The organism is Actinopolymorpha sp. NPDC004070, assembly GCF_040610475.1.
Taxonomy (GTDB): Bacteria; Actinomycetota; Actinomycetes; order Propionibacteriales; family Actinopolymorphaceae; genus Actinopolymorpha.
In genome coordinates this window covers 57672-115107 of sequence record NZ_JBEXMJ010000016.1, presented here as the reverse complement: position 1 = coordinate 115107, position 57436 = coordinate 57672, and the positions used below count along the sequence as shown (strand labels likewise).

Annotated in this window: 51 protein-coding genes (2 of these 51 only partly in view); 19 read left to right on the top strand and 32 right to left on the bottom strand. The window is 69.3% G+C overall.

The genetic code is table 11. The features are described 5' to 3' along the window. Positions 1 to 723, bottom strand: the 5' portion of a protein-coding gene (locus ABZV93_RS25505) for an isocitrate lyase/phosphoenolpyruvate mutase family protein (protein ID WP_354940677.1). It extends 3 nt beyond the left edge of the window; the window shows 723 of its 726 coding nt (coding positions 1-723); the start codon lies at positions 721 to 723; its stop codon lies beyond the left edge, outside the window. Next, positions 723 to 1193: a carboxymuconolactone decarboxylase family protein gene (locus tag ABZV93_RS25500; protein ID WP_354940674.1), complete on the bottom strand. Its 471-nt coding sequence runs from the start codon at positions 1191 to 1193 to the stop codon at positions 723 to 725. Before ABZV93_RS25500 ends, ABZV93_RS25505 begins: the two co-directional genes overlap by 1 nt. 47 nt (positions 1194 to 1240) lie before the next feature. Here ABZV93_RS25500 and ABZV93_RS25495 point away from each other — a divergent pair, with 47 nt between their 5' ends. Continuing rightward, positions 1241 to 2677 carry a PLP-dependent aminotransferase family protein gene (locus ABZV93_RS25495; RefSeq protein WP_354940671.1) on the top strand — a complete coding sequence of 479 codons (1437 nt, stop codon included), beginning with the start codon at positions 1241 to 1243 and terminating at the stop codon, positions 2675 to 2677. Here ABZV93_RS25495 and ABZV93_RS25490 read toward each other — a convergent pair. Beyond that, the gene (locus ABZV93_RS25490) at positions 2674 to 3471 is read right to left on the bottom strand and encodes an EI24 domain-containing protein (RefSeq protein ID WP_354940669.1); all 798 of its coding nucleotides are present in this window, start codon (positions 3469 to 3471) and stop codon (positions 2674 to 2676) included. The genes ABZV93_RS25495 and ABZV93_RS25490 overlap by 4 nt on opposite strands. Positions 3472 to 3587: 116 nt before the next feature. Here ABZV93_RS25490 and ABZV93_RS25485 point away from each other — a divergent pair, with 116 nt between their 5' ends. Continuing rightward, on the top strand, positions 3588 to 4454 hold the full coding sequence (locus tag ABZV93_RS25485) for an MBL fold metallo-hydrolase (RefSeq protein WP_354940666.1): 867 nt from the start codon (positions 3588 to 3590) through the stop codon (positions 4452 to 4454). Between the two features lie 51 nt (positions 4455 to 4505). Here ABZV93_RS25485 and ABZV93_RS25480 read toward each other — a convergent pair whose 3' ends face one another. Genes ABZV93_RS25480 through ABZV93_RS25470 form a run of 3 tightly spaced genes read right to left on the bottom strand, consistent with a single transcriptional unit; the run spans position 4506 to position 5278 of the window. After that, complete coding sequence (locus ABZV93_RS25480; RefSeq protein ID WP_354940663.1) at positions 4506 to 4853, bottom strand: DUF2188 domain-containing protein; 348 nt, start codon at positions 4851 to 4853, stop codon at positions 4506 to 4508. A gap of 9 nt (positions 4854 to 4862) precedes the next feature. Continuing rightward, positions 4863 to 5096: a hypothetical protein gene (locus tag ABZV93_RS25475; RefSeq protein WP_354940661.1), complete on the bottom strand. Its 234-nt coding sequence runs from the start codon at positions 5094 to 5096 to the stop codon at positions 4863 to 4865. A gap of 23 nt (positions 5097 to 5119) precedes the next feature. After that, positions 5120 to 5278, bottom strand: coding sequence for a MerR family DNA-binding transcriptional regulator (locus tag ABZV93_RS25470; RefSeq protein WP_354940658.1), 159 nt, complete (start codon positions 5276 to 5278; stop codon positions 5120 to 5122). Positions 5279 to 5423: 145 nt separating this feature from the next. Between ABZV93_RS25470 and ABZV93_RS25465 the strand changes: the two genes are divergently transcribed. Then, a complete protein-coding gene (locus ABZV93_RS25465) occupies positions 5424 to 6632 on the top strand; it encodes an ionic transporter y4hA (protein ID WP_354940657.1) in 1209 nt (402 codons plus the stop codon). A gap of 20 nt (positions 6633 to 6652) precedes the next feature. On the opposite strand, the gene ABZV93_RS25460 is transcribed toward ABZV93_RS25465, so the two are convergent. Next, a complete protein-coding gene (locus tag ABZV93_RS25460) occupies positions 6653 to 7153 on the bottom strand; it encodes a DUF2127 domain-containing protein (RefSeq protein ID WP_354940654.1) in 501 nt (166 codons plus the stop codon). A 252-nt stretch (positions 7154 to 7405) separates the two neighbouring features. On the opposite strand from ABZV93_RS25460, the gene ABZV93_RS25455 reads away from it, so the two are divergent. Further along, on the top strand, positions 7406 to 9559 hold the full coding sequence (locus ABZV93_RS25455; protein ID WP_354940651.1) for a DUF222 domain-containing protein: 2154 nt from the start codon (positions 7406 to 7408) through the stop codon (positions 9557 to 9559). A gap of 36 nt (positions 9560 to 9595) precedes the next feature. Here the strand turns inward: ABZV93_RS25455 and ABZV93_RS25450 are convergent, their stop codons facing one another. Then, positions 9596 to 10093: a metallophosphoesterase family protein gene (locus ABZV93_RS25450; protein WP_354940648.1), complete on the bottom strand. Its 498-nt coding sequence runs from the start codon at positions 10091 to 10093 to the stop codon at positions 9596 to 9598. Positions 10094 to 10160: 67 nt separating this feature from the next. On the opposite strand from ABZV93_RS25450, the gene ABZV93_RS25445 reads away from it, so the two are divergent. From ABZV93_RS25445 to ABZV93_RS25435, 3 genes are all read left to right on the top strand, one after another. After that, the gene (locus tag ABZV93_RS25445) at positions 10161 to 11096 is read left to right on the top strand and encodes a phosphotransferase (protein WP_354940645.1); all 936 of its coding nucleotides are present in this window, start codon (positions 10161 to 10163) and stop codon (positions 11094 to 11096) included. Positions 11097 to 11100: 4 nt separating this feature from the next. Beyond that, positions 11101 to 11658: an AAA family ATPase gene (locus tag ABZV93_RS25440; RefSeq protein ID WP_354940642.1), complete on the top strand. Its 558-nt coding sequence runs from the start codon at positions 11101 to 11103 to the stop codon at positions 11656 to 11658. A 283-nt stretch (positions 11659 to 11941) separates the two neighbouring features. Continuing rightward, positions 11942 to 12292: a hypothetical protein gene (locus ABZV93_RS25435; RefSeq protein WP_354940639.1), complete on the top strand. Its 351-nt coding sequence runs from the start codon at positions 11942 to 11944 to the stop codon at positions 12290 to 12292. Here the strand turns inward: ABZV93_RS25435 and ABZV93_RS25430 are convergent. Beyond that, on the bottom strand, positions 12267 to 12989 hold the full coding sequence (locus ABZV93_RS25430) for a tyrosine-protein phosphatase (protein ID WP_354940636.1): 723 nt from the start codon (positions 12987 to 12989) through the stop codon (positions 12267 to 12269). The two genes, ABZV93_RS25435 and ABZV93_RS25430, sit on opposite strands and share 26 nt — an antisense overlap. Positions 12990 to 13239: 250 nt before the next feature. On the opposite strand from ABZV93_RS25430, the gene ABZV93_RS25425 reads away from it, so the two are divergent. Next, a complete protein-coding gene (locus ABZV93_RS25425) occupies positions 13240 to 14181 on the top strand; it encodes a hypothetical protein (RefSeq protein ID WP_354940634.1) in 942 nt (313 codons plus the stop codon). Here ABZV93_RS25425 and ABZV93_RS25420 read toward each other — a convergent pair. Genes ABZV93_RS25420 through ABZV93_RS25410 form a run of 3 tightly spaced genes read right to left on the bottom strand, consistent with a single transcriptional unit; the run spans position 14168 to position 16532 of the window. Continuing rightward, entirely contained in the window at positions 14168 to 14659 is a 492-nt protein-coding gene (locus ABZV93_RS25420; RefSeq protein ID WP_354940631.1) for a cupin domain-containing protein, read from the bottom strand. The genes ABZV93_RS25425 and ABZV93_RS25420 overlap by 14 nt on opposite strands. Next, positions 14656 to 15819, bottom strand: a complete 1164-nt coding sequence (locus ABZV93_RS25415; RefSeq protein ID WP_354940628.1) for a Gfo/Idh/MocA family oxidoreductase — start codon at positions 15817 to 15819, stop codon at positions 14656 to 14658. Before ABZV93_RS25415 ends, ABZV93_RS25420 begins: the two co-directional genes overlap by 4 nt. Beyond that, complete coding sequence (locus tag ABZV93_RS25410) at positions 15816 to 16532, bottom strand: GNAT family N-acetyltransferase (protein WP_354940625.1); 717 nt, start codon at positions 16530 to 16532, stop codon at positions 15816 to 15818. The genes ABZV93_RS25415 and ABZV93_RS25410 overlap by 4 nt, the downstream gene beginning before the upstream one ends. 216 nt (positions 16533 to 16748) lie before the next feature. On the opposite strand from ABZV93_RS25410, the gene ABZV93_RS25405 reads away from it, so the two are divergent. Beyond that, on the top strand, positions 16749 to 17726 hold the full coding sequence (locus tag ABZV93_RS25405) for a TauD/TfdA family dioxygenase (protein ID WP_354940622.1): 978 nt from the start codon (positions 16749 to 16751) through the stop codon (positions 17724 to 17726). A 23-nt stretch (positions 17727 to 17749) separates the two neighbouring features. On the opposite strand, the gene efeB is transcribed toward ABZV93_RS25405, so the two are convergent. Genes efeB through efeU form a run of 3 tightly spaced genes read right to left on the bottom strand, consistent with a single transcriptional unit; the run spans position 17750 to position 21255 of the window. Then, positions 17750 to 19108, bottom strand: a complete 1359-nt coding sequence (gene efeB / locus ABZV93_RS25400; RefSeq protein ID WP_354940619.1) for an iron uptake transporter deferrochelatase/peroxidase subunit — start codon at positions 19106 to 19108, stop codon at positions 17750 to 17752. A 5-nt stretch (positions 19109 to 19113) separates the two neighbouring features. After that, on the bottom strand, positions 19114 to 20313 hold the full coding sequence (gene efeO / locus ABZV93_RS25395) for an iron uptake system protein EfeO (RefSeq protein ID WP_354940616.1): 1200 nt from the start codon (positions 20311 to 20313) through the stop codon (positions 19114 to 19116). A 57-nt stretch (positions 20314 to 20370) separates the two neighbouring features. Continuing rightward, a complete protein-coding gene (gene efeU / locus ABZV93_RS25390) occupies positions 20371 to 21255 on the bottom strand; it encodes an iron uptake transporter permease EfeU (protein ID WP_354940613.1) in 885 nt (294 codons plus the stop codon). 242 nt (positions 21256 to 21497) lie between these two features. Between efeU and ABZV93_RS25385 the strand changes: the two genes are divergently transcribed. Next, positions 21498 to 26783 (top strand): HAMP domain-containing protein, encoded by a 5286-nt coding sequence (locus tag ABZV93_RS25385; RefSeq protein WP_354940610.1) that lies wholly within the window; start codon positions 21498 to 21500, stop codon positions 26781 to 26783. Positions 26784 to 26931: 148 nt separating this feature from the next. Here the strand turns inward: ABZV93_RS25385 and ABZV93_RS25380 are convergent, their stop codons facing one another. Continuing rightward, the gene (locus tag ABZV93_RS25380; protein ID WP_354940607.1) at positions 26932 to 27684 is read right to left on the bottom strand and encodes a hypothetical protein; all 753 of its coding nucleotides are present in this window, start codon (positions 27682 to 27684) and stop codon (positions 26932 to 26934) included. A 25-nt stretch (positions 27685 to 27709) separates the two neighbouring features. Beyond that, positions 27710 to 28861: a GntR family transcriptional regulator gene (locus ABZV93_RS25375; protein WP_354940604.1), complete on the bottom strand. Its 1152-nt coding sequence runs from the start codon at positions 28859 to 28861 to the stop codon at positions 27710 to 27712. Between the two features lie 245 nt (positions 28862 to 29106). On the opposite strand from ABZV93_RS25375, the gene ABZV93_RS25370 reads away from it, so the two are divergent. The 4 genes from ABZV93_RS25370 (at position 29107) to ABZV93_RS25355 (ending at position 33614) form a co-directional block, all read left to right on the top strand. Then, a complete protein-coding gene (locus ABZV93_RS25370; protein WP_354940601.1) occupies positions 29107 to 30636 on the top strand; it encodes an extracellular solute-binding protein in 1530 nt (509 codons plus the stop codon). Positions 30637 to 30638: 2 nt separating this feature from the next. Further along, complete coding sequence (locus tag ABZV93_RS25365; RefSeq protein WP_354940598.1) at positions 30639 to 31580, top strand: ABC transporter permease subunit; 942 nt, start codon at positions 30639 to 30641, stop codon at positions 31578 to 31580. Further along, positions 31577 to 32590: a carbohydrate ABC transporter permease gene (locus ABZV93_RS25360; RefSeq protein ID WP_354940595.1), complete on the top strand. Its 1014-nt coding sequence runs from the start codon at positions 31577 to 31579 to the stop codon at positions 32588 to 32590. Before ABZV93_RS25365 ends, ABZV93_RS25360 begins: the two co-directional genes overlap by 4 nt. A gap of 178 nt (positions 32591 to 32768) precedes the next feature. Continuing rightward, positions 32769 to 33614: an NAD(P)-dependent oxidoreductase gene (locus ABZV93_RS25355; RefSeq protein WP_354940592.1), complete on the top strand. Its 846-nt coding sequence runs from the start codon at positions 32769 to 32771 to the stop codon at positions 33612 to 33614. Positions 33615 to 33657: 43 nt separating this feature from the next. Here the strand turns inward: ABZV93_RS25355 and ABZV93_RS25350 are convergent, their stop codons facing one another. Next, positions 33658 to 34419 carry an SDR family NAD(P)-dependent oxidoreductase gene (locus ABZV93_RS25350; RefSeq protein WP_354940589.1) on the bottom strand — a complete coding sequence of 254 codons (762 nt, stop codon included), beginning with the start codon at positions 34417 to 34419 and terminating at the stop codon, positions 33658 to 33660. A 111-nt stretch (positions 34420 to 34530) separates the two neighbouring features. Here ABZV93_RS25350 and ABZV93_RS25345 point away from each other — a divergent pair, with 111 nt between their 5' ends. Continuing rightward, on the top strand, positions 34531 to 35436 hold the full coding sequence (locus ABZV93_RS25345; protein WP_354940587.1) for a helix-turn-helix transcriptional regulator: 906 nt from the start codon (positions 34531 to 34533) through the stop codon (positions 35434 to 35436). Positions 35437 to 35438: 2 nt separating this feature from the next. Here ABZV93_RS25345 and ABZV93_RS25340 read toward each other — a convergent pair whose 3' ends face one another. Continuing rightward, entirely contained in the window at positions 35439 to 36221 is a 783-nt protein-coding gene (locus tag ABZV93_RS25340) for an aldolase/citrate lyase family protein (protein ID WP_354940584.1), read from the bottom strand. A 312-nt stretch (positions 36222 to 36533) separates the two neighbouring features. Between ABZV93_RS25340 and ABZV93_RS25335 the strand changes: the two genes are divergently transcribed. Then, a complete protein-coding gene (locus ABZV93_RS25335; protein WP_354940581.1) occupies positions 36534 to 38579 on the top strand; it encodes an HNH endonuclease in 2046 nt (681 codons plus the stop codon). Positions 38580 to 38644: 65 nt separating this feature from the next. Here ABZV93_RS25335 and ABZV93_RS25330 read toward each other — a convergent pair whose 3' ends face one another. The 4 genes from ABZV93_RS25330 to ABZV93_RS25315 all read right to left on the bottom strand — a co-directional run bounded on the left by ABZV93_RS25330 (position 38645) and on the right by ABZV93_RS25315 (position 42456). Beyond that, the gene (locus ABZV93_RS25330) at positions 38645 to 40156 is read right to left on the bottom strand and encodes a cobyric acid synthase (protein ID WP_354940578.1); all 1512 of its coding nucleotides are present in this window, start codon (positions 40154 to 40156) and stop codon (positions 38645 to 38647) included. A 33-nt stretch (positions 40157 to 40189) separates the two neighbouring features. Then, entirely contained in the window at positions 40190 to 41080 is an 891-nt protein-coding gene (locus ABZV93_RS25325) for a hypothetical protein (RefSeq protein ID WP_354940575.1), read from the bottom strand. Positions 41081 to 41353: 273 nt separating this feature from the next. Beyond that, positions 41354 to 41863 carry a nucleoside deaminase gene (locus ABZV93_RS25320; protein WP_354940572.1) on the bottom strand — a complete coding sequence of 170 codons (510 nt, stop codon included), beginning with the start codon at positions 41861 to 41863 and terminating at the stop codon, positions 41354 to 41356. A gap of 11 nt (positions 41864 to 41874) precedes the next feature. Further along, positions 41875 to 42456 carry an NAD(P)H-dependent oxidoreductase gene (locus ABZV93_RS25315; protein ID WP_354940569.1) on the bottom strand — a complete coding sequence of 194 codons (582 nt, stop codon included), beginning with the start codon at positions 42454 to 42456 and terminating at the stop codon, positions 41875 to 41877. A 111-nt stretch (positions 42457 to 42567) separates the two neighbouring features. On the opposite strand from ABZV93_RS25315, the gene ABZV93_RS25310 reads away from it, so the two are divergent. Beyond that, entirely contained in the window at positions 42568 to 43470 is a 903-nt protein-coding gene (locus ABZV93_RS25310; protein ID WP_354940566.1) for an AraC family transcriptional regulator, read from the top strand. An 8-nt stretch (positions 43471 to 43478) separates the two neighbouring features. Here ABZV93_RS25310 and ABZV93_RS25305 read toward each other — a convergent pair whose 3' ends face one another. The 9 genes from ABZV93_RS25305 to ABZV93_RS25265 all read right to left on the bottom strand — a co-directional run bounded on the left by ABZV93_RS25305 (position 43479) and on the right by ABZV93_RS25265 (position 55802). Beyond that, entirely contained in the window at positions 43479 to 44039 is a 561-nt protein-coding gene (locus tag ABZV93_RS25305) for a GrpB family protein (protein ID WP_354940563.1), read from the bottom strand. 16 nt (positions 44040 to 44055) lie between these two features. Beyond that, positions 44056 to 46443: a beta-galactosidase gene (locus ABZV93_RS25300; protein WP_354940560.1), complete on the bottom strand. Its 2388-nt coding sequence runs from the start codon at positions 46441 to 46443 to the stop codon at positions 44056 to 44058. A 2-nt stretch (positions 46444 to 46445) separates the two neighbouring features. Beyond that, positions 46446 to 48287 carry a xylan 1,4-beta-xylosidase gene (locus tag ABZV93_RS25295; protein ID WP_354940558.1) on the bottom strand — a complete coding sequence of 614 codons (1842 nt, stop codon included), beginning with the start codon at positions 48285 to 48287 and terminating at the stop codon, positions 46446 to 46448. Between the two features lie 54 nt (positions 48288 to 48341). Continuing rightward, positions 48342 to 50216, bottom strand: a complete 1875-nt coding sequence (locus tag ABZV93_RS25290) for an ABC transporter ATP-binding protein (protein WP_354940555.1) — start codon at positions 50214 to 50216, stop codon at positions 48342 to 48344. A 1-nt stretch (position 50217) separates the two neighbouring features. Next, entirely contained in the window at positions 50218 to 51159 is a 942-nt protein-coding gene (locus tag ABZV93_RS25285; protein WP_354940552.1) for an ABC transporter permease, read from the bottom strand. Then, a complete protein-coding gene (locus tag ABZV93_RS25280) occupies positions 51156 to 52145 on the bottom strand; it encodes an ABC transporter permease (protein ID WP_354940549.1) in 990 nt (329 codons plus the stop codon). Before ABZV93_RS25280 ends, ABZV93_RS25285 begins: the two co-directional genes overlap by 4 nt. A gap of 43 nt (positions 52146 to 52188) precedes the next feature. Next, positions 52189 to 53865, bottom strand: coding sequence for an ABC transporter substrate-binding protein (locus ABZV93_RS25275; RefSeq protein ID WP_354940546.1), 1677 nt, complete (start codon positions 53863 to 53865; stop codon positions 52189 to 52191). 170 nt (positions 53866 to 54035) lie between these two features. Next, a complete protein-coding gene (locus ABZV93_RS25270) occupies positions 54036 to 55145 on the bottom strand; it encodes a LacI family DNA-binding transcriptional regulator (protein ID WP_354940543.1) in 1110 nt (369 codons plus the stop codon). 78 nt (positions 55146 to 55223) lie between these two features. Beyond that, complete coding sequence (locus ABZV93_RS25265) at positions 55224 to 55802, bottom strand: NUDIX hydrolase (protein ID WP_354940540.1); 579 nt, start codon at positions 55800 to 55802, stop codon at positions 55224 to 55226. 139 nt (positions 55803 to 55941) lie between these two features. Between ABZV93_RS25265 and ABZV93_RS25260 the strand changes: the two genes are divergently transcribed. Next, a complete protein-coding gene (locus ABZV93_RS25260; RefSeq protein WP_354940537.1) occupies positions 55942 to 56754 on the top strand; it encodes an endonuclease/exonuclease/phosphatase family protein in 813 nt (270 codons plus the stop codon). 112 nt (positions 56755 to 56866) lie between these two features. Next, positions 56867 to 57436: the start of a DUF222 domain-containing protein gene (locus ABZV93_RS25255; protein ID WP_354940534.1), read on the top strand. It continues 1545 nt past the right edge of the window; only the first 570 of its 2115 coding nucleotides appear in the window; the start codon lies at positions 56867 to 56869; its stop codon lies off the right edge, out of view.

The window sequence follows — 57436 nt, the reverse complement described above, 5'->3', positions numbered from 1 at the left end:
GGCAGTGAGTTGTTCGGCGATGGACTTCAGCGTCGCCAGGGTCCGCCGGTGCAGGCCCCCGCCGAAGGTGATGCGGGTGGCGCCCATCCGGCCGAGCTCCCGCGGTGGCGGGCCGTCGGGCCGGCCGATCGCGTTGACCGGCAGGCCGATCCCGTCGGCGATCGCTCGCAGGTGCTCCGGCGGGGCGAGGATGGGATACACCGCGTCGGCGCCCGCCACTGCATACTGCTTGCCGCGTTCGACGGTACGGTCCGGTGAGGCGTCACCGTCGCGCACGTACGTGTCGATGCGGGCGTTCACGAACAGGTCGTCACCGGCCGCGGCGCGCACAGCGGCGAGGAAGTCGGCCTGCCGCTTCGGTTCCACCAGCGCCCCGGTCGCCGGGTCGGAGTCCTCCAGGTTGACGCCGACCGCTCCGGCGTCGAGAACCCGCTCGACGAGCTCGGCGGGCGGGAGCCCGTACCCCGCCTCGACGTCGGCGGACACCGGGACGTCCACCGCACGGGTGATCCGGGCGATCGCCGCGAACATCTCCGCCGGTGGCGTGCCCTGCCCGTCGGCGTATCCGAGCGAGGCCGCGATGGCCATGCTCGGCGTGGCGAGCGCGGGAAAGCCGGCGTCGACGAACGTCTTCGCACTGGCCACGTCCCACGGTCCTGGCAGGATCAGCGGGTCCCCGGGCGCCCGGCCGTGGTGGAGTGCCCGGAAGGTGTCGACGGACATCAGTGCTGACCCGAGAACTGCCCGGGTGTGTAGCTGCCGGCCTCGGCTCGGGTGGCGACGTTCAGGCGGTTGAACGTGTTGATCACCGCGATCGTCGCGATCAACTGGGCGAGTTCGGTCTCGTCGAAGCTCTTGGCGGCCCTCTCGTACACCTCGTCGGGCACAAAGCCGTCGGTCAGCACGGTGATCGCCTCGGTCAGCGCCAGCGCCGCCCGCTCCTTCTCGCTGAAGAAGTTGTCCGCCTCCTCGAACGCCGCCACGAGCGCGATCCGGTCGTCGGTCTCCCCGGCGGCACGGGCGTCCTTGGTGTGCATGTCGATGCAGTACGCGCAGCGGTTGATCTGCGACGCACGCAACTCCACGAGGTGTGCGAGTTTCGGGTCCAGGCCCTTGGAGGCCTCACCGGCGAGCCTGACCATCAGGGGAAGGATCTTCGGCGCGTGCTGGTACACGTTGATTCGCTGTGTCATGGCCTCAACGCTACGACCGGATCAGCCCAGGGATATGGTCCATTTCCATGGCGGAATCGTGGGCCACTTCGCTGGACCTCCACCTTGATCTCGCGCACCGGGGGCGCGGGCTGGGCGCCGCGCTCACCCGGGAACTGCGCGAGGCCGTCCGCGGCGGCCGGCTGGCGCCCGGGACCCGGCTGCCGTCCTCGCGTGCACTGGCCTCCGACCTGGGAATCGCCCGCAACACTGTGGCCGACGCCTACGCCGAACTCGTCGCCGAGGGCTGGCTGACCGCGCGCCAAGGCTCCGGCACCGTGGTCGCCGAACGCGCCCGGTCGCGGCCGACGAGAACGCGCACCGTGCCCGATCCGACCCATCCGCTGCTGCCGGGGACGACCTACAACCTGATGCCCGGCTCGTCGGACCTGTCGGCCTTTCCCCGGACGGCCTGGGTCGCCGCGACCCGCCGGGCGCTGACGGCCGCGCCCAGTGAGGCGTTCGGCTACCAGGCGACGTCGGGCCGGCCGGAGCTGCGCAGGGCGCTCGCCGACTACCTCGCCCGGGTGCGCGGGGTGTACGCCGACCCGTCCCGGATCCTGGTGTGCGCCGGCACCATGCACGGCCTGTCCCTGCTGGCCGGGGTGCTCCGAGCACAGGGCGTGCGGCGGGTCGCGGTCGAGGCGTACGGCCTGCCCGAACACCGCTCCCGACTGACCGAAGCCGGGCTGCGGCTGACCTCTCTGCCCCACGACGAGGCCGGCGCCGACCCGGCCCCGCTGCCCGAGCTCGGCGTACAGGCCGCACTGCTGACACCTGCGCACCACTTCCCCACCGGCGGGTCGCTGTCGCCGGAGCGGCGCGCGCAGGTGATCGACTGGGCGCGGGCCGAAGGCGCCGTGATCCTGGAGGACGACTACGACGGCGAGTTCCGCTACGACCGCCAGCCGGTGGGCGCGCTGCAGGGGCTGGATCCCGAGCACGTGGTGTACATGGGTACGGCCAGCAAGAGTCTCGCGCCCGGTCTGCGGCTGGGTTGGATGGTGCTGCCCGAACGGCTCGTCGCCACCGCGTACGAACTCGGCCAGTTCCGCTGGCAGGTCTCCACGGTGGAGCAGTTGACCCTTGCGGAGTTCATCTCCTCCGGCGACTTCGACCGGCACGTGCGGGCGATGCGGACCCGCTACCGGCGCCGCCGCGACCGCCTGGTCGCCGCACTTGCCCAGGCCGTGCCGCACGTCCGGGTCAGCGGGATCGCCGCCGGGCTGCACGTCCTGCTGGAGGTTCCGGCGGGTACGGAGGAGCAGGTGGTCGCCAGAGCCCGGCGGGACGGACTCGGGGTGGCCGGGCTCGCTCCGCTGACGTTCGGTACGCCGAAGCCGGCCCGGCACGCGATCATCGTGGGGTACGGCACGCCGCCGGACCACCTCTTTCCCGGGACGGTCGCGGCACTGTGCCGGGCGCTCGCCCAACCGGACGAACGACGGAAGAGCCGCCGCTGTTAGGACCTGGCGGGCCCGGTGGGCTCGCCGAGCGCCCGCCGGGCGAGCAGGGTGGCACCGGCCACCGCTGCCGGGGTGAACACCACCGCGCCGAGCGGGATCAGGAACGCCACGAACACCGCGACACCGAAGCCCGCGGTCACCGGCCGGATCGCGCGCAGCGCCCGCCGGCGTTCGGCGAGCCCCAGCCCCCGCCTTTCGAACGGCGTACCGACCAGTTCCACCGCGAGCAGCCAGCCGCCGAGAAGCGCACCGACGACCGGCACCACCGTCTGTCCCACCACCGGCAGGAAGCCCGCCCCGAACAACGGGATCCCGACCAGGGCCGACGCGGCGAGTAGACGGGAGGAGTCGGTGACACCGCGCCGTAGCGACCGGGCCCAGCCGACCTCGACCGGGTCCGCCACGCCGCCGTACCGATCCTCGACGCGCTCGGAGATCCGCTCGTAGAACGGGCCGCCGATCGCCAGCGTGACCGCCGTGAACGCGAGGACCCCGATCAGCGCCGCCAGGCCGAGCAACGCCAGCCCGGCCGCGAACCTCGCGAACGTACGCGCTCCACCGGACCAGTCGTCGGCGAACGGGGTGAGCGACGCGGCCACGTCACCGGCGAAGTAGGCGAGGGTGACGAACGCACCGAGGAACAGCACGCCGGTGATGAGCGCGGGCACGACGCCGAGCGCCGCGAGCCGGGGGTTCGCGGCGTACATGCGCACACCGCGAAACAGCAGGCCCACCCCCGCGAGGAAACCGCCGGGATAGCTGACCGCCGATGCCGGAGCCGAACGCGTACTCACGATCGGTGAGTCTAGGGGGGCGCGGGACAGACTTCCGGACGCGTTCGGGCGGGCCCCCGGGCAACTCCCGGCCACGACTGCCGATTGGTTGGCCGTGGAGGGGGTAGCCGGTAGCCATGGCCTTCGACCCCACCCACCTCTCCAGCACCGCCAACCCCGCCGGCGCCGCCAACCCCGCCGCCGCGTCGCAGTCGGTCGGTGAACTGTTCTTCGTCGGCAACGCGACGGTGCTGCTGAAGTACGGCCCGTTCACTCTGCTCACCGACCCGAACTTCCTGCACCGCGGTCAGCGCGCCTACCTCGGCCACGGGCTCACCAGCAGGAGGTTGACCGACCCGGCGCTGCGCATCGACCAGTTGCCTCCTCTGGACGCGGTGGTGCTGTCCCACCTCCACGGAGACCACTGGGACCGGGTGGCCCGCCGCAATCTCGACTCCGGCCTGCCGATCGTCACCACACCGCACGCTTCGCGTCGGCTGCAGGGACTGCACGGGTTCCGGCGCGCGGTGGGGCTGCGCACCTGGGAGCAGCACAGCATGACCAAGGGCGGCGCGGTGCTCCGCATCACGTCCACGCCCGGTCGGCACGCGCCAGGGCCGGTTCGCTACCTGCTCCCTCCGGTGATGGGTAGCGTGCTCGAGCTCGCCACGGCCGATGGAGAGGTGCGTCACCGGCTCTACATCACCGGCGACACGCTGATGTACCCGGCGCTGGAGGAGATCGCCCGGCGCTTCCCGGACACCGACCTCGCGTTGCTCCATCTCGGCGGTACGACCCTGCCCGGCGGGATGGTGGTGACCATGGACGGCCGGCAGGGTGCCGAGCTGCTCGCCACCATGTCCCCGCGTCGCGCGGTGCCGATCCACTACGACGACTACGACGTGATGCGTTCGCCGCTGTCGGACTTCCGTACGGAGGTCGAGCGGCGTGGGCTGGCCGATCGGGTCAGTTACGTCGGCCGCGGGGAGTCCCTTGCGCTGTGACGTTCGCCGTGACGCCTGCCGTGACGCCTGCCGTGACGTCGGATCAGACGGTCAGTACGTCTCTTCCTCGCCGGGCCGCCGGTCGTCGTCGTGGACGACCACGCGGCTAGGGCTGTCACCACCGGCGAGCTTGCGGGCGTCGGCGAGGGCCGAGTCGCGGTCGGCGTGGTAAGCGACAACCTCGTCACCGCGCTTGACGTGGAACGCGCCGCCGGCGGGGAGCACTGAGTACGTCACGGTCTCGGGCGTGGTGCCCGACGTCGTCCGTGCGGTCGTCTCCTGCTCGGTCTGACGCGTCTCGCTCACCTGTTGCGCGGCTTCCCCCGCACTGGCCCAGGCCTGGGCCAGCCCGGAGTGGGTCTCCTGGGGCACGTCGGGTCGCTCGGGCAGCTCGCTCATGTGCCCAAACTATCCCCGGAACGGCTCAGATGCCGTCCGCCCCTGCAGGTGCCGACGCGACGGCGATTTCCGCGGCCCGGCGGGCTCGACCTGGAACGCTGCTCCCACCTCGTCCCAGCGCCGCGCCAGCTCCTGCAGGTCGCGCATCGCCGGCAGATCGTCCGACGGTCGGTCCGACGGCTCGTACGGCGGTTCGTCCAGCGCGTCGGCGATCTGCGGAAGGGACAGTCCGAGACTGCGCAACGCCCGGGTGCGGTACAACCGCCTCAGGTCGTCGCCGGTGTGAGGGCGATGGCCCGAGCCGTTCGTTCGCTCGCGGTGAGCAGGCCGGTCTCGTCGTAGTGACGCAGCGTGCGAACGGTCACTCCGCTCGCGCGTGCGAGCTCCCCGATGCTCCACCGGGTGGTACCGCGATCTCCGATCACGCCGCCGACGCTGGAACCTGCCGTTACGAGAGGTTCGAGCCGGAACGCCAAACAGCCGATTTACCTGGTCGTTTTACCGTCCCTTTAGAATTACCGCTCCGGGCCCTTGCCCGTCTCGTCCGCCACGACTGGAAGGCTCCATGCCGTGACGCTCACCCGCCGCCCGCCGTACTTCTCGTGGACGACCGTCGTGCCGCTGCTCGCTCTTCTCGCGCTGGCACTCACCTGGGGCCGCTACCTGGCGATCGTGTTCGCGGTGGTGATCGCGGTCGTCCTCGCGGGCGCGGTGCTGTCGGCGGTGCACCACGCGGAGGTCGTGGCGCACCGGGTCGGTGAGCCCTTCGGCTCACTGGTCCTCGCGGTGGCGGTGACCGTGATCGAGGTCGCTCTGATCGTGACCCTGATGGTCTCGGGTGGGCCGGAGACCGCCCAACTGGCCCGGGACACTGTCTTCGCAGCGGTCATGATCACCACCAACGGCGTCGTCGGCATCTCCCTGCTGGTCGCCGCGCTGCGCTACGGAACGACGCGGTTCAACGCCGAGGGCAGTGGAGCCGCGCTCGCGACCGTGGCGACCCTGGCGGCCCTGAGCCTGGTGCTGCCGGCCTTCACCCTGGGTGCGCCCGGCCCGGCCTTCTCCACCGACCAGCTCGTCTTCGCGGCGATCATGTCGCTCCTGCTGTACGGGATGTTCGTACTGACCCAGACCGTTCGGCACCGCGACTTCTTCCTGCCCGTGCAGCACGACAACGATCCGGTCGCCGGACGTGGGGACGCACCCACCTCCGAGTCAGCCGAGGTCGATCCGGCCGGTGAGGTCGATCCGGTCGGCGACGTCGAGGAGAGCGCCGACGCCGAGGAGAGCGTCGACGCCGGCGCACACGCCGCTCCCCCGACCGCCCGAGCCGCGTTGACGAGCCTCGGACTGCTGCTGGTGGCGCTCGTCGCGGTGGTGGGACTGGCCAAGGTCGAGTCGCCGTCGATCGAGGCGGCCGTCAAGGCGATCGGATTCCCGCAGTCGTTCGTCGGTGTGGTGATCGCGTTGCTCGTCCTGCTGCCGGAGACCATCGCCGCCGTACGCGCCGCCGGGCGGCAGCGCACGCAGATCAGCCTCAACCTCGCGTATGGCTCGGCGATGGCGAGCATCGGGCTCACGATCCCGGCGATCGCGGTGGCCTCGATCTGGCTGAAGGGACCGCTCCACCTCGGACTCGGGGCCACCCAGCTCGTCTTCCTGGCGCTCACCGTGGTGGTCAGCGTTCTCACGGTGGTGCCCGGCAGGGCGACCCGGCTGCAGGGCGGTGTCCACCTCGTATTGCTGGTCGCGTTCCTCTTCCTCGCGGTCAGCCCCTGACGTCTCACCTTCGAGGGCGATCAGGTGGGTACGGAGGAGTGAGCGCGGCCGGCCCGCTGCCTGCCGTACTCGCGCCAGGTCAACCAGACGACGAACGCGTCGAAGATCGTCAGCAGCGCGAGTCCGATCGTCGGATGGAGCGCGATCCGGTAGAGCTGATAGCCGATGAACGCCAGCAGGAACACGATTGTCCAGGGGTACGCCCACAACTGGTTGCGCAGCAGTGCCACGACGAGGACGACTTTCACCGCACCGTGCAGGAGAAGGTAGACCGCGCCGAACCACACCGTCGACTGGTGAAGACCGGCCGTCAGATGCAGCAGATGGGTGGCCACGAAGTCGTGTGGGTCCTCGGAGATCTCGTGCTGGGTCAGGGTGACGACCAGATGGTTGAGAGTGGCAGGCGACACCGCCAGCAGCAGGGCCCCGCCGATCAGTTCCAGCAGGCCGTCCAGGCCCTTGAGGATGATCCCGACCTCGAAGGTGCGGTCCAGCAGGTCTCCTGGCTTGAACCACGCCATGTCGCCACCTGCCGATCGCGCTGCCGTTCTGCCGGACTCTCCTTCTCCTGCACGCTAGTAGGCCGCCCTGGGAGATCGCTGCACGGCCGCCGGATGCCCCGTTTGGGACCAGCATTCCGGAGGTCCTTGTCGTCGGCGCCCGGGACCGCGACCTCGTGCCAGGTTTTCGTCCACAGATGGCGGATCGGCGTGTTTTCGGGTCGCGTTGTGGACAACGGGCGAGCTGTCGGTGGCAGCCGGTAGAGTTCGAACATGTATTCGACGACGCAGGACCTTCCCGGCGCAGGCGGCAGTGGTGCCGCTGCCCGGTTGAGGGCTGCGGTCGCCATGTTCCGCGCCGGGCTCGACGAAGCCCTGGCCACTCCCACCGGCTGCCTGGACGCCGGTGACCTCGGTGAGCTGATCGGCGAACTGACCGTCGAGGAATCCCGGGCGGCCGCGCTGAAACTGTCCTGGGTTCGCCAGGCCGAGGCCCGCGACATCGGCAAGACCACGGGTGCGGCGACCACGGCGGCCTGGCTGCGCAACTCCCAGCGGATGGGGAAGAAGGATTCCTACGCCACCGTCGCCCTGGCCCGGGACCTGGACCGGACGGTGACCCTCACCGCGCGGGCACTCGCTCGGGGTGAACTGTCGTACCGGCACGCGCAAGTGATCGCGGGCGCGATCAAGGACCTGCCCAAGTGGATCAGCCTCGAACAACGCGTCAAGGCCGAGGAGTACCTGATCGCGGAGTCCAAGCGGCGTAACCCCGACGACGTACGCCTGCTCGGCCGGGCGTTGCTGCACTACCTGGCACCGGAGGAATCCGAACGCCGCCTCGGTAAAGAACTCGACGATGCCGAACGCGCCGCAGAACGCTCCCGCTCCCTGCGGTATGCGCCGAACGGTACCCCCGGGTCGGAGACGGTGGTGATCAAGCTGCCGGTGCTGGAGATGGAACAACTCCGCAAGATCATCGAAGCACTGGTTGCCCGTGACACCCGCCCCGAGCCCGACGACCGTCCCCTGGACCAAAAACGCGGCGACGCGTTCGCGGAGTTGGTCGCCAGGTGGGCTGAATGGGAAGCCTCGCCCAACCGCGGCCGAGGACGCGACTGCGTCACCGTCCTGATCGATCTGAAGAACCTGATGAACGGCGTGGGGTACGGCACGATCGACGACCTCAACCCAGTCCGCCCCATGCCGTGCGGCTGCCAGACCCCCGACGCCCAACGCCAAGCCCAACGCAAAGCCCGGCGCCAGGCCGAGGGCCAGCCCCAGGACGAGAACACCAAGCGCACCGAGGGTTCTGAGGCGGGACAGTCCGGGCCAGACACGAGCCGCCGCGCCACCGAAGAGGTCAAGCCTGCCAGCTCCAAGCCCACCAAGCAGACCGACGACGCCGGCGGCGCCCGGGACACCGATCCGAGCGACAAGACCGAGCCCAGCGACAACGCCGAGCCCAGCGCGAGCACCGAAGCCACGGCGGGAACCGCTTCGCAACCCGAGGTTGACGACGAGGTCAGCGACCCGGACCTGGGGAACGGCCCCGGCGAGACAACCCGTCCGGCCGACCCCGGCGACCCACACATGGGCGCCGATCTGGCCGAGACGACCGGCCTGCACGGGACGACGGGTGCGGCCGGCCCCGACGACGTACGCGGACCCGATGCCCAGAAGACGACGACCGGCCGGAACGGCCAACCAGACAGGGAGAAACCACCACCGGATACCGCGCGCCTTGCGGACCGGGTACCCGAACCGCGAGCACCCGGGCAGCACTCACAACCGAACACCGCCACCGGAACGGCCCCCGAGACCGGAACTGACCCCGACGCCGGAAGGGAAGCTGGAACGGGTCTCGGAGCCGACCCGGAAACAGATACCGGACCCGAGGACTGGGACCTCGGGGCACAAGACGACGACGACACCAAACTGCAGGAGAGTGCGGCGGGGCCGGAGGCTGCCATCGACCCGCACGACGGCTGCAGCAAGTGCGGCGGTGGCGGCTCGGCCAGGATCCTCGGGCTACGCGGCGAGCCGATCTCGGTCGCCACGATCCGGCGGATGGCCTGCGACGCGAACATCATCCCCGTGGTGCTCGGCGGCAACGGCGAAGTCCTCGACGTCGGAATGGCCGACCGCTTCTTCACCGAAGCACAACGCCGCGCACTCGCCGTCCGCGACGGATCCCACTGCCACTTCCCCGAATGCCAGGTCCCCGAACGCCGCTGCGTCGCCCACCACATGAACCCCTGGGACGACTTCGGCCCAACCGATGTGGCTAACGGAGTTCTCCTGTGCAAGAGCCATCACACCTTCGTCCACCACCGAGGCTGGACGGTCCGCATGGGCGCACACGGCCACCCCGAATACATCCCGCCGGAGTGGGTGGACCCGCAGCAGAAGGTGCAACGACCGTGACGGAGCCATTGCCCGCCCGGACGGCAGGCCGCAGGCCTACGTCACAGCGATGATGGACGCGTCCTTCACACGACCCATCTGGAGGACGACGATGCCGATCGTTCCGTGCGGTTGCCGTCGCCGGTCCGTCGGTGAGCCCGGATTGAAGATCCGTACGCCGTCCTCAGTCTGCGTCAAGGGGATGTGCGAGTGCCCGAACACCACGAGGTCCGCGTCCGGAAACCGCCGCCGCATCCGCGCCATCCGACCGGTGGCCTGCCCGCTGTCGTGCACCATCGCCACCCGAACACCGGCCAGGGTGATCTCGACGACCTCCGGCACGCCCGAACCCCAATCGGCTACCTCGGGTCCGTCGTTGTTGCCGCACACCGCGTACACCGGCGCGAAAGCCGCGAGCTCGTCGAGCACTTCCGGGGTGCACACGTCACCGGCGTGCAGGATCACGTCTGCCGTCCGCAGGTGCTCGGCCACCCGCGGCGGGCAGGACTTCCACCGTCGCGGCGCATGAGTGTCCGACAGCACGACTACTCGCATGCCTTCATGATGTCCTACCTCGGTCCAGCGGAGGCGAGGCGCGGCGGTGCCGTGGCAGTCTGGGCGGATGGCGTCGCACGGGACGAGTCATACGGTCGACTGGGTGGAGAGCCGGTGGGGCAAGGATGCCGTTGCCCGGGTCGTTCGCCGTACACCCATCACCCATGGCTACTCGTCGCAGTCGGTGGAGCGGCTGGACCTGCTGGTCGAGGTAGGAGACGGCTCGACAGCCGACCTGGCCGTGCTGCGCAAACACGCCACCGCGGCCGAGGTCACCGCGTTGCGCGCCCTTCGAGACGTAACCGATACGAGGGCGCCCGCGCTTCCGGAGTTGCTGGCAGACGGGAACGACGCCGCGGGCCCGTGGGTGGTCCTGCCGTTCTATTCCGGCAGCACACTTGCGTCGGAGGCCGAGGTGTGCGACGACGTCCTCCAATCCCTGGCCGTAATGCACGTTCGTCATGTCAACGTCACCTTGCCGAACCTCCCGGTGGTCGACCGGACGTGGTGGGACAACGGGTTCCGGCACGTCGACAGGCGCCTTTCCGAGCTGCTTCCCACCGCGTCCGAGCCGGCGCCACTGCACGAGGCGCTCGACCTGGTTCGGCGCGTGCGAGGTGAGCCCCTGCTGGTTCGTACGCCTGAGCGGCTCTCCCGCACCCTGGTCCACGGAGACATCCACGCGAACAACATCCTCGCCGGGCCCGCCGGATCGAAGATCATCGACTGGGGAGCCGCCACGCTCGGCCCCGCGATGCTGGACCTGGCCAACCTCGTATCTCCTGACAGCCCACGGTTCGAGGTCTACGCCGACGCGTGGGAAGCCTCCGCGGGCCGGGCACTGGATCCGCGGCTGGTGAACGTCGAGTACCAATGGGCCACCGCCTGCGTCAACATCAAGTACCTCGGCTTCGCAGCTCACCACCTCGGGGGCGACGCCGTGCGCGACATGCTCGAGCGGGCACAACGTGCCCTGGACGCCCTGGCTCGCTCAGGGGCATAGGCATATGGGCGCACCCACGCTTGTCGCGGTCAGCGGGCCGTCCGGTGGATACGGCAAGACGACTCTCGCGCACGAACTCGCCGGCGCACTGGGTTGCCCGGCGATCTGCCGCGACGAAATCAAGGAGGGCATGGTGCACGCCAACCCCGGCTTCCGTCCGGGGCCCGGCGATCCGCTCACCAGACGTACGTTGCCGACGTTCTTCGGCGTACTGGAACTCCTGCTCCGCTCAGGCACGACAGTGGTCGCTGAGGCGGCCTTCCAGGATCGGCTGTGGCGGCCCGGCCTCGAGCTGCTGACGAGCCTCGCGCACCTTCGGATCATCCGCTGCTCTGTTGCTCCCGATGTCGCCCGCGTTCGAAACACCAGACGCTACGCCGTCAACCCCGTACGGAAGGCCGCCCACACGACGACCGCAGGCAATCGACGGACCTCGGGGCAGGCCGACGACTTCGCTGCGATCTCCCTCCCCATGCCCACGCTGGTGGTCGACACCTCCGACGGCTACGACCCGCCACTGCCCGAGATCGTGAACTTCGTGAACGACGGTCACGTGCGATAACCGGTGGCGGCGAGTCTGCGCCGAGAGTACGACTGGCAAGTCCGACGACTACTTCACTGCGAGGCGTCCACCATGGACGGGAGACGTTCACCATGCCGCTGACGCTCATGCTCACCGGACCGGCAGGATCGGGGAAATCAACCGCGGCCGCCGCGTGGGCCGCTCGGGGCACGTCACCCCGGGCAGTGATCGACGCAGATGGCCTGCGCTCGCTGATCCGTGCCGGTGCGGCCCACCCTGAGCACGGTTGGACCGATGAACCCAACGTCAGTGGGACGTCGCCATGGACCTGTGGAAGGCCATGGTGCGCATCTACCGGGAACACCGGATCGACTGCGTGGTGGACATCTACGCACCACCGTGTCCACCAGAGCCGGGCGACACCTCCCTGGCGGACTTCGACATCCGGCAGGTGATCCTCCTACCCAGCCTCGACGTATGTCTGGAGCGCAATCGTCTCCGGAATCGTCAGCCCATCCTTAAGGCCGAGGACCTGCGGGGAAACTACGAGGACTTCGCCTGGTGCGTGGCGCGATTCCGCCCGGCCCACGTCATTGACAACAGCACCTTGACAGTGGACGAGACCGTCGCCGCGATCGAGGCCGTGGTCACCAACCGACAAGCCTCGACCTGAGCGCCTCGGCCTGCGCGGCGGTCAGGCCGCCGAGCCGGAGGTACGAGTCAACTCCTCCGTACCGGCTGTCCATGTGGTCAAGCGCCGACCGCATCGACTCGGGGCGAGCCGAGAACGCCTCGGCGAGCTGGGCACGTTCGAGCGGGTCCTCCACCAGCAGGACCAGTTCGGCGAGATGGGCGCGCATACGGTCGTCCAGGGCCGCGTAGTCGGCCACCACGACATCCGCTGGGACGCCCACCAGGCTCAACGTCAAAGCGACCACCATGCCCGACCGGTCCTTGCCGGCATGGCAGTGCACGACCACACCGCCCGGGGGTGCGTCCGCGACGGCGGCGACAGCCGCGGCAAGCAGGTCGGGGTTCTGGTCGAGCATCTCCGCGTACTGGCGCTCCATCGGCCACGCCGGATCGTACGGATCACCGTCCCTGGCGAGCGGGCAGTTCAGGAGCAGCGACTCACCAGCGAACGGCGACGGAAAGTCCGTGCACTCCTGGGCCGTGCGCACGTCCACGATCCGGGTCACGCCCGCGGCGCGCACCGCGTCGACTCCCGCAGTGGTCAGCCGGGTCAGATTGTCCGAGCGAATCAGTGCGCGGGACCTGATCCGGCTGCCGTCCCGGGTGGGCAGACCGCCGAGGTCGCGAGCGTTCAGGCAGTCGGGCCACTCCAACGGTGCGCGCTTCGAGCCGGTCATCTGCACCACTCCCCTCCGAGTACCGTGATCATCCACTGATCGCCGACGCAGGAGGTCTCGTGGGTCGACTCTGGCCAGGCTTCTCCCCTGGCGACTATCCGGTCGCGGTGTACGACGGCGAGCACACCTGGCTGTTTCGGCACCCGAGCCCGCCGGTGGGGTTTCACCCGGACCCGCGAGCAGACGGCGCCCTTGTCTTCACCGGTCGCCACCCGGCGGTGGTGGCCAGTCCGCGACCGAACTCGGCGGCGTGCCCACGGCGACGGTACTCCGAGGCGACCGCGACGACCTGGACGTACAGGCGGAGATCGCGCACGAGACCTTCCATCTCTTCTGCCGGCAGCGCCACCCCGGCTGGTTCGTGGACGAGTCGGCCGCGCTGACCTACCCCGTCGAGGACGCGGACGTGCTCACGCTGCGCCGCCTGGAGGCCGAGGCCCTCCACCGAGCGCTGGCCACTGCTCTGTCCACCTCGGGCGCCGGCACCATGGAGACCGCGGCCGGCTGGGCGATGACCGCCCTGACCGTCCGCGGGGAACGCCGGGAGACTCTCACGGACGCAGCCGCGCAGTACGAGCGTGACCTGGAGCGTTGCGAGGGCCTCGCGTACTACGTGGAGGGCCGGGCCGCCGGCCGCCCACGGTGCCTGCGACCGTTGACCGAGACGGTACGTCCGGACGAGATCCGGCGTGCCGCCTACGCGACCGGCGAGGCGATCGCGCTACTCCTCGACCGGTTCGCGTCCGGCTGGCAGACGACGCTGGAGGCCGGCGACGAGTCGTACCCCGACGACCTGCTCCGGGCCGCCCTCACCGACACCACGCCGAGGCAGTTCGGCGCCGACCACCGACCGGCAGTCGCCGCACGCGCACGCGAGGCCGTCGCGGCGCTGCGGGAGGAACGTCGTTCCTGCCGTCAGGTCGTCCTTGGCCGCGACGACAAGGTGGTGCTCACCGCTACCGGGAAGCCCTTGCAAGTAAGGGGATTCGACCCGATGAACCTTCGGCACCTCGGCGGAGGCGACGTCCTGCACACCCACCACCTGAAGATCGCCGGCGAGGAATTCGAACTCGAACTTTTCGACTGCCAGGCGCTGACCGAGGGCGCCGGTGACCACCCGCTGTTCGACGGCCTCCGCCGCGTTACGTTCACCAGCAGAGGCAGCGACGGCAGCGACGCTACCGTTCCCTGACGTCCTCGCTGTTGGTCATCACCGGCCCGGCCCAGCGCAGATCCGGCTGGTTGACCACGATCGCCTCCTGAGTCGTACGCGCGATGACGACCAGGGCCTCCTGCTCCGGGTCGGGGTTCTCCTCCCGGTGCGGGACGTACGGCGGCACGTAGATGTACTCCCCCGGCCCGGTCACGATCCGCACCTCCCGCGGCTCGGGCCCCTCCAGGTCGAGGAAGACGAACTCCGGCCGTCCGCTCACCACGAAGATCGCCGTCTCGGAGTGCCCGTGGTGGTGGTTCTCCGACGCGGTCGACGGCGCGACATGCGTCTGGCCCATCCACAACCGACGGGACCCGACCGACTTGCCGCTGATCGCCTCCACCCGCCGCATTCCGGCGCTCTGCGCGGTCGCCTCGGACAGTCCGGCCGGCGCGACGTGATGCAGCATCCGGTGGAACGGGTCGTCCGGGATCGGCGGGACATCTGGCTGGCTCATGTGCGTACTCCCTGCTCTGCAACGAAGTCCGGGATGTCCAGCCGCTCGCCGTTCCGCAGTGCCGACTCGTGCCCACAGATGCCGGGCGCGGTCCACGCCGCAGCCGTCAGCGAGTCGACCACCGGCGTACGGGACTCCACGATGCTGGTCACGAACTCGTGCACCAGGTGTGGGTGGGAACCACCGTGCGCGCTGCCTACCCGCACCGCCGGCGCACCGTCGCCGGGGTCGAAGGTCGTGGGCCGGACGAACGGCGCCAGTTCCGGCGGCAGCAGGTCCGGTCGGTCCGGCGGGTGCACGGTGGACGCCGAGGCGCTGCGGCCGCGGCCACCCGGTCCGTCAGCGCCGCCGAGCGGCTCCAACCTGAACACCCGCAGCCCGTCGTCCTCGTTCAGCTGCGGCCACTCCACTCCCGCCTCGTGCCCGTACACCGAGAAGCCCTCGTAGTAGGTACGCCCGGTCTGAAAGAACGACACCGTGACCTCGGCGGCCAGATCGTCCTTGTCCAGTTGGAAGAGCGCCGTCTCCACCGGGAAGGGGTTGCCGAAGTCGCCGCGCCGGTCCGGGGTCAGCCGTCCCGAGCCGAGCCCGATGGCGGTCCGCACCCGCGCGCCGGCCAGTGCCAGCAGGGGCGACAGCGCGTGGGTGGAGTACGTCATCGGCGGGTAGCCGTACCAGTAGCGCGGGAAGCCGTCGAGGTTCTGGATGTGCGCGCCGCGCAGGAACGTCAGCGCACCGAGATCACCGCGCTGGTAGAGGTCGCGGACGTGGAAGAACTCCCGCCCGAAGACCATCGTCTCCATCATCATGTACGTACGACCAGACGATCGCTGCGCGGACAGCACCCGGCGAATCCCGTCCAGCGTCGTGGCCATCGGCACCGCGGACGCGCAGTGCCGGCCGCTGTCGAGCACCGCGACGCTCTGGTCGACGTGGAAGCGAACCGGGCTGGCGACGTGCACCGCATCGAAACGGTCGGAGGCCAGCAACGCGTCCAGGCTGTCGAACCGGTCACGGACGCCGTAGCGGTCCGCGACCGCGTGCAGGGTGTCCTTGTCGATGTCGCAGAGCGCCACCCGGCCCACGTCCGGATGGCTGCGGTACAGCGGCAGGAACTCCCCGCCGAACCTCCCGCCCACCACCGCCACGTCGATCGTCACCGGGCACCCACCTCCGTGCTGTCGACCGCGTCCGACGGTACGCGCAGGACCAGGAACGGGGTCTCGCACCGCAGCTCGAACCCGAGTGAGGTGTAGAGCCGCACGGCCGAGGCGTTGTCGGCCGCCGAGTGCAGGAACGCCGTCTGCCCGTCGGCCCGGATGCTCGCGGCAACGGCGCGGACCAGCCGGCCGGCCAGACCCTGGCCGCGGTACGCGCCGTCGGTGCACACCGCGCTGATCTCGGCCCACCCGGGCGGATGCACCCGGGTGCCGGCCATGGCCACCAGCCGGCCGCCGCGACGGATACCGAGGTAGCCGCCGAACTCGATGGTGCGCTTGCGGAACGGTCCCGGCTGCGTCCTCTCCACCAGGTCGAGGATCTCCGGTACGTCGTCGGCGCCCAGCGGCTCGGCCTCCTCGTCCACACGGTAGTCGACCCGGGTCGCGACGAACTGGACACCGTCGAGTCGCAGCACCACGTCCCAGCCCTCCGGCGGGACGACGTGCCCACCGGACAGGGTCACGGTCGACCCGGCACCGGCCAGCCGGGCAAGGTCGGCCCAGTCGGCCGCCGACGGCTGGTCGGGCAGCCCGGCGAACGGCGAGACATCAGGTTGGTACCGAACGGCCCGTCCGACGCTCTCGGCCAGGTGCGCGTGCGGCCCGGTCAGGGCCGCGTACACCGGATTGTCCAGTGGATGCGCGCCCGTCATCGAAACGCCGCGGTCATCGGGGACCTCCAAATACCGCAAGTCCTAGGTGTTCGCCCCACGTCGGGTCAGCCTAACCACGCCCACCCACCCGGTCGTACGGGAGGGCGACCGCGCCGGCACTCCTCGCGACCGGCGCTCGGGAGAACGGCCCGAACCGCCGTCCACGACTCGGGACAGCCCGGTTTAACGACAATTCCGAGCGGAATAGTAGGGATTATGACCACACTCACAGACCTGACCACGGGCCAGACCACCGACCGTCCCGACGCGATCGACGCGACGACCGGTTACGAACACATCGAAGTACGCCCGACCTCAGGGACCATCGGCGCCGTGATCGGCGGGGTGCGCGTCGGCGGGGACGTGGACCCGGCCACCGTGGCCGAGATCCGGCGGGCGCTCCTGGCGCACAGGGTGGTCTTCTTCCGCGACCAGCACCAACTGGACGACTCCGGACAACGGGCGTTCGCGCAGCTGCTCGGCACACCGACGAAGCCGCATCCCACGGTGGCCGGAGACGGCGACGCGGTGCTGCCGATCGACTCCGACTACAGCAAGGCGAACAGCTGGCACACCGACGTGACGTTCGTCGACCGGGTTCCCGCGATCAGCCTGCTGCGCGCGCTGGTCCTTCCGCCGTACGGCGGATCGACGGTCTGGGCCAACACCGTCCGGGCGTACGACATCCTGCATCCCGCTGTGCAGGCACTCGCCGACCGGCTGTGGGCCGTGCACTCCAACCTCTACGACTACGCGGCCGAGCGCGACGAGCGGCGAATCGGCGGCATCGACGTAAAGCAACAGGAGTACCGCTCGGAGTTCGGGCACGAGGAGTTCGAGACCGAGCACCCTGTCGTGCGGGTCCACCCAGAGACGGGCGAACGGTCCCTGCTGCTCGGCCACTTCGTCCGCCGGTTCGTGGGCCTGAGCACTCGGGACTCCCGTGAGCTGTTCGAACTCCTGCAGCGGTACGTCACCCGGCTGGACAACACCGTCCGGTGGAACTGGCGGCCCGGTGACCTGGTGATCTGGGACAACCGCGCGACCCAGCACTACGCGGTCGACGACTACGACGACCACCCCCGGCTGCTGCACCGGATCACGCTGGCCGGTGACGTTCCGGTCAGCGTGGACGGCGTGCGCAGTGCCGTACGCAAGGGTGACGCCTCGCACTACTCCGACGTGCCGGCCTGACGGACGGGCCGGTCCCGGAGCGGTCAGGTGAACAGCGCCTGGCCGACGTACTCACCTCGGCGTACCCCGGGCGGGACAGCGAACAGCGCTGAGCCCCGGTGCTGGAGGTACTCCATCAGGCCGTCCTGTGCCGCCAGCCTGGCCTGCATCGGGATGTAGTGGGTGCCGGGATCGCGGACGTACGCCACGAAGAACAGGCCCGCGTCGAGGCGACCGAGCGCGTCGTTGCCGTCGGTGAAGTTGTAGCCGCGCCGCAGCATGCGTACGCCGTCGTTCTGGCTGGGATGCGCGAGCCGGACGTGGGAGTCGGCTGCCAACAGCGGCTTGCCGTCCGATCCCGTGAGCTTGAAGTCGGGTGGGCTGAACTCCTTCCCACCCGACAGTGGTGCACCCTCAGCCCGGTCCCGGCCGACGAGATTCTCCTGCTCCCGCAGGGATGTACGATCCCAGGTCTCGATGTTCATGTTGATCCGCCGGGCCACGAGGTAGGAGCCGCCGGCGAGCCAGCGTGCCCTCGGGTCGTCGTCGGCCCCCACCCACACGTGCTCGTCGACCAGCCGCTCCTCCTCGGCCTTGAGGTTGGCGGTTCCGTCCTTGAAGCCGAACAGGTTGCGGGGCGTCTGCTGAGCCGTCGACGTGGACGACGTACGGCCGAAACCGAGCTGGGACCAGCGCAACGCGGCGGTGCCGAACGCGATCCTGGACAGGTTCCGGATCGCGTGTACCGCGACCTGCGGGTCGTCCGCGCACGCCTGCACGCACAGATCCCCGTCGCTGCGGTCCGGGTCGAGCTTGTCCTTGGGGAAGTGCGGAAGCCTCCGCAGCGACCGGGGCCGCCGGCCGTCGATCCCGAACCGGTCCTTCCCCTCGGCGTCGCGGAAGAGGGACGGCCCGAAGCCGAACGTCAGGGTCAGCCGCGAGGGCGGCAGGCCCAGCGCTTCACCGGTGTCGGACGGAGGCGCCTCGTACACAACCGGCGTACCGCCGCCGACCTCGCGGCCCTGGGTCAACAGGGCAGCGGCCACGGTCCACTCCCGCAGCAGCGCGACGAGTTCGGCCCGGGTGGTCGCGGTGACGTCGAACGCCGCGAAGTGCAGCCGGTCCTGGGCGGGCGTGACGATGCCGGCCTGGTGGGCGCCGTGGAACGGATAGCGGTCGACCGGGCGGTCCGACGACCGCGCCCGGTCGGCGGCATCCGGCTCGGCGGCATGTGCGACCCCGAGTCCGCCGGCGAACCCGGCGGCGCCCACGGCCGCACCCGCGCCGGCCAGGCCGAAGAGCCGACGCCGGCTCACGCCGTTCCGCGGGGATTCCTGAGCGGAGTCCTGGCCGGAGTCCTGAGCGGGTTCCCGGGTGGAGTCCTGGGTGGAGTGATCGGTCATGGTCGTCACACCAGGACGGTCGCGGTGAGGCGGGACAGCGGCTCGGCCAGTGCGTTCACCGAGTCCGACAGCTGCTTGACCTGCGTCTTGGACAGGTCGGTGTAGGAGACGAATCCGTCGCCCCGGCGGTACTGGTCGAGGTCCTTCTGCAGGGCGGCGAAGCGCTGCTCGATCACCTTGCCCAGCGCGGGGTCCTTCTTGTTCACCACGGGGCGCAGGGAGTCGAAGGCGAACCGGGCTCCCTCGACGTTGGCCTGGAAGTCGTACAGGTCGGTGTGCGACCAGATCTCCTCCTCACCGGTGACCTTGCCGGTGGCCACCTCGTCCAGGAGTTCCTTGGCGCCGTTGGCCATCTGGTCCGGCTGGTACTTCAGGGTCGCGACGCGCCGGTGCAGGTCGCGGGTGTCGGTGAGGAGCTGGTCGGCGTACTTCGCCCGGTCGGTGTCGGTGAGCCGCTTGGCGGCCGGCGCGCCGGCCGGCCACCACAGGTCCTTCTCCAGCAGGTGCCAGCCGGTCCAGGTCTGCCCCTCCTCGAGGTCCGCCTCGCGCAGGTCCATCTTCGGGTCGAGGTCACCGAAGGACTCCGCGACCGGCTCGATCCGCTCCCAGTGCGCGCGCACCGGCGCGTAGAGCTCGCGGGCCCGGTCGAAGCGGCCCGCCTTGTAGGCGGTCACGAACTGCTTCGTACCGCTGAGCAGCTTGTCCACCTCGCCGGTGACGTACGCCCGGTAGCGACCGGCCGCCTGGTCGAGCAGCCGCTGGTCGGCGCCGGCGTTCGCCGTGCCCGAGCCGGTGACGGTGAACCGCCCCCGGATGCCGTCGCCGGACATGCCGGGCTTGCAGGCCGTGGTGTAGGTGCCGGGCTGGGCGCGTACGACCAACTGGCGGGTGAGCCCCGGGCCGATGTTCTCGACCTCGCCGGCGATCGTCTTCCCGTCCGCGCGGTAGAGGTAGAACTCGGTGACCTTGCTGCCGTCGTTCGTCACGTCGAACACCAGCGTCCCCGACGGCGCCTTGGTGGTGGACACCGCGCACGTGTCGTCGGTGGCGGAGACGGCGATGCCACCCTTGGTGCGCCCGCCGTCGCTCTTGTCGTCCGACGTACGCGGCTCGTTCGACGTGCAGCCCGCCGCCGCGAGCAGGACGGTCGTCGCGGCGAGCGCACAGAGAACGCCGGAGGCTGCCGGATGTTTCGGGAAGCGCATGGGCCGGGTGGTCCTTCGGGTCTGGATCGGGGGCCGACGAGGTGGTCGAGCCGGCGGTCAGCCGGCGCTCGACGTCGGCGACGCGGGCGCGGACGGTGCGGCGGCGGTGGAGGGCCGGGTGTTCTGGCGGATCAGGCGGAAGAACACGTACATCACCGGGACCACGTAGGCGACCCAGACGACGGCCTCCAGCCAGGTGGTGGCGGGTGAGAAATTGAACGTCCCCTTGAGCAGCGTGCCGAGCCACGAGGTCGGGGCGATCGTGCCGCTGACGTCGAAGGCCAGGCTGTTCAGCCCGGGCAGGACCCGGGCCTCCTGCAGGTCGTGAACACCGTAGGCGACCACCCCCGCCGCGACCAGGATCAGGAACGCACCGGTCCAGGTGAAGAACTTGGAGAGGTTGAGCCGGAGCGCTCCGCGGTAGATGAGGTAACCCAGGACCACCGCGGTGAGGATCCCGAGCGCCGCGCCGGCGAGCGGGGCCACGGTGGAGGTGGTTCCCTGAGCGGTCCGGGTGGCTGCCTGGGTGGCTGCCCACAGGAACAGCGCGGTCTCCAGGCCCTCTCGTCCGACCGCGAGCATGGCGACGACGACCAGGCTCGCCCGGCCGCCGTCGGCCGCACGGTCGATCTGGCCGCGAAGCTCCGAGGACAGTCCGCGCGCCGAGCGCGCCATCCAGAACACCATCCAGGTCACGAACCCGACGGCGACGATGGACAGCGAACCGCCGATCGCCTCCTGCGCCTCGAAGCTCAGGCCGCGGGGGCCGAAGGTGAGCAGCGCGCCGAACGCCAGCGAGACGCCGACGGCGACCGCCACCCCGGCCCAGATCCGCGGGACGAGGCGGCGCCGATCGGACCTCACGAGGTAGGCGACCAGGATGACCACGACCAGGGAGGCCTCGAGCCCCTCACGCAGTCCGATCAGGTAGTTCGCCAGCATTCGTCCACTCCGAAACGACCGGGGCTTTTTGACAGGTGACCCCTTTTCCCAAGGGAAGGCTAGCCTAACTTGCGAGTGAGTCGCCAACGCCGGTCGCGAGCCGGCCACCGCCCCCTCTCCACCCGTCGCGAGTCACCTCGGCGTGACGGTCCGGCTCCACCAAGTGCTCGTCGGCGGACCCGCGGCCCATCTCCCCCAACCCGTCGCGACCTCGGGACCTTCGGCCCTGTGCCGGTGAGGAGATGGTCAGGTGGTGTGGAGATCGCACCGTGAAGACATCCCCGTGCCGGGGGCCGAAGGGCTCCCAACGGTCGAGGAACGCACCCCCAGACACCCCGGAGATCGCGTTGACCACTCGCGCAACAGGCTCTCGGCGCAAAGCCACCAGCTCGAACCCCCCGAAAGGCAGCAACGGCGGCGGCTGCGCCCGAGACGCGGAGGATGTCGCCCTCGACCGCCTGCTGGCGGCGATGGAGGACCTTCGGGACGGCAACTTCCGGCGCCGGGTCACCGTGGGCGGCGACAACGAGGTGACCGCCAAGCTCGCCGCGGCGTTCAACGAGATCGCCGAGCGCAACCAGGACCTGGTCGGCGAGCTGATGCGGGTACGCGAGGCCGCGGGCCGGGAGGGCCAGTTCACCGAACGCGTACGCCTGGACGACATGCCCGGTGGCTGGTCGATCGCCGGAAACCTGGTGAACGACACCATCGACGACCTGCTGCAGCCGACGGCGGAACTCAGCCGGGTGCTCGGCGCGGTGGCCGACGGTGACCTTAGCCAGCGGGTCTCCTTCCACGCCACCAGGGCGCCGGCCGGTGGCGAACTGGACTCGCTCAGCAGGACGGTCAACGGTCTGCTCGACCAGTTGTCGATGTTCGCCTCTGAGGTCACCCGGGTGGCCACAGAGATCGGCATCGAGGGTCGGCTGGGTGGTCAGGCGCAGGTGCCCGGTGCCACGGGCACCTGGAAGGACCTCACCGACTCGCTGAACTCCATGATCGCGAACGTCACCGCGCAGGTGCGCGACGTCTCCCAGGCGGCGAAGGCGGTGGCCCGCGGTGACCTCAGCCAGAAGATCTCGGTGGACGTGTCGGGCGAGGTGCTGGAGCTGAAGTTCACGTTCAACACGATGGTCGATCAACTGTCCTCGTTCGCCGACGAGGTGACCCGCGTTGCCCGCGAGGTCGGCACCGATGGGCGCCTCGGCGGGCAGGCGCAGGTACCAGGAGTCGCGGGGACGTGGCGCGACCTCACCGACTCGGTGAACTTCATGGCGGAGAACCTCACCGGCCAGGTCCGCAACATCGCCCAGGTCGCCACCGCCGTCGCCCGCGGCGACCTCAGCCAGAGGATCGACGTCGACGCACGAGGTGAGATCTCCGCCCTGAAGAACACCATCAACACGATGGTCGACCAACTGTCCTCCTTCGCCGACGAGGTGACCCGCGTTGCCCGCGAGGTCGGCAGTGACGGACGACTGGGCGGGCAGGCGCAGGTACCAGGAGTCGCGGGGACGTGGCGCGACCTCACCGACTCGGTGAACTTCATGGCGGAGAACCTCACCGGCCAGGTCCGCAACATCGCCCAGGTCGCCACCGCCGTCGCCCGCGGCGACCTCAGCCAGAAGATCGACGTCGACGCACGAGGCGAGATCTCCGCCCTGAAGAACACCATCAACACGATGGTCGACCAACTGTCCTCCTTCGCCGACGAAGTAACGCGGGTCGCCCGGGAAGTCGGCAGTGACGGACGACTGGGCGGGCAGGCGCAGGTACCAGGAGTCGCGGGGACGTGGCGCGACCTCACCGACTCGGTGAACTTCATGGCGGAGAACCTCACCGCCCAGGTGCGAAGCATCGCGCAGGTCACCACCGCGGTCGCCCGCGGCGACCTCAGCCAGAAGATCGACGTCGACGCACGAGGCGAGATCTCCGCCCTGAAGAACACCATCAACACGATGGTCGACCAGCTCTCCTCCTTCGCCGACGAAGTGACCCGCGTCGCCCGCGAGGTCGGCACCGACGGGCGACTCGGCGGCCAGGCACAGGTGCCGGGTGTGGCGGGCACGTGGAAGGACCTCACCGACAACGTCAACATCATGGCGGAGAACCTCACCGCCCAGGTGCGAAGCATCGCGCAGGTCACCACCGCCGTCGCCCGCGGCGACCTCAGCCAGAAGATCGACGTCGACGCACGAGGCGAGATCTCCGCCCTGAAGAACACCATCAACACGATGGTCGACCAGCTGTCGTCGTTCGCCGACGAAGTGACCCGCGTGGCACGCGAGGTCGGCACCGACGGACGACTCGGCGGCCAGGCACGGGTCCGCGGTGTGGCGGGTACGTGGAAGGACCTGACCGACAACGTCAACATCATGGCGGAGAACCTCACCGCCCAGGTGCGCAGCATCGCCACCGTGGCAACCGCCGTCGCCGGTGGTGACCTGAGCAAGAAGATCACCGTCGAGGCCAAGGGCGAGGTCGCCGCACTGGCCGAGACCATCAACGGAATGGTCGACACGCTGCGTGCGTTCGCCGACGAGGTGACGCGCGTGGCGCGCGAGGTCGGCACCGAGGGAACGCTGGGTGGGCAGGCACGGGTGCCCAACGTCGCCGGCACGTGGAAGGACCTCACCGACAACACGAACTTCATGGCGAACAACCTGACCAGCCAGGTGCGCAACATCGCCCAGGTCACCACCGCGGTCGCCCGGGGCGACCTGAGCAAGAAGATCGACGTCGACGCGCGCGGGGAGATCCTCGAGCTGAAGAACACCATCAACACGATGGTCGACCAGCTGTCGGCGTTCGCCTCGGAGGTCACCCGCGTCGCCCGCGAGGTCGGTACGGAAGGAAAGCTGGGCGGGCAGGCCGAGGTCGTCGGGGTGTCCGGCACCTGGCAGCGGCTGACCGAGAGCGTCAACCACCTGGCCGGGAACCTCACCTCCCAGGTGCGCGCGATCGCCGCCGTCGCCACCGCCGTCACCGAAGGCGACCTGACCCGGCAGATCACCGTGGATGCCTCCGGTGAGGTCGCCGAGCTCAAGGGCAACATCAACCAGATGATCGCCAACCTGCGCGAGACCACCACCTCCAACCTCGAACAGGACTGGCTGAAGACCAACCTGGCAAGGATTTCCGGCCTGATGCAGGGATGCCACGACCTGAAGGCGCTGGCGTCGCTGATCATGAGCGAGCTCGCCCCGCTGGTGTCCGCGCAGTACGGCTCGTTCTACCTCGCCACCAGCGACCTCGACGCCGACGTGATTCTCGAACGCACCGCCGGGTACGGCTCGATCCCCACCGACCTGGTGGACGCGCCGCCCGCGAGGTTCTGCCTGGGCGAGTCGCTGGTCGGGCAGGCCGCCGCGGACAAGCGGACGATCGTGATGGCCGGCGCGTCCAGCTACGCCCGCATCTCCACCGGCCTAGGCACGGTCATGCCGTCCAACGTCATCCTCGTGCCGGTGCTGTTCGAGGGGCAGACGCTCGGCGTGATCGAGCTCGCCTCGGTGAAGGACTTCACGGCAGTGCACCGGGATCTGCTGGAGCAGCTGAAGGAAACCATCGGCGTCAACGTCAACACGATCGTGGCGAACTCGCGTACGGAGGCGTCGCTCGCGCAGTCCCAGCGGCTCGCGCAGGAGCTGCAGGCCCGGTCCGAACAACTCCAGCAACAGCAGGAGGAACTGCAGCGCTCCAACATCGAACTCGCCGAGAAGGCAGCCCTGCTGGCCAGCCAGAACCGCGACATCGAGATCAAGAACATCGCCATCGAGCAGGCCAGTCAGGAGCTGGAGGAACGCGCCCGTCAACTCTCGCTTGCGTCGACGTACAAGTCGGAGTTCCTGGCGAACATGTCGCACGAGTTGCGTACGCCGTTGAACAGCGTGCTGATCCTGGCCAAGCTGCTGGCCAGCGACCTGCACGGAAACCTGACGGCCCAGCAGATCGAGTTCGCCCGGACGATCTACTCCGCGGGTACCGACCTGCTGCAGATGATCGACGACGTTCTCGACCTGGCCAAGGTGGAGGCCGGCCGGATGGAGATGCTCGTCGTACCGGTGACGGTGGAGGACCTCGTCGGTTACGTGGACTCGCTGTACCGGCCGATGGCCGCGGAGAAGGGACTCGACTTCTCGGTGACGGTGTCCCCCATGGTCCCGGCCACCCTGCAGACCGACCGGCACCGGCTGCAGCAGATCCTGCGCAACCTGCTGTCCAACGCCGTGAAGTTCACCCACAGCGGCGGAGTCCAGCTGCACATCCGGCTGGTCGGCCAGTCCGAGGTGAACAGTCCGTCGCTGCAGGCCGCGCACTCCCGGGTGGCGTTCGTCGTCGAGGACACCGGGATCGGCGTCGCCGCGGACAAGCTCGCGCTCATCTTCGAGGCGTTCCAGCAGGCTGACGGCACGACCAGCCGGAAGTACGGCGGGACCGGTCTCGGCCTGTCCATCAGCCGTGAGCTGGCCCGCCTGCTGGGCGGCGAACTCCAGGTCTTCAGCGAGGCCGGCCGAGGGAGCACGTTCACCCTCGTGCTGCCCATGGGGGAAAAGATCGCGCTGACGGACCAGACCTCCCCGGGATCGCAGGCGATGCGGGGTACGCCGACGTCAGGTGCCGCGATCCCGGCGACCAGGCCACCCGGGCCGGCGATCCCCGGCGGCACGAAGGTCCCCGAGACGAGGTCGTCGGAGCCCAGGAAGTCCGACGCGGAATCCTCGCGGCTGGAAGCAGCCCAGAAGGAAGCAGCCCAGAAGGAAGCAGCTCAGAAGGAAGCAGCAGCGGAGAAGGAGGCGACCGAGACGGCAGCCACCGCCTCGGCAGCCACCGAGATGGGAACTGGCGAGATGGGAGCCGCCGACAAGGAGAACGCCGAGGCGGCGGGCGGCGAGCCGACGTCCTCGGGCGCGCAGTCGCCGGAGTCCTGGACACCCGGCGCCGAGCGGCAGGAGGAAGAGCCGGCCGGCACACCGGACGGGCGGATGCACGATGGCACTGGCCACAACGGCTCCGGTGAGTACCTGTCGCCCTCACCTTCCGCCCATGCCGCGTACGCCGGAAACGCACCGCGGCCGGGCTCGGCGGAGGAGGCTCGCTGGCGGCACTTCCGTACGTTCGAGGGCGAACACATCCTCGTGGTCGACGACGACCCGCGCTACATCTACGCACTGGCCACCGCCCTGGAACAGCACGGCCTGAACCCCCTCTGCGTCGAGAACGGCGTGGAGGCGGTCCGCATGCTGGAACAGGACACCGACGTCGACCTGGTGCTGATGGACGTGATGATGCCGGGCTTGGACGGCAACGCGACCATGACGACGATCCGGAAGATCCCGAAGTACCGCGAGCTGCCGATCCTCGCGGTCACCGCCAAGGCCATGAAGGGTGACCGGGAGCAGAGCCTCTCGGCCGGTGCCACCGACTACGTCACCAAGCCGGTGGACATCGACCAGCTGCTCCACCTGATCGCGTCGTACCTGCCGCCGGGCAGGGTGCCGCAGCAGAACCATCCGGACCGGTCGTAGGGCGGCGCCAGAGCCGCCAGGGCGGCGACGAACTGCCGCTGGTCGTCCGCGGGGGCGACGTCGGCGACGGCCCGCCAGTTGCCGTCGCATCGGCCCACTCCCCACGGTGTGCGCTGTGTGCGCTCGAACGCGAGCGCCGGCCGTCCGGTCAGTGCCCGGCGGCCAGGATCGACGGCGCCGGCTCGGACACCGCGGCCACGGCGTCGGCCACGGTGAGGTCCACCAAAGACGTGCACGCCGGGTCGGCGCACTCGCAGTCGAAGGTCCGTACGACAGTCGCCGGGTCGGCCGGCACCTCGGGCCGGGTCAGCGGCCCGGCATGCTGCGTGACCAGCGCGTCGTTGCCGTACCGGACGAGAGCGCGGCGTTCGTCGACTCCGTCGGCCGTGGGGCCCTCGGCGAGCGCCGACGCGAAGACGGCCTCCACCTCGGCGAGGGTCTCCTCCTCGGTCAGGTCGTCCACGACGAGCGTGGTGGCCGCAGAGTTCGCCAGCGTCGCGGTCAGCCGGTCCCAGGTCTGCAGGTAGTACGCCGGTACGCCCTCCGGATGCCGCCGGCGCAGGCGTTCGCGCTGGACCTCCCGTGACGGCATCAGCCACACCGCCCGACCGGGGGTCGACACCATCTCCGGGCTGATCGGGCCGCCCTCCGCCACCACCAGCGGGGTCGCGGGCAACGCGCGCAGGTCGTCGAGGATCATCGGCGCGCGGTCGTAGACGTTGTGGGCCGGCCCGCGGTCGGGCACGGGAACGCCGGCGACACGCGCCCGCTCGCGATGGATCCAGGTACGGCTGTCGGAGTTGTACCAGCGAAGACCGTGCCGCCGCGCCAGCCGACGGGCCACGGTCGTCTTGCCCGCGCCCGCCGGACCACCGATCCACAGCACGTTCGAAAGCTTCATCCGTCCATCATCCGCCCGGGCTCGCTCACTTCCCGCGCTGGTGCACCCGCAGATGACCCGGCGCCGAATCCCTTGTGCGGACGCCGATCGGGAGGACGACCCGGCGGACGTCGCGGTAGGGCTCGGTGCTGCCGATCCGCGAATGGAGTAGCCGCACCGCCTCGCTGCCGAGTTCCCGCGAGGGCAGGGTGGCCGCGACCGCGGTGAGCGGCAGGATGTTGAACGGCCCGGAGTCGTCCATCCCGGCGAGGTCGAGCTCACCCGGGATCTCCATGCCGAGCGCCACGACGTTCTCGGCCGCCTGTGCGAGCGTGTAGCCGTTGCCGCACAGCAGGACGGTCGGGGGATCCGGCCGCGAAAGCAGCGCCTCGATCGTTCCGGTCACGCCGGGTCCCGGGCGGCCCTCGTACCTGCGGAGCACCGTGAGGTCGGGCCGGACCGGGACGCCGTGGTCGCGCAGGGCCTGGACGTGGCCGGTCAACCGGTCGCGGACACTCGAGCAGTCGATCTCGTTCCACAACGTGAGGATCCGCCGATGCCCGAGAGCGAGGAGTTCCTGGGTGACCTGGTAGCCGACGGCGAGGTTGTCGGCCACCACCGCGTCCGTCGGCACGTCCGGCCGGTAGCGGTCCATCATGACCAGCGGAACGTTCCGGCGCCGGATCTCGGCGAACAGGCCGGCGTGGGAGGTCCCTTCGGCCGGGTAGAGCAGGATGCCGTCCACCTCGGAGTCCAGCGCCTGGCGGAGTGCCTGCGCCTCGCGTTCGGGATCGTTGTCGGAGTACACGAGGAACATGCGGTAGCCCAACGCCGAGCAGGTGGCCGCCACTCCCCCGAGCAGACGCTCGACGTGCGTACCGCCGTGACCCTGCAGCACGCAGGCGATCGTCGGGTGGCGACCGGAGGTGCCCGCCGCCCGGCCGGCCGCGGGTGCCGCTGACTCCTTCTCGGCGACATACGTCCCGCTGCCCTGACGGCGGACCAGGACGCCTTCGGCCACCAGGTCGTTGAGCGCGCGCACCGCCGTTGTCTTGCTGACGCCGTACTTCTCGCAGATCCCGCGTTCGGTGACGAACGGCGTCCCCGGAACGTACTCGCCACGGGCGATCGTCGCACGCAGGGACGCCTTCACCGACTCGTACAGCGGAATCCGCCGCGTGCTCTCGTGTGCGGTCATCGTGTCCTTCGTCGCGTCGGACTTGGTGCCGCATTCATTGTGTCAACTGCACGGGTGCGACTCTGCCGTCGAGCAGAATCGGACGCCATCATTGACATGTTGACATGGCGATTACTACTTTTCGAGACGCCTGGACCACAGCCTGTTCGCACCCTGGCGGTTTCTCCTCTCACCAGCAGGCTCGGTCCTTTCGTCACGTCTCACTCGCATGTGCTCGGTCCGGCCAAGTCGCTAGGAGATCCGACATGCTCAGACGACGTCAGTTCCTCGCCGGCGCGCTGCTGGGGAGTGTCTCGGTCAGTGCGTGCAGCTCGGCCGGCGGTGGAGGGAGCGGTGTATCGGGCGGGGTCACCACCTTCAGCTATCTGCGCCCCACCTGGGGCCCTGCGACGTACACCAAGAACGGCGCGTACGAACGGACGCTGGAGAAGAAGGCCCACGTCGACATCCGCGCCCAGATCATCCCGGTGATCGACTACGACACGAAGGTGAACACGATCCTGGCCTCGGGTGACATCCCCGACGTCATCTGGGGATCCGGCCCGGTGAGCGGGACCTGGAAGGAGGCACAGGACGAGGGCGCGTTCCTGCCGATCGACAAGTACCTCGACAAGTATCCCGCGGTCCGCAAGGCGGTTCCGGACACCATCTGGGAGACGCTGAAGGACAAGAACGGGGACACCTACTTCATCCCGAACCTCATCTGGCCGCAGGTTCCGTTCTTCCTCTACTACCGTCAGGACCTGTTCGAAAAGGCGAACCTGTCCGAGCCGAAGACCCTGCCGGAGTTCGTCACCACGCTGTCCGCCCTCAAGAGCAGGTACCCGAAGCTGGTGCCGTTCACCATGGGGTACGAGTGGCACGCCAAGGAGCTGGCCACGTCGTTCGGAGTCGCCAAGAGCGGCTGGGAACCCGCGCCGGACGACGCCCACCGGCTCATACCGTGGTTCATGAAGGACAAGGAGATCGACCTCTACTTCTGGCTGCAGGACGTGCACAGGAAGGGACTGCTCGACCCCGACTACGGGGTGGCCAAGGAGCCGAACTTCTCCACCGACAAGTTCAAGGCCGGCAAGACCGTGATGGCGATCGAACACTGGGGCGCCTACGCCGGCATCTCCTCCGACCTTCGCAAGGTGGTCCCCGACGCGCGGGTGGGCGTCGTGTCCCCGCTGGGCGAGCTGGGCGGAAACAGGGTGGTGTTTCCGATGGACCGCGGGTTCTACGTGTCGGCGAAGATCAAGGACGCCGACGGGTTCTTCCGCTTCCTCGACTGGACGCTCACGGACGGGTCGACGTTCCGCCGCTGGGGAGTGGCCGGAAAGACGTACAAGGTCGTGGACGGCAAGCGGGTGCCCATCCCGGACAACGAACGGGACAAGGCGTACCAGGGTCCTCAGCAGGAGCCGCTGCACTTCCTGGACCCGTACGACGAGAAGCTGGACTGGGACTCGATGAAGCTCGGCTTCGAGGCCTCCGGTGTCGCCGACCGGTTCGACTACGTCAAGGGAAAGTTCGCCGAGTACACCGCCAAGGCGTACACCGACTACCGCGACCCGACCGTCATGTCCCCCACCGAGGTGAAGAAGGGGACGCAGCTGTTCGAGGACCTGCTGCAGAAGCCGACGCAGAGCACCATCATCAACCACAAGGCCACGCGTCAGGACTGGCTACGGGCCGTCGACAAGTGGCGCGCCGCGGGCGGTGACACGATCATCGCCGAGGTCAATCGGCTGCAGAAGGACAAGTCCAAGCCTCGGTACGCATCCCTATGAGCATGCGCACGGTCGCGCGAGCCGCCCCCGTAGGACTCGCCCGTCGCTCCAGGGCGGCGCGGATCTGGCAATACCGCACCATCTACCTGCTCATCGCGCCCACCCTCGTCTACTTCGTGATCTTCGCCTACCTGCCGATGGTCGGCCTGCAGATCGCCTTCAAGGACTTCAAGGTGTTCGGCGGGATGTGGGACAGCCCCTGGGTGGGGTTGGACAACTTCCGCACGGTGTTCTCCTCGGAGAAGTTCCCCCAGCTGATCCGCAACACACTCCTCATCAGCTTCTACCGCATCCTCTTCGGCTTCCCCGTGCCGCTGATCTTCGCGCTGCTGCTGAACGAGGTACGCACCCGGTGGTTCAAGCGCAGCATCCAGACCGTCACCTACTTCCCGCACTTCCTTTCGTGGGTGGTGTTCGCCGGCATCGTCATCAACATCCTCGGTCCGAGCGGACTGCTCAACACCCTGCTGCTGGACGCCGGCGGGCACCGCGTCAACTTCCTCACCAACCCCGACACGTTCCGCTCGGTGGTCGTCCTCACCGGCATCATGAAGGAGTTCGGCTGGGGCGCGATCATCTACCTCGCCGCGCTGTCCGGCATCGACGCGCAGTTGTACGAGGCGGCGCGCGTGGACGGCGCAGGCAAGCTGCGCCAGATCTGGCACGTGACGCTACCGGGCCTTCGTCCCGTCATGGCCGTGCTCCTGGTGCTGTCGCTCGGCAACCTGCTCGACGCAGGCTTCGACCAGATCTTCCAGCTCTACAACGGAGCCGTCCTGGACGTCGGCGACATCATCGACACCTACGTGTACCGGATCGGGCTGCTGGACGCGCAGTTCGAGACCGCGACGGCGGTCGGGTTGTTCAAGGGTGTCGTCGGCCTGGTGATGATCGTGACCGCGAACCACGTGCTGCGCAGAATGGGGCAGAGATCGATATGGTGACCAGCTCACGAGAACCACGCACCCAGCCACTCGGATCGCCGTCACCGGATGCCGCGTCGCCGGTTGCCGGATCCTCGGACGCCGAGCTCGTACGCGGCACCGCGGTCACGGCCCCGAGCGGACGCAGCCAGCTCGACCGCAACCCGTGGTGGGCCGACACCCTCATTCACGTCGTCCTGGTCGTGCTGGGCCTGCTCACGTTGCTGCCCATGCTCAACATGCTGGCCCGGTCGGCGAGTTCGAGCGTGGGGATCGCAGCCCATCCGTTGATGCTGTTCCCGAGTGGGTTCACCATCGAGGCGTACCACTACATCTTCGAGACGCCGGTGCTCATGCGGTCGTTCGGGATCACGGTGTTCGCCACCCTGGTGGGCACTGGTCTGAACCTCTTCTTCACCACCACCGCCGCGTACGGGCTGTCGAAGACCTACATTCCGGGGTACCGCCTCCTGATGTGGATCGTGATCGTGCCGATGCTGTTCGGTGCGGGTCTCATCCCCACGTACCTCCTGCTGAAGAACCTGGGCCTGATCAACAGCGTGTGGGTGCTGGTCCTGTCCGGCCTGGTGTCGCCGTTCAATCTCATCCTGATGCGGAACTTCTTCTGGAGCATCCCGGCAGAGGTCGAGGAGTCCGCGCGCATCGACGGCGCCTCGGATCTGCAGGTCCTGTGGCACATCGTCCTGCCGCTGTCCAAGCCGGTGCTGGCGACGATCGGGCTCTTCTACGGCGTCGGGCACTGGAACGACTTCTTCACCGGCCTGTTCTTCCTCACCGACAGCTCGAAGTGGCCCCTGCAGGTGGTGATGCGTTCCATCATCATCGACCAGAGCATGCTCGGCATGGGCGGGATGAACGCGCCCACGCAAGACCTGCAGCGCATGGTGATCTCGGCCGAGAACATCCGGGCGGCGACGATCATCTTCTCCACCGTCCCGATTCTGCTCGCCTATCCGTTCCTTCAGCGGTACTTCGTCAAGGGCATCATCCTCGGTGCCGTGAAGGGCTGACGTGGGCCGAACGGCCCACGGCTGGGCAGTAGGGATCACTCCCATCCCTGTCATGGACGTGTCCCCCGGCCCGTAGTAGGAACGGACGGGGGCGACCGGAGTGGTTCCGCGTCACGGGATGGATCGAGGGCACCGGGGCGGAGCCGCGTCAGCGACAGGCCGAGGAGCAGAGGAAGCCATGAGGATTCTTGTCACGGGGGCCGGCGGTGCCATCGGTGGAGCGGCCACCGCCCGGTTGGTCGAGGCCGGGCACGAGGTGCGGGCGCTGATACGCGAGGACGACACCCCGCCGGAGACCGCCGGCGTCGAGGTCCTAGGCGGGGACGCCACCGACCCGGCGGCGGTAGCGCCGGCAGTGGACGGCGTCGACGCCGTGGTGCACCTCGCGGCGACACCCGCACCACTCGGGCGGCCGGAGGACGTGTTCGTCAACAACTCCTGCGCGACGCTGGTGGTGCTGCAGTACGCCGCCGAGGCCGGGGTGGGCCGGGCGGTGATCGCCTCCAGCGTCTCCGCGCTCGGGCTGGCGTGGGCCCGCGAGGTCAACTCCCCGGCGTACGTACCGATCGACGAGGACCATCCGTTCTGGCCGGAGGAATCCTACGGCCTGTCCAAACAGGTGGACGAGGCCACCGCGGCGATGATCCACCGGCGGTTCGACATGCCGATCCTCGCCTACCGCTTCCCGTTCACCACCCACGCGAAGGCACTGGCCGAGCGCGCCGCGCAGGTACGCGCCGACCCGGCGGAGGCGGTGCGCGAACTGTGGGCCTACCTCGACCTGCGGGACGCGGCCGAGGCGATCCGGCTCGGGGTGGAGAGTGACGTGCCGGGATTTCATCCGGTGTACGTCATGGCGCCCGACACCCTCGCCGACCGGCCGACCGCCGAACTCGTCGCGCGCTACCACCCGACCAGCGAGGTACGCACCGAACTGGTCGGGCGGCAGACGCCGTACGTCATCACCAGGGCCGAGCGGTTGCTCGGGTTCCACGCCCGCCATCTCGTCGGCGACGGTCGGTAGCAGGGGTCGCCGGAGGTCGAGCCTGAACGTGGATCAGCGGTGATCAGCGTGGGATCGCGCCGTGCCGGTCGATGTGCGGGCCGGCCACGGTGTCGGCCGACGCGGCGGTCACGATCGCGTCGGTGCCCTCGGTGACGGTCTGGGTGCCCTGGTGCCCGTTGAGATCGGTGGCGGTGTAGCCGGGGTCGACGGTGGTGACCCGAACGCCCGGCAGTGCCTTGGCGTACTGGTTGGCGATCATGTTCAGCGCCGCCTTGGAGGACTGGTAGACCATCCCCGGTACGCCCGACTCGGTGCGCTCGGGATCGTTGACCAGGGCGATCGATCCCAGGCCGCTGGACACCATCACCAGCCGAGGGCTTGGCGAGGCGGTGAGCAACGGCAGGAAGGCATGCGTCACCCGCACCGGGCCGAGCACGTTCACGCCGAACACCGGAAGGAAGTCCGCGGGCACGGTCTCCAGTGTCGTCTTGTGGAAACCGGCCACGCCGGCGTTGTTGACCAGGACGTCCAGTCCGGTGCCCGACTCCGCGACGATGTCGTACGCCGTCAAGACGGACTTGTCATCGGTGACGTCAAGCACGACGGGGCGTACGTCGGCATCCGGCTGGATTGTCCTGATCCTGGCCGCGGCGTCAAGGCCGGCCTGCTCGTCGCGGGCAGCCATCCAGACGGTCCAGCCCAGCAGGGCCAGCCGGCGGGAGGTCTCCAGGCCCAGGCCCTTGTTGGCGCCGGTGACCAGGACGGTGGTGCGGTCGTGGCTGCTGGTGTTGTCGTTCTCGCTGTGCGTTCGCTTCTCGGTCATGGATCCACCCTGCGGCTGCCGGGAAAGAGCTGCCAGGACCGGCTGATCGTGGGACCGGCAGTCCCACCCCCGCGGCTGGCGCGGCCCGGTGGCCGTGGGCATGCTGGACGGGTGAGGGTGAACCGCGAGGAACTGGCCCGGGTCATCAGGCGCGCCCGCGAGCGCGTCGGCCCCGGCGAGGTGGGGCTGCCGGTGGGCCGGCACCGTCGCGTGCCCGGGCTCCGGCGGGAGGAACTCGCCCAGCTCGCCGGGATCAGCGTCGACTACGTGGTACGGCTGGAGCAGGGCCGTGGGCCGCAGCCGTCGGAGCAGGTGCTGTCCGCACTGGCCCGGGCGCTGCGGCTGGACACCGACGAACGTGATCATCTCTTCCACGTCGCGGGAGGTACGCCGCCGCGGAAGGGCCGGATCGACATGCACGTACGCCCCGGCGTCCTGCGCCTCATCGACCGTTTCACCGACCTCCCGGCGATGGTGCTCAGCGCGAAGAGCGACATCCTCGCCTGGAACGCGATGTCGTCGGCGCTGCTCGGCGACTGGTCGGCCCTGGCACCGGAGCGGCGCAACCAGGCCCGGCTCCGGTTCCTGCCCGACCTGGACGAGCCGCCGCGCAGCGTGATCGGCGGCTCCGCCGAGGAACGCGCCCAGACCGCTGCCCAGACCGTCGCGAACCTCCGCGCCGCGGCCGGCCGCTACCCCGACGACCCGGACCTGCGCTGGCTGATCGGGGACCTGCGGAAGGGTTCGGCCGAGTTCCGCGGACTGTGGGCCGACGTCGACGCGTCCACCTGGCGCAGCCACACCAAGACGGTCGCCCATCCGTCTCTCGGCGAACTCACGCTCGAGTGCGACACCCTCCACATCCCCGAGTCCGACCAGTTGCTGGTCGTCTACTCCGCGGCGCCGGGCACCTCCGAGGCAGAGGCCCTGGCCCTGCTGCGCGTCGTGGGGACCCAGGACCTCGCACCCGCTCGGCGCTCACGAACCCACGGGCGCTCGTCCACCGGCGGACACTGACGTCAGCGGTCGGCCCCTCCGCCGCGCGCCGCGGACAGGTGCGCGCCGGCCGCCTGCTCCAGATGCAGCAGGTCCGAGGCCACGCTGGCGAACGTGAACCCCTCGGCCAGCCGTTTCGCGGCCACCTGGCCGTCGTGGGTGTGGATCCCGGCGGCGACGCCGGCCGCCTTCGCGGCGTCCCGCACGGCACGGAGTGCGGTCTCGAACTCGTCGGCCACGGCCGGGTCTCCCGGGAACGCTCCTCCGAGCCCCAGAACCAGATCCGAAGGCCCGACGTAGACGCCGTCCAGTCCGGGCGTACGGCAGATCGCCTCGACGTTCTCCAGCCCTTCGCGGGTCTCGATCATCACGAACACCAGCGTGTCCGCGTTCGCCTCCTCCGGGCGTGGACCGATCCGCAGACCCGACCGCATCGGTCCGTACGAACGTCTGCCGAGCGGTGGATACCGCGTGGCGCCTACGGCGGCAGCCGCTTCGGCCGGGGTGCTCACGAGTGGGACGATCACTCCGGCCGCACCGGCGTCGAGCGCGCGGCCGATCGGGGTCAGGTGGTTGTCCTCCACTCGTACCATTCCGACCGCCTGCGCGCCGGCGTCGATGGCCATCAGGCCGTTGAGGATCCCGGAGTAGCCGATCAGGCCGTGCTGCCCGTCGAGCACCACGTAGTCGTACCCGAGCCGGCCGATGCGTTCGGTCGCGACCGGAGCATCGATGGCCGACCAGTAGCCGATGGCCCCTTCCCGTCGACGAATCCTGGCGGCGAACTCGGTCGCAAGACCACTCACCGAACCACTCCTCACCTGGGTCGTGGCCGACGAGACTCGCGAAGTCGACCGGTTGATCGTGTCGGTACGCCAATCCAAGCAGGCTCGGCCTTGCGTTGTCGCTCGGTGTGTCCGCTTCCAGCAGTCTCAGCAGGGCCGCTCTCGGCTGCGGGTGTGGATTCGTACCGGCCGGGGCTGGACCGGCCGTCCGAGGGAGGCCGTACGCGAGAGGGTGAACCCGCCTCTCGCGCAAGTTGCGGTTGACGCAGATTCCTTTGTGGACAAGCTGTTTCCCGTGCGCAATTGTCGATCTTGTTCGGTAGACTCGAACACATGCGCGACGCCGGTGAGTGCTCCGACGACGACCCGGGTGAAGGCCCGGGTCGTCGTCGGGTGCTGCCTGCGGGGTTCGCTGACCTGCCGGGCGGGCCGGAGCTGGCGGCGGCGATCGCCTCGGTCGATCTGGCCGCGTGCAACGGGTACGAACTGGAGGAGTTCGTCAAGGGGACGCGGCGGCAGGGGTGCTGGACGGAAGCCGCCTGCCTGGCCGCGGTGAACGAACTGACCTACGCCCCCAACGGCATGCCCGACGATCCGGCCGAACGCAGTGTCACTCCGGAACTGATGACGCCGGAAATCCTGGAGCCGTTGCTGGGGTGGAGCGGCTACCGGGCCCACCAGTACGTGGTGACGGCCGCTGCGCTGCCTCGGCTGCCGCAGGTGCGTGAGGCTTTGGCGAGTGGGCACCTGGAGTTCAACGAGGTGCGCATCATTATCGACCGGATCACCGACGCCAAGCCCGACCTGTGGGGAGCGATCGAGGACGCCCTCTTCCCCAAGGTGCTGGAGCTGCGGGGTGGGTTGTTGCGGGCGAAGGTCGAGGCCGAGGTGGTCAAGGCCGATCCCGAAGCAGCGGCCAAGCGGCACAAGGCCAAGCGATCAGACCGTGACGTGGCGATCTGGCCGTCTGTCGATGGTGTAGCCGACCTGTCCATCCGGGGCCTGTCAGCCGACCAGGCAGCTGAGGCGTACGGCTACGTCGACGCCATCGCCCGCGCGGTCAAGTCCACCGGCGACCCGCGCAACCTGGGCCAGTTGCGTGCGGACGTGGCCTACTCCCTGCTCAGCGGCGCCGCCGACATCATCGACTGCTCAGCCCCCGCCCAACCCGGTCAGAGCAAGAACACGAAGAATCGGTCGGCGCAGGACGAAGCCGCGCCGAACGTGGCTGGGCAGGACCACCCCGCGGAGGACGACACCGCGCAGGCTCGTGCCGCGCACGGCAACGTCCCGCAGGGGCAGGCCGACGCCGATACCGACGACGAGTCACAGTCCGAAGGTGAGTCGGAGCAGCGGTCGGAGGAGCAGGCTCAGGGCGAGACTGAGCAGGGCGAGCAGGAGCACTGCCCCGTTCATCGGTACCCCGACCACGCCCTGCACGACAGCTGGTGTGAGTGCGGTGACTGCTCCCCGACGCCGGTCCCCAGGTGCACCGTGTGCGGCGCGGCCGCGAGGAACGGCGTCCCGGTTCACGACACCGCCGCCCACGTGGCAGCCGAGCAGAACACGGCGGAAGACAACTCGACCGATGAGAATGCCGCCACTTCCACCACCGGCCCTCGGCCTGCAGGGGAGATCCCACAGCTGAACCGCCGACCCGACGAGACGACCGACTCGCCTGGACCGCCAGACCCACCGGATCCGCCCGATCCGCCCGATCCGCCCGATCCGCCGACGGACAACCCGCCACCACCACCCACACTGCCGCCCTGGTCTTCCACGCAGCCGAGCTGGGGTGCGATACGAACGCGCTCGAAGATCCAGCTGAACATCCCGCTCACCACTTTGATGGGACTGTCCACCCAACCGGGTGAACTCGGCGGGTTCGGACCCATCATCACCGAGGTAGCCACCAGGTTGGTGGCGAACAACCTCACCAACCCCGAAGCCCGCTTCAGTGTCGGGGTCACCCACCCGGTCACCGGACGCCTGTTGCACCTGCATCCGCTACCGGCGAGGTTCCTGCGCGGACTGCAGGCAGAACTCGTACACGCCCGCGACCAACGCTGCGTGTGGACCACCTGCCGACGACCGGCAGCGACCTGCCACCTGGACCACAACACCGAACACGCCGACGGCGGTTCGACGTCCGTGGACAACATCGCGCCCCTGTGCCCGCGCCACCACAAAGCCAAGACAGAACGCGAGTGGAAACTGCAACAGACCGGACCCGGCGAACACACCCTCACTGACCCCTACGGCCGCCAGTACCGCAGCGGAGCACCATCCCTCACCGACCCCGTGGCACCAGCCGAACCGGCAACCGCCACCGCCGGGACAAGGACGGGAACGCCCGAAGGTGACCTACCACCGTTCTGAGCGGCCGTCGTGTTCCCCGGTGAGCTCAGCGCTCCGTTACGCACCAGCCCTCTCGCGTGACTTCCTCATGCCAGCGAACCCTTCACCACTGGAAGGTTCGCGGGCGACCCGTCCTCGACCAGGCGTACGACGGCATCGAGGTCGAGGTGCTCCTCGACGGCGTCGGCGAGGTCGTCGATGCGGCGTTCACGGGCCGCGGCGAAGCTGACCTCCCCCAGCGCGACGTCCAGCCCGAGGGTTGATGCCACCTCACCGAGCCAGGCACGGCGGAAGGCGTCGCCTTCCAGGCTGCCGTGCCACATGGTCCCGAACACCGAGCCTCGCCGAGCGCCACCGAGGAATGCCTCGTCCGACCCGAGCGTGACCCGGCCGTGGTGGATCTCGTAACCGTCGGCCGGCGCATCGAGCGCCTCACCGGTCGGCAGCCGGAGCACCTTGTCGGGGCCGAAGACAGTTCGTACGTCCAACAGGCCGAGCCCGTCGGCACGCGCACCGGCCGGTCCCTCCACTCCGTCCGGGTCGCGCACCTCGCGGCCGAGCATCTGGAACCCACCGCAGATGCCGAGCACCACCCCGCCGCGGGCGGCATGGGCGGTGATCGCGTCGGCCAGCCCTCGCTGCCGCAGCCAGGCGAGGTCGTCGAGCGTGGCCCGCGTGCCCGGCAGCACCACGACGTCCGGTGAGCCCATCGCGCGGGCGTCGCGTACGAACTCCACGTCCAGGCCGGGCTCCAGGCACAACGCGTCGACGTCGGTGAAGTTGCTGATCCGCGGCAGCACCACCACCGCGACCCGCAGCCGCTCACCAGGCGCCGCGAAGTCCGGCCGGGGACGGGACTCCAGTGCGAGGGCGTCCTCGGAGTCCAGCCACAGACCCTGCTGCCAGGGCAGCACGCCCAGCACCGGTCGCCCGGTCAGCTCCTCCAGGCTGTCCAGCCCGGGTCGCAGCAGGCCCACGTCGCCACGGAACTTGTTGACCACGAACCCACACAGCAACGCCTGGTCGGCCGGCTCCAGCAGCGCCAGCGTGCCGTACATCGACGCGAACACCCCGCCCCGGTCGATGTCGCCCACCAGGATCGTGGGGGTGCGTCCGTGCCGGGCCAGCGCCATGTTCACGTAGTCGAACCGGCGCAGGTTGATCTCCGCCGGGCTGCCCGCGCCCTCGCACACCACCACGTCGTAGCGCCCGCGCAGATCGTCGAAAGCCTCGAACGCCGCCCGGGCCAGCGCGCCCCTCCCGCCGAGGAAGTCCGAAGCGTCGAGTGTGCCGTACGGACGGCCCATCACCACCACGTGACTGCGCAGATCGCTGCCGGGCTTGAGGAGTACGGGGTTCATGGCCACCTCCGGCTCCGCACCGGCCGCCACCGCCTGCACCCACTGCGCGCGGCCGATCTCCGCACCGTCCGCGGTGACCATCGAGTTGTTGGACATGTTCTGCGCCTTGAACGGCGCCACCCGGCAGCCCCGCCGCCGCAGCGCCCGGCACAGTGCGGTGGTGACCACCGTCTTGCCCGCATCGGACGTCGTGCCGGCCACCAGCAGGGTTCCGGCCCGCTCGCCCTGTCCTCTCACCCTGCCGAGGATGTCATGCCGGCGAGGGGAACGTCACGCGAGGACCCTTGCCTCGGAACCGGGCTCGGCACCGGACTCAGGATCGGGCTCGGGACCGACCCAGACCTCGGCCACCTTCTGCGTGATCCAGAAGATGGTGAAGCCGCCGATCACGATGGACTCCTCCACGAAGACCCAGTGCTCCATGGCGCCGCGCTTCCCGGCGATCCAGATGACCACCATCGCGAGCAGCACGGCCGCGAGGATCACCCAGTACCAGACGCGCCGTCCTCCTTGACGATCCGAGTGCAAGCCCGAGTTGACGACCACGACGATCAGGCCGGCGAACAACACCAGGGCGGACCAGCCGTGCCCCATCCGCAGGAAGGCGAGCCGGTCGGCGAAGAAGCCGGCCAGCAACAGCACGTACCCGATCGTGAGCACGTGGAGCGCGATCCTGGCGTGCAGGTTGGCGACCTCCCGTGAGGCACCCCTGCGCGTACGCGGACCCCGTGGGAGATAGGCGACCAGCAGGCCCAGACCGCCGACGAACAACACCGCGGCCACGTTCGCCGCGATCGTCGAGGACGGGATGTCGCAGAAGGCGCGCCGCGGGTCGCACTCGGCCGCACCGCGGCTGGTGGGTACGAACGCCACCAGGAACGCCAGGAACCCCGCCGCGTTGAGGATCACGTCCTCGAACCCCGTGCGCCCGGGATAGATGATCAGGCACGCCCCCAGCGAACACAGACAGGCGATGAAGACCGCGTGCGCGGGCGTGTAGTAGTAGGCGCTGACGGAGTCCAGCAGCGAGCCGTACCGCAACCGCTCCAGTGTGATGGCGGCGGCCAGCAACAACACCAGCAGGACCATCCCGAGCCGCAGATAGAGGTCGGTACGCCGAATCAGCTCACGAGCGCCGGCGGCGGTGGGATCGGTTGTCATGTCACACCCCTTCGGAGCCGCGCGACGACACCGCGTCCGCTCCACGTGCCCGCGAGGATGAGCCTGCAGCGGACGACCGTCAAGCGACGTGGGGCGGGCAGCGCCGCGTTTGTCCGTACCGTTAACACCGCGTGCCAGAATCGAGACATGGCGCTCGCACAAGGAGTGCGCCGTAGTCTCTCGGGCTGGGGTACGAATCTTCCAGGCGGAACCCGGTGAGTTGGCCCGGCGAGTACGCCGGGTGCTGCGGCCCGACGCCCGCAGGCGTACGAACTACTCCTGCACCCCCAGCGGCCGGGCGTGCAGGCCGCGGACCTCGTCGGCGAGTTCGGGATCGGGGCCGGCCACCGGGACACCGGGCGCGACCGTGGTGATCGGAAGCGGCGCGACGGGCGCTGGTGGCGCACCCCATCCGGTCCGCCAGGCGACCAGCTGCTGCGTGCTCGTGGCGTAGACGATCCGGCCCAGGCCCACCCAGGCGTGAGCCGCGCTGCACATCGGGCAGTGCTCCCCGGAGGTGTAGACGACGCTGTCGCGGCGCTGCTCCGGTGAGAGATTCGACGCCGCCCACTTGGCGATCTCGAACTCCGGGTGCCGAGTCTCGTCACCGCCCTTCTCGCGGTTGCGGTCGGCGTACAGGACGGTTCCCTGATCGTCGACGAGCAGGGAACCGAACGGCTCGTCACCGTCGTCCAGCGCTTCCCGCGCCAGGTCGACACACCGGCGCAGGTAGCCGCGATCCGCGTCCGTGAGTCCGGTGGCCTCGTGGTGTCCAGGCTCCATGCCCGGGGAGACTAGCCCACCGGCTCCGGCACCGTCTCGTTCCGCACCGAGCGCAACGCGCGAGCCCAGCTGAGGAGCTCGTCGAGCATGGTCGTGAGGCTTGCCTCGTGCCGAGGATCGGGCCGGAACTCGCTCATGTTCACGAAGTCGTTCCACAGTGACAACGTGACCTGTGGTCCGACGTCGGCCACCTTCAGATGCGCCATCACCTGGCGGAGCTGTTCGACGGCGCGGATCCCGCCGTCGGCGCCGTACCCGACGAAGCCGGCGGCCTTGTGGTTCCACTCCGCGTACACGAAGTCGAGAGCCGTCTTCAGGACGCCGGGCATCGAGTGGTTGTACTCCGGCGTGACGAAGACGAAGGCGTCGAGGCCGCGGATCGTCTCCGCCCAGCGCCGCGTGTGCTGGAGGGCGTACTGCCCCGCCGCGGCCGGAACGATCTCGTCCAGGTGCGGCAGGTCGAAGGCCGCCAGGTCGAGGAGCTCGTACTCCCCGCCGCCGTGAGCGCTTGCGACCTCCTGCACCCAGCGGCCCACGGCTTCGCCGTTCCGCCCGGGCCGGGTGCTTCCGATGATGATTCCCACTCTGGTCATGGGTTCGACCGTACGGACCACGGGGAAGACGTCCCATGCGTGAAAGTCTCGTGGCCATACTCGAGCGTCTTCGTGACCAGGTCCGGGGCAGACGGAGATACGCTGACGGGCGTGGACGCGCTCAGCCAGTTGGTCGCCACGATGCGGACGGGAGAACCCGCGTCGTATCTGATCACCCACCGCGCTCCCTGGCGCCGCTCGTACTCACCCGTCCAGGGATCGGGGATTCACGTGATCCTGCAGGGATCCGCCGTCCTGCTCCCGTCCGGGGCGGAGCCGGTCGCGCTCGGCGTCGGCGACGTGGTGTTCACACCGCGGGGCGCCGGACACGCGCTGGCCGACAGCGCCACGACTCCCCTCTCCGGCGCCGACACCGCCTCGGACACCGCCGCGGACACCGCCGCCGACGGCGACGGCTTGACCACCGTGCTCCTCTGCGGGGCGTACGGGCTGGACCGTTCACGGGCCCATCCGATGCTGCTGGAGCTGCCGGAGTACGTTCACCTGCCGGCCAGGCTGGGTCACCATCCTTCGCTGCGCGCGGCCATCGACCTCCTCGGCCGGGAGGTGCAGGACCAGCGGCCCGGAACCGACGCGGCGATACCCGCGCTGCTCGACATGCTGCTGCTTTTCGTCCTTCGGGCGTGGACGGAGGATCAGGACTGCGACGAGGGCACCGGATGGGCAGCCGCGCTCAGGGATCGCCCTGTCAGTACGGCACTGTCGGCCATTCATCGCAACCCCGGTCGTCCCTGGACCGTCGAGAGCCTCGGCGCCGAGGCGGGACTGTCCCGGGCCGCGTTCGCCCGCCGGTTCGCCACCCTCGTCGGGCAACCGCCACTGGCGTACCTCACCTGGTGGCGGCTGACCACCGCCGCCCGGCTGCTCCGCGAGACCGACAGCTCGCTGCACTCGGTGGCCCAGCGGGTGGGCTACGCCTCGGAGTTCGCGTTCGCCAACGCGTTCAAGCGGGAGTTCGGAACCGCGCCAGGGGCCTACCGACGGCGCGGGTGAGGCTCGTTCTAGCGGGGCAGCTCGGTGTGGGAGGGCACCTGGTTGCCGGCGATGGATGCCCGCTCGGCCTCGGTCAGCCCCGCCGCCGCGAGGATCCTCTGCACCATGTCGGTCTTGAGCCGGCCGTACTCGTCGGTGTCGGCGGCGCGGGCGCCGGCAGCCCGCTTGACGGTGGAGTACTCCTCGCGCAGCGAGGCGTCCGACCGCAGCACCTCGCGCAGGGCCAGGTGGTTGCGCAACGACAGGCTGCCGTCCACGATCACGTAGGTGTGGGTGCCGGACAGCCGTTCGGGCGCTCTGAACGCCCACCGCTGCGGGATCCCCAGCTCCCCCAGCGGCACGAATCCGAGCGACACCAGGACCTCGCTCGCCGCGTCCACGTGCGCCTCGCCGACGATGATGTCGCAGTCGATGACGGGCTTGGCGGCCAGGCCGGGGACGGACGTGCTGCCGACGTGCTCGATGGCGACGACCGGAACACCGGCCGCCGCCATCGCCGCTTCGTACTCGTCCCGCAGCGCCGCGAAGCGCCCCGGCCAGGCGGGGTCGTACTCCGCGACAGTGATCACCGCACCACTGTAGGAGTCACGGCACCGCGACGACCTGGCCCGCCGCCTCCCGGGCGTCCGGCCAGGCGTGGGGATCCCTGCCGTGGAAGCGGATCGCATCGCCCACGCCGGTACGCCGGACCAGCAGGGCACCATCCCTGACCCCGGCGAGTTCGCAGGTGGACCAGGCCAGGACGCCGTCCTCGGTGCGTACGTTCAGCGGCAGCATCCGCCCGGAGCGGGCCGGGAGGTGAACCGGCGCACCGTCGAACAACGGGCCCGACGCGTCGCTGACGACGACGGCCTGGTCCACCGGGCCGACGTTGATCAGGTGCAGCAGCCGCTGGCCGTGTCCGTCCACTGTGGACGTCACCACGATCCCGGGCGCGGCGGCGTCGTGGGTGTAGCGCGGCCGGACCCCCAGGCGTGCCAGCAGCGCTCGCCAGAAGTCGAGGTCGCAGATGTAGTCGCAGGCCAGCACCAGGGCGTGCCCGCGACCCGCGCGCACCTCCACCGCGACCGGGTTGCCGGTCGTGACGTCCCGGACGAACACCTCGGCATCCTCGCCCGGCACCAGGTGTTGCATGACACCGACCCGGACCTCCGCGTGCGCGGTGGTCCAGTCCTCGGCCCGGACGGAGGGGAACACGCGCTCGTTCCCGTTGACGATCTCACCGCCGGTCACGCCGAGCGCGTCGCCGAGGATCGTGCAGGCGGAGCCGTCGGTGTCGCGGGTCGGCAGCAGTCCGGCCAGCAGCAGGCGCCCGCCGGCGAGTACGAAGTCCGCGAGCCGCTGCTGGACGGAGGCAGCCAGGGTCGACCCGCTGGTCAGCACGATCGCCCGCCCTGCCGCCTTACTGCCGGCGGGGTCGGCGTCAAGGTCGGCTTGCAGGTCGACGGCCGGGAAGGAGAACCCGCCCAGCAGCATCGCCCGGGCGACGACGTCCCGAGACCCCATGCCGCGGAACCGCTCCAGTTCGGCCACGACCTTCCGGCGGGCGTCGTCGCCGGGGTGGCAGTACTCCGTGAGGTAGTGGTCGGGTACGAACGCCAGCGCCAGGTCGTCGTACTCCTCGTCCATGTCGGCGAGCAGGTGCCCGGCTCCACGCACCGCGGTCACGGTGTCGCGCAGCACCGGGTACGACGGGTTGGGCACACCCTCGGGGCCGATCGGCGCGGTGAACCCGTGCCGCTCGCCGGTGAAGGCGATCCGGTCGTTGCCGTCGCCGACCGCCTCCTCCAGCGGCGGGTTGTGGCCGCCGGCGAAGAGGTAGTAGTTGACCAGCCGGTTGGCCTGGGCGACGCACAGCCGGGTCTTCAGGTCCAGCGCCTCCGGTGGAACCTGCCGGCTGAGGTCCTCGCCGTAGTCGCCGAGTCCGGACTCGAACTCCAGCGAGGTCAGCGGCTGGTCCTCGTCGTGCGCCGCCGCCATGAAGGCGTTCATCACGTAGAGGTCGGCGACGTTCTCCACCGTCAGGTCGCCCAGGTAGTGGTCCGAACCCGACGTCAACCGCGGCTTGCCGCGGTAGGAGGGATAGAGCTGACTGATTCCGATCGGGTACGTCCGGCCACGCCCGCCGCCGGTGCCGTGGAGGTTGATCAGGAACGGCACGTCGGTGAGCCCGTGCGACTCCGCACTGTCGCGCAGGTGGGTGACGTAGCGGTCGTAACGGTCGCGGTGGTACTCCGACAGGTCGTGGTGCAGCGCGAGCGAACCCCGCGCCGGGGAGCGCACACCGTCCCGCCAGGCCGGCACGTCGTCCGGGTCCAGTCCGTAGCGCGTACGCACGCCGTCGCTCCCCCAGCGCTTCGCCGACCAGGCGGCGAAGTCGGCCAACGTCTGGTCGGTGAGCTCCGGGGTGTTGCTGACCCAGGACAACATGCCGATCTCGTTGTCCAACTGGACCGCGGCGACCGGGCCGCCGCGGCTCACCTGGCGTTCGGCGAGCACGGGCATGATCTCGGCGTACCAGCGGTCGACCTCGGTGAGGAAGCCTGGCGCGAGGTAGTCGACCGTCCGGGTGGTTCCGGGCCTGCCGTCCCAGCCGACGGGGAGGATCTCCGGGTGCTCGCGGTAGACGCGGTACGGAATGCCCTCGTTCTTCAGCTCGGCCATCACGAACGGCCCGGGCCGGGCGATCACCAGCAGGTCGCGCTCGGCCGCGAGGTCCAGGAAGCCAACCAGGTCACGGTATTCGCTGGTGTGCCCGCGCAGGTCGACGTCGCCGTCGGGGCGTTCGTGCACCAGCCACGGCATGTAGCTCGCCACCGCCGTGCAGCCGGCCTCGGTCAGCCGGTCCAGGCGGTCGGCCCAGTCGCGGCGGTGCAGCCGGAAGTAGTGCACCTCCCCGGCGAACACCAGTTCGGGCCTGCCGTTCACCAGCAGTCTGCGCCGGCTGAGCCGGACGCTCTCCACAGCAGTCATGGTCACACCTCGATCAGGGCAGCACCGGGCTGCGGCAGGTCGAACTCGAGCACCAGCACGCCGTCCTCGAAGTGCCCGGCCACCTTGTCCGGCGCCAGCGCGTCGACCTCGGCGAGCTGCTTCCACTGCGTGTCGGTCGGCCAGTCCCCCACGCCGAGGCGTTCGGCCAGCACCGAGATGTCGCCGTGCTCACGGTCCAGCCGGGTCAGGGTGGCCGGACGCACACCTTCTGCACCGGCGCCGTCCAGACCGGCCACCTCCAGCCGGACCCGCCGGTCCAGGCCCGCGCCGCCGCTCGCCTTGCGCTGGTCCAGGGTGTGGTTCCACACCAGGACCGACAGCGAGCCGTCGTCCCGGCGGCCGACCCAGCTCTGCACCAGGCCACCGGCGCCGTCACCGCCGACCGTGGTGGGGAGCTCGGTGTCGCCGAGCCGGGACAGCAGGTACAGCGCGTGGTAGCGAGCCTTCGCCAGGCCGCCCACGGTGAGCAGGCCGAAGCCGCCGTGCAGCAACCTGGGCGGCCTGCCCAGCTCCTCGAAGTGGTCGGAGGCGACCCAGTACGACAGCGCGTCCAGACGTCCCGCCGACGAGCGCATCCCCTGCAGCAGGAACATCGCCGAGGACGCGGAGTCGTTCACCGGGTTGAAGTGGGTCGGGGTGACGCCCCACTCGGTCCAGAGGATCTTCGCGTCCTCACGCCCGAACCGCGCCAGCGTCGGGCGCAGGTCGAGCGGCGGGCTGCCGTAGGTGTGCGTCGAGACGAAGTCCAGCGGGGCGCCGGACTCGGCGACGTGTGCCAGGAGTTCGTCCACCCAGCCCGCGGCAGCCGAGGAGGGCCCGCCGACCACCAGCTGGCTGTCGACGGCCTTCACGGCGAACGCCGTCACGTCGTACAGGTGCATCCACTCCTGGCGGGTCCCGGACCAGAACACCTCGAGGTTCGCCTCGTTCCAGACCTCGAACTCCCACCGGCGGACCTCCTCGATGCCGTACCGCTCGACCAGGTGCGTCACGAGCGCGTGCACCAGGTCGCCCCAGCGCTGCCAGTCCTTCGGCGGGGAGATGATCGCGCCGTACTCGAACACCGTCTTGTCCGGGTCACTGGCCAGGTCGCTGGGCATGAAGCCGATCTCCACCACCGGGCGCAGGCCGATGCCGAGGATCGCGTCGTACACCTCGTCGACCTCTGCGAAGTCGTACACCGGCTCGCCGTCGACCTCGCGGTAGACGCCGAGGTCGTCGTGCAGGATGGCGTGCGCGCGGACCGAGGTCACCCCGATCTCGTCGGCCACCCGGCGCAGCGCCGCGAACAGCTCGGTGCCGATCTCGCGGCCGCCGGAGGTGTCGGTGCACAGCAGCTGACTGAGCCGCTCGCTGCCGATCATCGGCTGCCACGGCTTGGGCAGGGTGGACCCGGCTGCGCCGGCGTCCGTGGCCAGGGTGACCGTGTGCAGGGCACCGCCCGGCACCTCGGAGGTGGCAGCGACGGCGGCACCGAGCTCACCGGCCGTGGTGACCTCCGGGACGGACGCGACCGCGTAGTGGTAGGTCGCGCCGGGTTCACCGCTGGTGTCGACGTACCACGTGTCGGGCACCGAGAGCACGTCACCACCGAGGTGGTCGACGGGGGTGAACGGACCCTCGGCAGCGTCGGCGCGGTGCACGAGGTAGCCGACGGCTCCCTCGACGGGCCGCCAGCGCAGGGTCACCTGGCCGACGCCCGACTCGGCCACCAGCCCGCCGGGAGGGGGGAGCTGGGGAGGCTCGGTCGCACGACTGCTGTCCGACCGGGTGGAGATGCGCGCCTCCCAGTCGGCACGGGCCTCGGCCATGGGCTTGCTCACGTCAATTGCTCCTTGCTGCCACGCTTGAATGAGTTGCCACGCCTGCACGAACGACTACCTGCGGGCGGAGCGGGTGTCGGGCGACGGGATCGCCTCCAGCAGCCGCCTCGTGTAGGCGTCCTTGGGGTTACGGATGACCTCCAGCGAAGGCCCGGACTCCACCACCTGTCCCTGGCTGAGGACGATGACCTCGTCGGAGAGCATCCGGGCACTCAGCAGGTCGTGGGTGATGTAGAGAATGCCGACGTTGCTGTCCTGCACGAGCCTGTTCAGCAGCTCGAGGATCTCGGCCCGGATGGAGACGTCGAGGCTGGAGATGGGCTCGTCGGCCACGATCAGCTCCGGTTCCACCGCGAGCGCCCGGGCGATGACCACCCGCTGACGCTGGCCTCCGGACAGTTCGTACGCGAAGCGGTTGATGTATCGCTCCGGTGGGTTGAGGGCAACGGTCTCGAGGAGTTCGAGAACCCGCTCGCGGGCCACCTGGCCCTTGATTCCCTTGTAGTTCGCCAGTGGTCGGCTGAGGGTGTAGCCGAGCGTCTTGGCCGGGTTGAGCGAGGAGTACGGGTCCTGGAAGACCATCTGCACGTGGCTGCGGTAGTCGCGCAGGCTCCGGCCACGGAACTTCGCGACCTCCCGGGCTCCCTCCTCGCCGTGGAAGACGATCCGCCCGGCGGTGGGGGTGTCGACACCGGTGATCATCGAGGCGAGAGTGGACTTTCCGCTTCCGCTCTGCCCGACGAGCGCGGCGACCTCACCGCGGCGCAGTTCGAACGACACGTCCTGGACGGCCTGCACCCGATGGACCTTCAGTCCGCGCCGGCGCTCGAACACCTTGGCGACGTTCTCCACCGACAGCAGGACATCTCCGCGCAGGGCCGCCTTGGACTCCTCCGAGGTCTTGACGAACTTCGGCCCGGCGAAGGTTCGGGTCGGTGGGCCGACCTCCTCCGCACCGTCCCCGCCGAGGCGTTGCAGCGCGGACACGTGGCAGGCGGCCCGTGCCGAACCGATCTGGAACAGCGGTGGGTCGACGGTCACGCAGCGCTCGATGCGCTCGGGGCACCGGGGGGCGAAGTTGCACCCGACCGGCCGCCGGCTGAGGTCCGGCGGTCGCCCGGGAACGTAGGTGATCTGCACCGTCTCCGCGCGCGGGTCGCCGTAGGAGCCCAACAGCCCTTTGGAATAAGGGTGCAGCGGATCGCGCAGGATCGACTCGGCTCCCTGCGCCTCGACGATCCGGCCGGCGTACATGACGAGAATCCGGTCCGACAGGTTGAGGACGGTGCCGATGTCGTGGCTGATGAACAGCACCGCGAACCCCTGCTCCCGTTGGAGCCGGCGTACGTTTTCCAGAATCTCGTGCTGGACCACGACATCCAGGCCGGTGGTCGGCTCGTCCAGCAGGACGAACCTCGGCTCGATCGCGAGTGCCATGGCGAGGTTGACACGTTGCTTCATCCCGCCGGAGAGCTCGTGCGGGTAGGCGTTGACGAACTTCGGGTCGATGATGACCATCTCGAAGAGTTCGCGGACCCGCCTGGTGACCGCCTCACCGCGAAGCTTCGTGTGGTACTCGATGACGTCGCGGAACTGCGCCTCGATCCGGGTGACCGGGTTCAGGGAGTTCATCGACGACTGGAACACCGTGGAGACGTCCCGCCACCGCGTCGGCCGGAGCTCGTCCTGCGTGAGGTGGGTGATGTCGGTGCCGTTGAAGAGGATCGACCCGTCGGAGATCCGTCCCGGACGTTCCAGCAACCGCAGCAGCGCCATGCCCAGCGTCGTCTTGCCACTCCCCGACTCACCGATCAGGCCGACGAACTCACCGTCCCCGATCGAGAACGTCACGTCCTGGACCGCTGTCAACGGCTGGCTGCGCTTCGGCTCGTAGCGGACCGACAGGTGCTGAATGTCGAGCAGGGGCATGTCAGTCCTCCCTCAGGTGGGGGTTGCTGAGCAGGTCGACGCCGAAGTTCACGAAGCACATGGCGGTGATGAGGATCGCCAGCAGCAGACCTGGCGCGAATACCCAGATGAACAACCCCTGCGCGATCGCGCCCTGGGCGTTGCTCTGGTAGAGCATCGTTCCCCACGACACCTGGTTGTTGTCGCCGAGGCCGAGAACCGCCAGCCCTGCTTCGGCGCCGATCGCACCGGTCGCCGCGCCGACGAAGCTCGCCGCGACGAGCGACGTCATGTTCGGCATGATCTCGCGGAAGACGATCCGCAACGTTCCTTCCCCGGAGAACTTCGCCGCCGTGACGAAGTCGCGGTTTCGCAACGTGATGATCTGCGCCCGTTTCGCCCGGGCGGCACCCGCCCACGACGTGATCGCGATGACGAAGATGATCAGCGTCACTCCGCGCGTCGACGAGTAGGCGACGAGCGTGATGATCAACGGCAGCACGGGGATGACCAGGGCGACGTTGGTGACGAAGGTCAGCACGTCGTCCAGCCACGTTCCCTCGGCGTACCCGGAGATCATGCCGACCACCAGGGCGATCACCGTGGCGATCAGTCCCCCGAAGAGGCCCACGATCAGTGAGACCCGGGTGCCGTAGACGAGCTGGGAGGCGACGTCCTGGCCGTTGGTGGTGGTGCCGAGCCAGTTCGTCCCGCTCGGCCCCATCAGCGGGGTGAACGAGGAGTCGGTCGGGTCGTGCGGCGCGATCAACGGGGCGAACACCGCGACCAGGATGAAGATCCCGACCGTGATGACGCCGACGCGGGCCTTCTTGCTGCTCCAGATGACCGAGTACCACGACTCGGGCCGCTCGGTGGAGGCCTCCTTGGCCGTGCCCTCCGGGTCGACCTCGATGTTCTTCGCCTGATCCGGAGCGCCGGCGGGAGTGAATCCCGATGTTGTCATCGTTCGGCCCTCCTGGCCCGCGGATCGAGAACTCCGTAGAGCAGGTCTGCGATGAGGTTGGCGATGAGGACGCCGGTCGTCGTCAGGAGCATCAGGGTCTGCAGCAGCGGATAGTCCTTGTTCGCCACCGCTTCACCCATCAGCCGGCCGAGACCGGGATAGTCGAACGCCGTCTCCACCAGGATCGCCCCACCGAGCAGACCACCGAGCGCAAGCGCGAACCCGGTGACGCTCGGCAGCAACGCGTTGCGCGCGGCGTACCGCAACGCGACGGTGCGGTCGGGCAGCCCCTTCGCCTTGGCGAGCCGGATGTAGTCCTCGCCGAGGTTCATGATCATCGTGTTGCGCATGCCGAGGATCCACCCGATCGGGGTGACGATCATCAGCGCGACCGCTGGCAGGAACGCGTGCGACACCGCGTCGTACACGAACCCGAGGTTCCACCCCGGTGTCGACTGGGAGTACCCACCTGAGGTCGGGAACCAGCCCAGGGAGTACGCGAACACGTACAGCAGCAACAGCGCGATCCAGAACGGCTGCAGCGTCCCGACGAACGTCGAACCCAACGTGACGATCGAGTCGAACCTGGAGTTGCGCCGCCAGGCCGCGTAGGCGCCGAGCATCACACCGATGACGAACGACAGGATCTGGGTGCACGCCACGAGGACGAGCGTCCACCACAGCCCCTGCCCGATGACGTCGGTGACCTTGTACGGGAAGTACGTGTACGAGATGCCGAAGTCGCCGTGGGCCAGGTGACCCATGTACTCCCAGTACTGGCTCCACAGGGAACCGTGCGGCGTCCCGAGCATCGCGCGCATCGCCCGGACCTGAGCCAGGTTGAGCTGTGCGTTCTTGCCCGCCAGCTTCTGGACCATGAGCTCTGCCGGATCCCCCGGCTGAAGCCGGGGGATCAGGAAGTTGAGCGTGACGACGGCCCAGAGTGTGAGCAGGAAGAAGCCGATCTTGCGAAGGAAGTACTTCATCTCCGCATCACCCTCCGCATCACCAGCCTCGTGTGTACGGCCACTACTTGGCCGGCGTGAGGTTGGTCATGATGAGCAGGATGGCGTCCTGCGGGTTGGCGTACGGGTCCTTCTCCGTCGGCCAGCCGACCGCCTTGTCGGTGCGGTAGATGCCCCGGGCCGGTGCGTACAGGATGGGCATGACGGGGTACTGCGTCATCATCGTCTTGGCCAGCACGCCGACCTGCTTCTTCACCGCGGCGGGGCCGGTCGTGGCCTGCAGTGACTTGACGGCCTGGTCGACGGCCGGGTCGGAGAACCGCTCGACGTTGCCCCTGACCTCGCTCTTGGTCGGGATCTGCGCGGTCTCCAGGGTCGCGCCCAGACCGTTGGCGTAGTCACATCCGGAGCCGACGAAGTTGATCATCATGTCGAACTGCCCGGTCTTCTTGGCGAGATCCACCGTGTCCGGAGGCGACTTGACCTCCTTGACGTTCAGGCCGAGCTTGCGGAACGACGCGGTGATCGAGTCGGCCATCGCCTCGTAGTCGATCCAGCCCGCCTGCACCGAGAACTTGATGGTCAGCGGAGAGCCGTCCTTGTTGGTGCGGAAACCGTCCGCGCCCTTCTTGTAGCCGGCCGCGTCGAGGAGCTTCCCGGCCTTCGCGAGGTCCAACGGGAGCGTGGTGTTCTCCGCGGTGTACGGCTCGGGCAGCATCGACTCGCGGTTCGGCATGACGAGCCCGGACTGGCTGGCCACGTGCATCATGTTGTAGGTCGCCTTGAGCGTGGCGTCCTGCTTGTTGATGGCGTACGCCATCGCCTCGCGGAACTTCACGTCGTTGAACGGCGCCTTCTTCAGGTTCGGCGCCAGCGCGGTGATGCCGTTGGGTGCGTACCAGACGTGGTTCAGCTTCGGGTTGGAGGAGACGAACGCCTTGCGCGGGTTGGGAATCTCACCGCTGTAGAAGTCCAGCTTCCCGGACCGCAGCTGCAGCAGCGCCTGGGTGGCGTCCGGCTGTCCCTCGAGGACGAGCTTCGAGACCTTCACCTTGCTCGCCTGCCAGTAGTCGGCTCGGCGTACGAGCTCGAGCCGGCGACCGTTGAAGCTGCCGACCTTGAACGGGCCGGTTCCGTTCGGGTTCTTGTCGATGTACTTCGTGGGGTCACCCACCGAGGCGTACTTCTTCTCGGGGAGGATCTTCTGGCTGATGATCCCCTGGAACTTCGGAACAGCGGCACCGCTGAACTGGAAGGTGACCTTGTCGCCCTGGGCGGTCACCGAGGTCGCGTGCGCACCGAACGTGTCGTTCCACACGCCGGCGAGGTCCATGGCGGGGTACCGCTTGGTGAGGTTGAAGGTGAACGCCACGTCCCTGGCGGTGAGCTCGGAACCGTCGGCGAACTTCACGCCCTTGCGGATCGTGAAGATCAGCTTGTCCGAGCCCTCCCATTTGTAGTCTGTCGCGAGCCATTGAGTGACCTTGCAGTCGAGCGAGTTCTGCATCATGAGCGGCTCGTACAGCCAGGTCTGCGTCGCCGGCTTGGCCGAGTACGGGTTGTAGTTGACGAGGCTGCCGACCGACGCGTCGACCTCCGCGGGCAGGTTGAGCACGGGGATCATCCCGCTCTTGCCGCCACCGCCGCCGCCGGACGCGGCGTCCTTGGCGCTTCCGGCGCAGCCCGGCAGAAGCAGCAGTGAGGCAGCCGCTCCGGTGACCAGTATCTTCCTCAACAACATGTACACCGCTCCTCATGAATGCCGGCGAACCCTCGGGTCCGGGCAGTCTCCGGTCTTGCGGATCACCTTTTCTGGTCCAACTGCACCCCGCGGCAGCCGACTCCACCCGGCCGGCCAGCAACTGGCCGCGGGTGTTGCATCAGGTAGTACGGAAGAGCTTCGAGAACCTCTTATTTCGCTGACGGATCGTCCACGCCACAGCCGCAGCTGCCGCGTATGACGACCTGCGTTTCGAGGACACGATCCAGCGAGACGTCGAGATCACCCTCGACGTGCCGCAACAGCTGACGCGCGGTTTCCGCGCCGAGTTCACGCATGGGTTGATGAACTGTGGTGAGGCCCGACGCGGCGAGCCCCGCCATGGAGATGTCGTCGAATCCGGTGACCGCGACGTCCTCCGGCACCCGCACCCCGCGGTCCATGAGCGCGACCACGGCGCCGAGCGCGATCTCGTCGTTGGCGCAGACGATCGCGTCCGGGAGTTCCTTCTCGTCGAGCAGCCGGCTCACGGCGATGAAACCGTGCGACTGCGCGAGTCCGACGCGGATCGGTTCGTCCGGTGGTTCGACACCGAGTCGCCGATGTGCCTGCAGGAAGCCCTGCCAACGGTAGGTTGCGTCGGATGAGCCGTCGGGATTGCCGACGAAGACCAGCCGGCCGTAGCCGTGATCGGACAGCAGGTGCGTGGTGAGCCGCGCCATCGCCGCCAGATTTTCCGTACGAACCGTCGGAACGCCCACCAGCGGACCGCCGGCGAGCAGCACCACCCGCTCACCCCGGTCGGCGAGCCGGCGAACCGCATCCTCGGGGATGACGTCACCCATCACCGCGAGGCCGTCGACCCGGTCCGCCATGTCCAGAACCATGTCGACCGACTGGCGCAGGAAGTGCGTGCCCATGATGTGCACGCTCACCTGCGCGTTGACGGCCTCCTCCTCGAAGCCGTTGATGACGTCGGAGTAGTACGGTCCCGACAGGCCGGGGAAGACGATTCCGAGGGCTCCGTGCCGCCGGTTGACGAGGGCACGGCCGAAGTGACTCGGGCGAAAGTTGTGCCGGTCGATCGCGTCCTGCACCTTCTTGCGGGTCGCCGGTGAGACCTGGCCGACCCCCCGCGCCACGCGGGACACGGTCGCGATGGAGACGCCCGCGTCTCGCGCGATCTCGTGCAGGGTCGACCCTTTGCCCATGTGCGTGCGGTCCCGTCCTGAGTGCTGCCGTTGCGGTAAACGTTTGCAGCAATGTGTCGAGAAGGTTAACGACCTCACCTGGATCTGCAACACAGCCGTCCGGGACCGGACAGAGGGTTTGACCGGAGCGTGACCACGCGAACCGGGCATGGGGTAACCCAGTGGTCGTTACTCCGCGGCCTTCGATGCGGATGGAGTGTCACGACACGGTGGCTGGTTCGCCTCGAGAAGGCCCAGATAGTCCAGCGCCCGGTAACCGCAGTCCTGGTCGGTGAGCTGTCCCCCGCGCACGTGCTCGACGAACTCAGCCTCGCCCAGCAGCACTACTTCGGTGAACTCCTCGGGCCCGGGATCAGGTTCGGTAACCCACCGGCAGCCGTCGGCGAACACGAAGTGGCGCTGGATCTGGAAGTTCGCGGCCAGCCACGTGGAGCCGAGGTAGGTCGTGGCCCCGGGCTTGTAGCCGGTCTCCTCCAGTAGTTCGCGCACGCCCGCCTCGACGACGTCCTCTCCCGGGTCGACGTGCCCGCCGGGGACCTCCAGCAGCAACCGGCCCGGCCCGGCGCGAAACTGCCGCGCGAGGACGAACCGCCCGTCGGTCGTACGCGCGACCACGGCGACGGTGTGCCCTCCGGTCAGGACGTCCCAGTCCGAGCGACGTCCGTCGGGAAGCACGTACGTCCTGCGTGAGATCTTCAGCCAGCCGTCGTAGACCGGCCGCTGTGACTCAAGCACCCACTCGTCCATCCGGCAGAACCTACCCGCCGCCCCGATCACCCCCGCGGCACGGTGACCGATCCTGGAAAGGTCGCCGTCGGAGGGATCCGAGTGCTGGTACGACTGATCGATGATCATGACGAGGTTGCGCGCGCGTCGGTGCGCCTGGATGACGTTCCTGCTTGCCGTGCTGGTCACGCTTGCCGCGCCCGTCGCGAACGCGGCGGCACCCGCGCCCGTCGCGAACGCGGCGGCACCCGCGACCTCGCAACGCCCGCAGTCATACGAGCTGCTGCAGATGAACCTCTGCCTGTCCGGGATTGCCGGCTGCTATGCGGGTACGCAGTATCCGGCCGTCGTGGACGAGGCGATCGGCAAGATCCGCGCGAACGCTCCGGACGTCGCCACCCTGGTCGAGACGTGCAGCGGCGACGCTCAGCGCATCGCCGACGAGACCGGTTACCACCTGGCGTTCGGTGCCGTGATCTACAAGGGCGCACAGCTGCCGTGCGTGAAGCCCACCGGCCGCGGCGTCTACGGGATCACCGTCCTCACCCGCCGGCCGATCGCCTCGGTGGACGACGCGCCGTACCAGGCACAGAACGGCAACGAGCAGCGCCGCCGGGTCTGTGCCACCACCGTCGACGGGCAGACCGCCTGCGTCACACACCTCGCGGTCCGCGACGTCGACCCCGCCGGTCCGAACTCGGCGGCGAACGACGGCCAGTGTGCGGAGTTCGGGGAACTGCTCGCTCGCTACGCCTCCACCGGCAGGCCCGTGATCGCCGCCGGGGACATGAACCGGCAGACCAGCTGCGCCCCGGTCGGCTTCTGGAGCCGCCAGGACAGCGCGGCTTCGCAGAGCCCCGGCATTCAGCACGCGTACGGCACGTACCGCTGGTTCCACCGTCCCGTCGCCACCACGCCGCCGATGACGTACTCCGACCACGACGCGCTCCTGGTCACCTCGCTGTTCAGCTGACCGGACACTCACCCCTCCGCACTCCGGCAAGTTACCGTTGACGGGACGTTTCCATTGTGGGTAAGGGGTTTCCGGCCAGAGTTAGCCGATCTTGTCGGGTAGAATCGAACGCGTGAGCGATGGCGGTGAGGGCTTCGGCGACGACCACCTGGGTGGGGACCCGGGTGGTCGTGGGGTGCTGCCTGCCGGTTTCGCGGATTTGCCGGGTGGCCCGGAGTTGGCGGCGGCGATCGCCGCGGTGGACCTGGCGGCGTGTAACGGGTGGGAGTTGGAGGAGTACGTCAAGGGGACGCGGCGGATGGTTTGCTGGGCGGAGTCGGCCAGCCTGACGGGGGTGAACGAGCTGACCTACGCCGAGCCTGGTCTGCGTGATGAGCCGGCCGAGCGCAGTGACACCCCGGACCCGATGACGTCGGTGGTGCTGGAGCCGTTGCTGGGGTGGACCGGTTACCGGGCGGCTCAGTACGTGGGGATGGCCGCGGCGCTGCAACGGCTCCCACGGGTGGGTGAGGCGTTGGCGGGCGGGCAGTTGGAGCTCAACGAGGTCCGCATCATCGTGGACCGGGTCGCCGACGCCCAACCCGAGCTGTGGGGTCTCATCGAGGACGCCCTCTTCCCCAAGGTCCTGGAACTGCGCGGCGGACTACTTCGCGCCAAGGTGGAGGCCGAGGTGCTCAAGGCC

Coding starts and splice junctions, on each gene's coding strand:
- ABZV93_RS25500 (WP_354940674.1), bottom strand. CDS start 1,193: ATGACACAGCGAATCAACGTGTACCAGCACGCGCCGAAGATCCTTCCC.
- ABZV93_RS25495 (WP_354940671.1), top strand. CDS start 1,241: ATGGCGGAATCGTGGGCCACTTCGCTGGACCTCCACCTTGATCTCGCG.
- ABZV93_RS25485 (WP_354940666.1), top strand. CDS start 3,588: ATGGCCTTCGACCCCACCCACCTCTCCAGCACCGCCAACCCCGCCGGC.
- ABZV93_RS25480 (WP_354940663.1), bottom strand. CDS start 4,853: ATGAGCGAGCTGCCCGAGCGACCCGACGTGCCCCAGGAGACCCACTCC.
- ABZV93_RS25460 (WP_354940654.1), bottom strand. CDS start 7,153: ATGGCGTGGTTCAAGCCAGGAGACCTGCTGGACCGCACCTTCGAGGTC.
- ABZV93_RS25455 (WP_354940651.1), top strand. CDS start 7,406: ATGTATTCGACGACGCAGGACCTTCCCGGCGCAGGCGGCAGTGGTGCC.
- ABZV93_RS25450 (WP_354940648.1), bottom strand. CDS start 10,093: ATGCGAGTAGTCGTGCTGTCGGACACTCATGCGCCGCGACGGTGGAAG.
- ABZV93_RS25445 (WP_354940645.1), top strand. CDS start 10,161: ATGGCGTCGCACGGGACGAGTCATACGGTCGACTGGGTGGAGAGCCGG.
- ABZV93_RS25440 (WP_354940642.1), top strand. CDS start 11,101: ATGGGCGCACCCACGCTTGTCGCGGTCAGCGGGCCGTCCGGTGGATAC.
- ABZV93_RS25435 (WP_354940639.1), top strand. CDS start 11,942: ATGGACCTGTGGAAGGCCATGGTGCGCATCTACCGGGAACACCGGATC.
- ABZV93_RS25430 (WP_354940636.1), bottom strand. CDS start 12,989: ATGACCGGCTCGAAGCGCGCACCGTTGGAGTGGCCCGACTGCCTGAAC.
- ABZV93_RS25420 (WP_354940631.1), bottom strand. CDS start 14,659: ATGAGCCAGCCAGATGTCCCGCCGATCCCGGACGACCCGTTCCACCGG.
- ABZV93_RS25410 (WP_354940625.1), bottom strand. CDS start 16,532: ATGACGGGCGCGCATCCACTGGACAATCCGGTGTACGCGGCCCTGACC.
- ABZV93_RS25405 (WP_354940622.1), top strand. CDS start 16,749: ATGACCACACTCACAGACCTGACCACGGGCCAGACCACCGACCGTCCC.
- efeB (WP_354940619.1), bottom strand. CDS start 19,108: ATGACCGATCACTCCACCCAGGACTCCACCCGGGAACCCGCTCAGGAC.
- efeO (WP_354940616.1), bottom strand. CDS start 20,313: ATGCGCTTCCCGAAACATCCGGCAGCCTCCGGCGTTCTCTGTGCGCTC.
- efeU (WP_354940613.1), bottom strand. CDS start 21,255: ATGCTGGCGAACTACCTGATCGGACTGCGTGAGGGGCTCGAGGCCTCC.
- ABZV93_RS25385 (WP_354940610.1), top strand. CDS start 21,498: ATGGTCAGGTGGTGTGGAGATCGCACCGTGAAGACATCCCCGTGCCGG.
- ABZV93_RS25380 (WP_354940607.1), bottom strand. CDS start 27,684: ATGAAGCTTTCGAACGTGCTGTGGATCGGTGGTCCGGCGGGCGCGGGC.
- ABZV93_RS25375 (WP_354940604.1), bottom strand. CDS start 28,861: ATGACCGCACACGAGAGCACGCGGCGGATTCCGCTGTACGAGTCGGTG.
- ABZV93_RS25370 (WP_354940601.1), top strand. CDS start 29,107: ATGCTCAGACGACGTCAGTTCCTCGCCGGCGCGCTGCTGGGGAGTGTC.
- ABZV93_RS25365 (WP_354940598.1), top strand. CDS start 30,639: ATGCGCACGGTCGCGCGAGCCGCCCCCGTAGGACTCGCCCGTCGCTCC.
- ABZV93_RS25355 (WP_354940592.1), top strand. CDS start 32,769: ATGAGGATTCTTGTCACGGGGGCCGGCGGTGCCATCGGTGGAGCGGCC.
- ABZV93_RS25350 (WP_354940589.1), bottom strand. CDS start 34,419: ATGACCGAGAAGCGAACGCACAGCGAGAACGACAACACCAGCAGCCAC.
- ABZV93_RS25335 (WP_354940581.1), top strand. CDS start 36,534: ATGCGCGACGCCGGTGAGTGCTCCGACGACGACCCGGGTGAAGGCCCG.
- ABZV93_RS25325 (WP_354940575.1), bottom strand. CDS start 41,080: ATGACAACCGATCCCACCGCCGCCGGCGCTCGTGAGCTGATTCGGCGT.
- ABZV93_RS25320 (WP_354940572.1), bottom strand. CDS start 41,863: ATGGAGCCTGGACACCACGAGGCCACCGGACTCACGGACGCGGATCGC.
- ABZV93_RS25315 (WP_354940569.1), bottom strand. CDS start 42,456: ATGACCAGAGTGGGAATCATCATCGGAAGCACCCGGCCCGGGCGGAAC.
- ABZV93_RS25300 (WP_354940560.1), bottom strand. CDS start 46,443: ATGACTGCTGTGGAGAGCGTCCGGCTCAGCCGGCGCAGACTGCTGGTG.
- ABZV93_RS25290 (WP_354940555.1), bottom strand. CDS start 50,216: ATGCCCCTGCTCGACATTCAGCACCTGTCGGTCCGCTACGAGCCGAAG.
- ABZV93_RS25285 (WP_354940552.1), bottom strand. CDS start 51,159: ATGACAACATCGGGATTCACTCCCGCCGGCGCTCCGGATCAGGCGAAG.
- ABZV93_RS25280 (WP_354940549.1), bottom strand. CDS start 52,145: ATGAAGTACTTCCTTCGCAAGATCGGCTTCTTCCTGCTCACACTCTGG.
- ABZV93_RS25275 (WP_354940546.1), bottom strand. CDS start 53,865: ATGTTGTTGAGGAAGATACTGGTCACCGGAGCGGCTGCCTCACTGCTG.
- ABZV93_RS25265 (WP_354940540.1), bottom strand. CDS start 55,802: ATGGACGAGTGGGTGCTTGAGTCACAGCGGCCGGTCTACGACGGCTGG.
- ABZV93_RS25260 (WP_354940537.1), top strand. CDS start 55,942: ATGACGTTCCTGCTTGCCGTGCTGGTCACGCTTGCCGCGCCCGTCGCG.